General features: G+C 60.2%; 55 protein-coding genes (2 of these 55 cut by a window edge). 28 read left to right on the forward strand and 27 right to left on the reverse strand.

All coding sequences use genetic code 11. The annotated features are described in order from the left end of the window. Positions 1-284, forward strand: the 3' end of a protein-coding gene (locus tag JTP94_RS16165) for an SDR family oxidoreductase (RefSeq protein ID WP_204851505.1). Its footprint begins 487 nt before the window's first position; the window shows 284 of its 771 coding nt (coding positions 488-771); its start codon lies off the left edge, out of view; it ends in the stop codon at positions 282-284. A 19-nt stretch (positions 285-303) separates the two neighbouring features. Here the strand turns inward: JTP94_RS16165 and JTP94_RS16170 are convergent, their stop codons facing one another. The 3 genes from JTP94_RS16170 to JTP94_RS16180 all read right to left on the reverse strand — a co-directional run bounded on the left by JTP94_RS16170 (position 304) and on the right by JTP94_RS16180 (position 3212). Next, entirely contained in the window at positions 304-1197 is an 894-nt protein-coding gene (locus JTP94_RS16170; protein WP_204851506.1) for a hypothetical protein, read from the reverse strand. A 156-nt stretch (positions 1198-1353) separates the two neighbouring features. After that, on the reverse strand, positions 1354-2385 hold the full coding sequence (locus JTP94_RS16175; protein WP_204851507.1) for an aldo/keto reductase: 1032 nt from the start codon (positions 2383-2385) through the stop codon (positions 1354-1356). A gap of 77 nt (positions 2386-2462) precedes the next feature. Continuing rightward, positions 2463-3212: an SDR family oxidoreductase gene (locus JTP94_RS16180; protein WP_204851508.1), complete on the reverse strand. Its 750-nt coding sequence runs from the start codon at positions 3210-3212 to the stop codon at positions 2463-2465. A gap of 120 nt (positions 3213-3332) precedes the next feature. On the opposite strand from JTP94_RS16180, the gene JTP94_RS16185 reads away from it, so the two are divergent. Further along, the gene (locus JTP94_RS16185; RefSeq protein ID WP_204851509.1) at positions 3333-3959 is read left to right on the forward strand and encodes a TetR/AcrR family transcriptional regulator; all 627 of its coding nucleotides are present in this window, start codon (positions 3333-3335) and stop codon (positions 3957-3959) included. Between the two features lie 213 nt (positions 3960-4172). Next, the gene (locus JTP94_RS16190; protein ID WP_204851510.1) at positions 4173-4814 is read left to right on the forward strand and encodes a dihydrofolate reductase family protein; all 642 of its coding nucleotides are present in this window, start codon (positions 4173-4175) and stop codon (positions 4812-4814) included. Between the two features lie 127 nt (positions 4815-4941). On the opposite strand, the gene JTP94_RS16195 is transcribed toward JTP94_RS16190, so the two are convergent. Further along, entirely contained in the window at positions 4942-5739 is a 798-nt protein-coding gene (locus JTP94_RS16195) for an SDR family oxidoreductase (protein WP_204851511.1), read from the reverse strand. 123 nt (positions 5740-5862) lie between these two features. Between JTP94_RS16195 and JTP94_RS16200 the strand changes: the two genes are divergently transcribed. The 3 genes from JTP94_RS16200 (at position 5863) to JTP94_RS16210 (ending at position 8635) form a co-directional block, all read left to right on the forward strand. Continuing rightward, complete coding sequence (locus JTP94_RS16200; protein WP_204851512.1) at positions 5863-6825, forward strand: GlxA family transcriptional regulator; 963 nt, start codon at positions 5863-5865, stop codon at positions 6823-6825. A 194-nt stretch (positions 6826-7019) separates the two neighbouring features. Then, the gene (locus tag JTP94_RS16205; RefSeq protein ID WP_204851513.1) at positions 7020-8114 is read left to right on the forward strand and encodes a diguanylate cyclase; all 1095 of its coding nucleotides are present in this window, start codon (positions 7020-7022) and stop codon (positions 8112-8114) included. Positions 8115-8374: 260 nt separating this feature from the next. Beyond that, the gene (locus tag JTP94_RS16210; protein ID WP_204851514.1) at positions 8375-8635 is read left to right on the forward strand and encodes a DUF1344 domain-containing protein; all 261 of its coding nucleotides are present in this window, start codon (positions 8375-8377) and stop codon (positions 8633-8635) included. 21 nt (positions 8636-8656) lie between these two features. Here the strand turns inward: JTP94_RS16210 and JTP94_RS16215 are convergent, their stop codons facing one another. After that, a complete protein-coding gene (locus tag JTP94_RS16215; protein WP_204851515.1) occupies positions 8657-10015 on the reverse strand; it encodes an ATP-binding protein in 1359 nt (452 codons plus the stop codon). Then, positions 10002-10679 carry a winged helix-turn-helix domain-containing protein gene (locus tag JTP94_RS16220; protein WP_204851516.1) on the reverse strand — a complete coding sequence of 226 codons (678 nt, stop codon included), beginning with the start codon at positions 10677-10679 and terminating at the stop codon, positions 10002-10004. The genes JTP94_RS16215 and JTP94_RS16220 overlap by 14 nt, the downstream gene beginning before the upstream one ends. Positions 10680-10941: 262 nt before the next feature. Here JTP94_RS16220 and JTP94_RS16225 point away from each other — a divergent pair, with 262 nt between their 5' ends. The 3 genes from JTP94_RS16225 to JTP94_RS16235 all read left to right on the forward strand — a co-directional run bounded on the left by JTP94_RS16225 (position 10942) and on the right by JTP94_RS16235 (position 13658). Then, complete coding sequence (locus tag JTP94_RS16225; RefSeq protein WP_204851517.1) at positions 10942-11211, forward strand: hypothetical protein; 270 nt, start codon at positions 10942-10944, stop codon at positions 11209-11211. A gap of 24 nt (positions 11212-11235) precedes the next feature. After that, a complete protein-coding gene (locus JTP94_RS16230) occupies positions 11236-12015 on the forward strand; it encodes a hypothetical protein (protein ID WP_204851518.1) in 780 nt (259 codons plus the stop codon). A 383-nt stretch (positions 12016-12398) separates the two neighbouring features. Next, a complete protein-coding gene (locus JTP94_RS16235; protein WP_204851519.1) occupies positions 12399-13658 on the forward strand; it encodes a multidrug effflux MFS transporter in 1260 nt (419 codons plus the stop codon). Between the two features lie 17 nt (positions 13659-13675). On the opposite strand, the gene JTP94_RS16240 is transcribed toward JTP94_RS16235, so the two are convergent. The 5 genes from JTP94_RS16240 to JTP94_RS16260 all read right to left on the reverse strand — a co-directional run bounded on the left by JTP94_RS16240 (position 13676) and on the right by JTP94_RS16260 (position 17309). Next, positions 13676-14950, reverse strand: a complete 1275-nt coding sequence (locus tag JTP94_RS16240) for an MFS transporter (RefSeq protein ID WP_204851520.1) — start codon at positions 14948-14950, stop codon at positions 13676-13678. Continuing rightward, positions 14947-15276, reverse strand: coding sequence for a hypothetical protein (locus JTP94_RS16245; protein WP_204851521.1), 330 nt, complete (start codon positions 15274-15276; stop codon positions 14947-14949). The genes JTP94_RS16240 and JTP94_RS16245 overlap by 4 nt, the downstream gene beginning before the upstream one ends. Before the next feature lies 1 nt (position 15277). Next, positions 15278-15844 carry an isochorismatase family protein gene (locus JTP94_RS16250; protein WP_204851522.1) on the reverse strand — a complete coding sequence of 189 codons (567 nt, stop codon included), beginning with the start codon at positions 15842-15844 and terminating at the stop codon, positions 15278-15280. A 58-nt stretch (positions 15845-15902) separates the two neighbouring features. Continuing rightward, on the reverse strand, positions 15903-16361 hold the full coding sequence (locus JTP94_RS16255; RefSeq protein WP_204851523.1) for a MarR family winged helix-turn-helix transcriptional regulator: 459 nt from the start codon (positions 16359-16361) through the stop codon (positions 15903-15905). Between the two features lie 123 nt (positions 16362-16484). Then, positions 16485-17309, reverse strand: a complete 825-nt coding sequence (locus JTP94_RS16260) for an AraC family transcriptional regulator (protein ID WP_204851524.1) — start codon at positions 17307-17309, stop codon at positions 16485-16487. Positions 17310-17405: 96 nt separating this feature from the next. Between JTP94_RS16260 and JTP94_RS16265 the strand changes: the two genes are divergently transcribed. Then, positions 17406-18335, forward strand: a complete 930-nt coding sequence (locus JTP94_RS16265) for a phytanoyl-CoA dioxygenase family protein (RefSeq protein WP_204851525.1) — start codon at positions 17406-17408, stop codon at positions 18333-18335. Positions 18336-18382: 47 nt separating this feature from the next. Here JTP94_RS16265 and JTP94_RS16270 read toward each other — a convergent pair whose 3' ends face one another. Continuing rightward, positions 18383-19273 carry a LysR family transcriptional regulator gene (locus JTP94_RS16270; RefSeq protein WP_204851526.1) on the reverse strand — a complete coding sequence of 297 codons (891 nt, stop codon included), beginning with the start codon at positions 19271-19273 and terminating at the stop codon, positions 18383-18385. Between the two features lie 173 nt (positions 19274-19446). Here JTP94_RS16270 and JTP94_RS16275 point away from each other — a divergent pair, with 173 nt between their 5' ends. The 5 genes from JTP94_RS16275 to JTP94_RS16295 all read left to right on the forward strand — a co-directional run bounded on the left by JTP94_RS16275 (position 19447) and on the right by JTP94_RS16295 (position 24704). After that, positions 19447-20223: a class I SAM-dependent methyltransferase gene (locus tag JTP94_RS16275; RefSeq protein ID WP_204851527.1), complete on the forward strand. Its 777-nt coding sequence runs from the start codon at positions 19447-19449 to the stop codon at positions 20221-20223. Positions 20224-20232: 9 nt separating this feature from the next. After that, entirely contained in the window at positions 20233-20877 is a 645-nt protein-coding gene (locus JTP94_RS16280) for a pyridoxal 5'-phosphate synthase (protein ID WP_204851528.1), read from the forward strand. Between the two features lie 70 nt (positions 20878-20947). Continuing rightward, complete coding sequence (locus JTP94_RS16285) at positions 20948-22192, forward strand: DUF2325 domain-containing protein (protein ID WP_204851529.1); 1245 nt, start codon at positions 20948-20950, stop codon at positions 22190-22192. Between the two features lie 157 nt (positions 22193-22349). Next, positions 22350-22838 carry a peptide-methionine (R)-S-oxide reductase MsrB gene (gene msrB / locus JTP94_RS16290; RefSeq protein ID WP_204851530.1) on the forward strand — a complete coding sequence of 163 codons (489 nt, stop codon included), beginning with the start codon at positions 22350-22352 and terminating at the stop codon, positions 22836-22838. A gap of 18 nt (positions 22839-22856) precedes the next feature. Continuing rightward, positions 22857-24704 carry a cytochrome c biogenesis protein DipZ gene (locus JTP94_RS16295; RefSeq protein WP_204851531.1) on the forward strand — a complete coding sequence of 616 codons (1848 nt, stop codon included), beginning with the start codon at positions 22857-22859 and terminating at the stop codon, positions 24702-24704. Positions 24705-24713: 9 nt separating this feature from the next. On the opposite strand, the gene JTP94_RS16300 is transcribed toward JTP94_RS16295, so the two are convergent. The 3 genes from JTP94_RS16300 to JTP94_RS16310 are packed head-to-tail and all read right to left on the reverse strand — an operon-like array spanning position 24714 to position 26064. Then, a complete protein-coding gene (locus JTP94_RS16300) occupies positions 24714-25133 on the reverse strand; it encodes an NUDIX domain-containing protein (RefSeq protein ID WP_204851532.1) in 420 nt (139 codons plus the stop codon). A 52-nt stretch (positions 25134-25185) separates the two neighbouring features. Continuing rightward, on the reverse strand, positions 25186-25764 hold the full coding sequence (locus tag JTP94_RS16305) for a flavodoxin (protein WP_204851533.1): 579 nt from the start codon (positions 25762-25764) through the stop codon (positions 25186-25188). A gap of 42 nt (positions 25765-25806) precedes the next feature. Next, on the reverse strand, positions 25807-26064 hold the full coding sequence (locus JTP94_RS16310; protein ID WP_204851534.1) for a hypothetical protein: 258 nt from the start codon (positions 26062-26064) through the stop codon (positions 25807-25809). A gap of 416 nt (positions 26065-26480) precedes the next feature. Between JTP94_RS16310 and JTP94_RS16315 the strand changes: the two genes are divergently transcribed. From JTP94_RS16315 to JTP94_RS16330, 4 genes are all read left to right on the forward strand, one after another. After that, positions 26481-27692: an efflux RND transporter periplasmic adaptor subunit gene (locus JTP94_RS16315; protein ID WP_204851535.1), complete on the forward strand. Its 1212-nt coding sequence runs from the start codon at positions 26481-26483 to the stop codon at positions 27690-27692. 9 nt (positions 27693-27701) lie between these two features. After that, positions 27702-30857, forward strand: a complete 3156-nt coding sequence (locus JTP94_RS16320) for an efflux RND transporter permease subunit (protein ID WP_204851536.1) — start codon at positions 27702-27704, stop codon at positions 30855-30857. A 153-nt stretch (positions 30858-31010) separates the two neighbouring features. After that, positions 31011-31736, forward strand: a complete 726-nt coding sequence (locus tag JTP94_RS16325; protein WP_204851537.1) for a response regulator — start codon at positions 31011-31013, stop codon at positions 31734-31736. Continuing rightward, positions 31733-33229, forward strand: coding sequence for a HAMP domain-containing sensor histidine kinase (locus JTP94_RS16330; protein ID WP_204851538.1), 1497 nt, complete (start codon positions 31733-31735; stop codon positions 33227-33229). The genes JTP94_RS16325 and JTP94_RS16330 overlap by 4 nt, the downstream gene beginning before the upstream one ends. Before the next feature lie 56 nt (positions 33230-33285). Here JTP94_RS16330 and JTP94_RS16335 read toward each other — a convergent pair whose 3' ends face one another. The 6 genes from JTP94_RS16335 to JTP94_RS16360 all read right to left on the reverse strand — a co-directional run bounded on the left by JTP94_RS16335 (position 33286) and on the right by JTP94_RS16360 (position 40659). After that, positions 33286-34635 carry a cytochrome c gene (locus tag JTP94_RS16335; RefSeq protein WP_204851539.1) on the reverse strand — a complete coding sequence of 450 codons (1350 nt, stop codon included), beginning with the start codon at positions 34633-34635 and terminating at the stop codon, positions 33286-33288. Between the two features lie 165 nt (positions 34636-34800). After that, on the reverse strand, positions 34801-37065 hold the full coding sequence (locus JTP94_RS16340) for a xanthine dehydrogenase family protein molybdopterin-binding subunit (RefSeq protein WP_204851540.1): 2265 nt from the start codon (positions 37063-37065) through the stop codon (positions 34801-34803). Then, positions 37062-37523, reverse strand: coding sequence for a (2Fe-2S)-binding protein (locus JTP94_RS16345; RefSeq protein WP_204851541.1), 462 nt, complete (start codon positions 37521-37523; stop codon positions 37062-37064). The genes JTP94_RS16340 and JTP94_RS16345 overlap by 4 nt, the downstream gene beginning before the upstream one ends. 247 nt (positions 37524-37770) lie before the next feature. After that, entirely contained in the window at positions 37771-38322 is a 552-nt protein-coding gene (locus JTP94_RS16350) for an alpha/beta fold hydrolase (protein WP_204851542.1), read from the reverse strand. 95 nt (positions 38323-38417) lie between these two features. Further along, positions 38418-39818 (reverse strand): M20/M25/M40 family metallo-hydrolase, encoded by a 1401-nt coding sequence (locus JTP94_RS16355; protein WP_204851543.1) that lies wholly within the window; start codon positions 39816-39818, stop codon positions 38418-38420. 121 nt (positions 39819-39939) lie between these two features. After that, positions 39940-40659 (reverse strand): CDP-diacylglycerol diphosphatase, encoded by a 720-nt coding sequence (locus tag JTP94_RS16360; RefSeq protein ID WP_204851544.1) that lies wholly within the window; start codon positions 40657-40659, stop codon positions 39940-39942. A gap of 238 nt (positions 40660-40897) precedes the next feature. On the opposite strand from JTP94_RS16360, the gene JTP94_RS16365 reads away from it, so the two are divergent. Further along, positions 40898-41161 (forward strand): NAD(P)/FAD-dependent oxidoreductase, encoded by a 264-nt coding sequence (locus JTP94_RS16365; protein WP_204851545.1) that lies wholly within the window; start codon positions 40898-40900, stop codon positions 41159-41161. Between the two features lie 11 nt (positions 41162-41172). After that, a complete protein-coding gene (locus JTP94_RS16370) occupies positions 41173-41580 on the forward strand; it encodes a hypothetical protein (protein ID WP_204851546.1) in 408 nt (135 codons plus the stop codon). A 36-nt stretch (positions 41581-41616) separates the two neighbouring features. Here the strand turns inward: JTP94_RS16370 and JTP94_RS16375 are convergent, their stop codons facing one another. After that, positions 41617-42498 carry an NmrA family NAD(P)-binding protein gene (locus JTP94_RS16375; RefSeq protein ID WP_204851547.1) on the reverse strand — a complete coding sequence of 294 codons (882 nt, stop codon included), beginning with the start codon at positions 42496-42498 and terminating at the stop codon, positions 41617-41619. Between the two features lie 156 nt (positions 42499-42654). Between JTP94_RS16375 and JTP94_RS16380 the strand changes: the two genes are divergently transcribed. Next, a complete protein-coding gene (locus tag JTP94_RS16380; protein WP_204851548.1) occupies positions 42655-43557 on the forward strand; it encodes a LysR family transcriptional regulator in 903 nt (300 codons plus the stop codon). A gap of 214 nt (positions 43558-43771) precedes the next feature. Here the strand turns inward: JTP94_RS16380 and JTP94_RS16385 are convergent, their stop codons facing one another. Together JTP94_RS16385 and JTP94_RS16390 are read right to left on the reverse strand one after the other, a co-directional pair. Then, positions 43772-45655, reverse strand: a complete 1884-nt coding sequence (locus JTP94_RS16385) for an MFS transporter (protein WP_204851549.1) — start codon at positions 45653-45655, stop codon at positions 43772-43774. Positions 45656-45942: 287 nt separating this feature from the next. Further along, positions 45943-46149, reverse strand: a complete 207-nt coding sequence (locus JTP94_RS16390) for a hypothetical protein (protein WP_204852358.1) — start codon at positions 46147-46149, stop codon at positions 45943-45945. A 468-nt stretch (positions 46150-46617) separates the two neighbouring features. Here JTP94_RS16390 and JTP94_RS16395 point away from each other — a divergent pair, with 468 nt between their 5' ends. Both JTP94_RS16395 and JTP94_RS16400 read left to right on the forward strand, forming a co-directional pair. Next, positions 46618-47412, forward strand: a complete 795-nt coding sequence (locus JTP94_RS16395) for a class I SAM-dependent methyltransferase (RefSeq protein WP_204851550.1) — start codon at positions 46618-46620, stop codon at positions 47410-47412. Then, positions 47412-47954: an AAA family ATPase gene (locus tag JTP94_RS16400; RefSeq protein WP_204851551.1), complete on the forward strand. Its 543-nt coding sequence runs from the start codon at positions 47412-47414 to the stop codon at positions 47952-47954. The genes JTP94_RS16395 and JTP94_RS16400 overlap by 1 nt, the downstream gene beginning before the upstream one ends. Positions 47955-48044: 90 nt before the next feature. Here JTP94_RS16400 and JTP94_RS16405 read toward each other — a convergent pair whose 3' ends face one another. Further along, positions 48045-49244 (reverse strand): MFS transporter, encoded by a 1200-nt coding sequence (locus JTP94_RS16405; protein WP_204851552.1) that lies wholly within the window; start codon positions 49242-49244, stop codon positions 48045-48047. A 386-nt stretch (positions 49245-49630) separates the two neighbouring features. On the opposite strand from JTP94_RS16405, the gene JTP94_RS16410 reads away from it, so the two are divergent. Beyond that, positions 49631-51190, forward strand: coding sequence for a DUF4070 domain-containing protein (locus tag JTP94_RS16410; protein WP_204851553.1), 1560 nt, complete (start codon positions 49631-49633; stop codon positions 51188-51190). A gap of 468 nt (positions 51191-51658) precedes the next feature. Beyond that, on the forward strand, positions 51659-51901 hold the full coding sequence (locus JTP94_RS16415) for a DUF1127 domain-containing protein (protein ID WP_204851554.1): 243 nt from the start codon (positions 51659-51661) through the stop codon (positions 51899-51901). Positions 51902-52118: 217 nt separating this feature from the next. Here the strand turns inward: JTP94_RS16415 and JTP94_RS16420 are convergent, their stop codons facing one another. Then, on the reverse strand, positions 52119-53150 hold the full coding sequence (locus tag JTP94_RS16420) for a class I SAM-dependent methyltransferase (RefSeq protein ID WP_204851555.1): 1032 nt from the start codon (positions 53148-53150) through the stop codon (positions 52119-52121). A gap of 204 nt (positions 53151-53354) precedes the next feature. Between JTP94_RS16420 and JTP94_RS16425 the strand changes: the two genes are divergently transcribed. Continuing rightward, entirely contained in the window at positions 53355-55343 is a 1989-nt protein-coding gene (locus JTP94_RS16425; RefSeq protein ID WP_246755020.1) for a bifunctional diguanylate cyclase/phosphodiesterase, read from the forward strand. Positions 55344-55384: 41 nt separating this feature from the next. Further along, positions 55385-55771, forward strand: coding sequence for an ester cyclase (locus JTP94_RS16430; protein WP_204851556.1), 387 nt, complete (start codon positions 55385-55387; stop codon positions 55769-55771). Here the strand turns inward: JTP94_RS16430 and JTP94_RS16435 are convergent. Further along, on the reverse strand, positions 55766-55927 hold the final stretch of the coding sequence (locus JTP94_RS16435) for an MFS transporter (protein WP_204851557.1). It continues 1053 nt past the right edge of the window; only the last 162 of its 1215 coding nucleotides appear in the window; its start codon lies off the right edge, out of view; it ends in the stop codon at positions 55766-55768. The two genes, JTP94_RS16430 and JTP94_RS16435, sit on opposite strands and share 6 nt — an antisense overlap.

A 55927-nucleotide genomic window follows, 5' to 3' on the forward strand; every position in this document is an offset into this window, starting at 1 on the left:
AGGCCTTCTCCGACCGCGGCATCGTCGATGGCGTTCAGGTCAACAGCGTTCTGCCCGGCCCCGTCATGACCGGCCGGCGCCGGTCCTATCTCGAACACTGGGCGCCTTTGCACGATATGACCGTCGAGGAGGCAACCGCCAGGTTTCCGCAGGAGGCGGGCATCGCTCGCTATGGCGAGCCGGAAGAGATTGCCGAACTGATGGCCTTCCTGGTCTCGCCGGCCGCGCGTTGGATGACCGGTTCGACCTTGCGCATGGATGGCGGCGAGGTGAAGTCTGTCTAAAGAACGATGACGCTTGGCGTCAGCGTGCCTCGTAGCTGACCGAAATCTTCGCACTTGCCAACGCGGTCTGCGCCAATTGCGTGGCGTCGAGACTGAGCGAGCCGATTTGCAGGGGCTTGTCGAAGGCGAGATCGAGGGTAAAGAAGCCCGTCGGATGCGGCAGATCCTGCACGAAGCGGAGCAGGGCTTTTTTCGATTCCGCATCGATCTGGCTGTCCGGAAGGATCTGTAGTGCCGCTACGGCGTTGCCGCGCAATTGGTTGATACCCTGCTCGGGATCGTCCGAGCCCGTCAGCTGCTGTTGAAATGCGGCAAGCGACGGGATGGCCATTCCCTCGAACAGTCCTTGATTGTCGAGCCGGAAGCGCAGATGCGTCAGGCCGACCGAGCCGCCTTGAGTCAATGCCTGCACATTCGTGTCTTTGGGCAGGGTGAGCTCAGCCGATAGCGACGCTTTGCCGAGGCGTAGATTGGTGAGCTCCAACTCCTGAATGTCCAGATAGCCGTCCTTGGGGTCAAAGCGAAATGCCCCCGAAATGTCCATCGGCCATTGCTGGGCCGCGGAGATGTAGTTGGCAAGCGCATTGTCCAACAGCGGTGTAAAGCGCATGCCTTCGACGGAGAATCGTCCCCAGGTGGGAACATGGTCGGGCTTGCTGGCGATGGTCTTGAGGAAAGCGACAAGGTTGTCGCCCTTCAGTTCCGCGCGATCGAAAGTCCATCCTATTCTGTTGCCGGACTTGAAAAGTCCGTTTGTCACCGCGCAGCCATCGTGCAGTTCGGAGACGGCAAAGCCATCTCTATGCTGGATGACTGCGCTGCCTTCTACAAGCTCGGCACATGGGGTTCCGGCGGCAGCAGTGGAAAGAGGGGCGAAAGAGAAGAGGAGAGGCAACAGAAGGAAGGGGCGCATCTTTACGGTTCTCTGATTGAGGAGATCGGCAAATACAAAGTCGCGCCATGTTCTCGGCCGTGTCGCTTATGTCAAGCGATGTGGCTTCCGTCAGATGATATTCCTCCGGCCGGCAGCCGTGTCCTGAGGTTCCAGGACACGGCGTCTTTGCCTTGCCTATGCGGCGGCGCGATCGGTCATTGATCTGCGGCGCAACGCAGCCTTCAAAATCGCCGGCGGATTGTAGTTCGCCTCAAGCGGCCCGATATCGGTGCCGGGCGGAACGATCGCGTCGATCTGATCGAGGATCTCGTCGGTCAGTCGGACCTCGGAGGCCGCGAGCAGATCGTCGAAGTGCTCCATCTTGCGCGGCCCGATGATTGCGGATGTGACGCCCGGATGTGCCATCACGAAAGCCAAGGCCATATGCGCCAGCGGCAGCCCTGCTTCCTGGGCCAGGGGAATAAGCTGCTCGATCGCGTCCAGCCTGCGTTCGTCGGACATCTGCTTCGGAAAACGTCTGGCGCGTCCGCTATCGGGCTGTGGTTCACCCTTGCGGTAGCGGCCGGTGAGCATGCCCATCGCCAGTGGGCTCCAGACCATCGCACCCATTCCGTAGCGCTCGCAGGCAGGCAGCACCTCGCGTTCGATGCCGCGGTTCAGGATCGAATAGGGCGGCTGTTCGGTGCGGAAGCGCGCCAACCCGCGCCGTTCCGCGACCCACTGCGCTTCGATGATCTCCGAAACCGGGAACGTCGACGAGCCGATGGCGCGCACCTTCCCCGCCCGCATCAGGTCGGTGAGGGCGGAAAGGGTTTCCTCGATGTCGGTATTCGGTGCCGGCCGATGGATCTGGAAGAGATCGATATGGTCGGTCTGCAACCGGCGCAGGGAGTCGTCCACAGCGCGCACCAACCAGCGCCGCGAATTGCCCTGCTGGTTGGGGTCGTCGCCCATCGGGATATGCGCCTTGGTGGCCAGCACGACATTGTCGCGCCTGCCTTTGAGCGCCTTGCCCACGATCTCCTCCGATTCACCCCGGCTATACGCATCGGCGGTGTCGATGAAGTTGATGCCTGCATCCAATGCCTTGTGGATGATCCGGATGCCCTCGTCGTGATCGGGATTGCCGGCGCGGCCAAACATCATCGCGCCCAAGCAATAGGGGCTGACTTTGATGCCGGTTTTTCCCAGCGTGCGATATTGCATGGTCTATTCCTTCTTCTGTTCAGTGATCGGGGCCAGTGCCCACTTGCTGCGTTAGATTTCCCGTGCTTGAGCGTGCATCACCACGGGAGCGGGCCGTCCGCGCTCGTGAACGTGCCCGTCGGACCGTTCACGTCGAGGGCGACGCGCACGGGGTTGCGGGCACCCTGTTCGACCGTCTCGATGCCCTCGAAATTGTTGAGGGCCGTGGCGGTGAAACCCGGGCTCGCGGCATTGACCTTGATGTTTGTCGACTCGAGTTCGATTGCGAAGGAAAGCGTGACCGCGTTGAGGGCTGTCTTCGAGGCGGCGTAAACGACGCCGAACCCCGAGCGATATGGAAAGTTCGGATCCGCGTTCAACGTCAGCGAGCCGACGCCGCTCGTTACGTTGACGATGCGTCCCGCCGGCGCTTCGCGCAGGAATGGAAGCATCGCCTGCGTAACGGCAATGACACCGAACACATTCGTCTCGAAAACAGCGCGCACCTCGTCGAGTGACGCAACGCTCGCACGGCTCGACTGCAGCATATCGGCGAGCGATCTGCCCGGCTTTCCCGCATGCGAGATGGCCGCGTTGTTGACAAGCAGGTCGAGACGGTTGAACTCGATGCGTATGCGCTCCGCTGCTGCGGCGATGGAGGCCTGATCGGTGACGTCGAGCTGGAGGGCACGGGCATCCGCTCCGATGCCGTTCGCAGCTTCTTCTCCACGCTCGAGGTTTCGCGACCCGACGAGCACGGTGTAGCCGTTAGCCGCAAGTTCCCTGGCGATTTCAAGACCGATCCCTTGGTTGGCCCCGGTGATCAGGGCGACGGGTTTGTCCTGCATAATCATTCTCCTTTGGCGCAACGATCTGTGGCAAGCGCCGCCGCCCTGTGTTAAAAAGATAAACGGAACGCTATTCCGGTTTATACGGAACAATGTTCCGTTTAGCAAATGGAAAAATGCATGAGCGATAAAATCGACGAGCGGGATGATGTCTTGGAGCCGGTGAGCTCGACAGATCGGCGCGTACGCGCCGACGCCCAGCGCAACCTCGACGGGCTGCTACGGGCGGCCATGGCAGTGTTCGCGACCTCCGGAGTGGATGCTCCGGTGCGGGAAATCGCAAAGACGGCCGGCGTCGGCGTCGGCACGGTCTATCGCCACTTTCCGCAGCGATCCGACCTCATCAAGGCGGTCTTGCGTCGCGAGATCGATGCTTGCGCGGACGCGGCATCCGTGTTGGCCGGAGAGCACGATCCCGGCGAAGCGCTGGCGCGGTGGATGCAGCGCTTTGTCGACTTCATCTCAGCCAAGCGTGGATTGGCAGCTGCACTTCATTCCGGCGATCCGGCCTACGAAGCCTTGCCGGCCTATTTCGACAAGCGGCTCCGTCCAGCGCTGGAATCATTGCTGGATGCCGCCGCTGCGGCGGGCGAAATACGTTCCGGGGTTGAGCCGAATGACCTCTTGCATGCGGTCGCGCGGCTCTGCACGCCAGCCCATAATGTCGGGCCTGATCACGCGCGGCGGATGGTAGCGCTCCTCATCGATGGCCTGCGTTACGGAGCGAGCGTGAACGACCGTAAGTGAGGCGCCGCGTGTTTACCGTGCGTCATGTGTTGAGCAAGCACTGCAGCGGTTCCTATGCTCTTCCGAGCAACGGCTTTGATGTCGAAAACATCAGAAACGAGGAGGGTATCCGAAGTTCCGAAAAACTGTCTCAATAATAAAACCGGTTGTGTTATGATATCAGATATGCCACACCGTAACCAGTTCTAAAAAAGCAATCAGATGGAGGACGTCATGAGCAAGGTGCGAGTTGCAGCATTTTCCCTCTCCGTTGATGGTTTCGGTGCGGGACCTGAGCAGAGTCTCAACGATCCGCTGGGCAAACGCGGAATGGAGCTCCATAGCTGGTTTTTGCGCACGCGCACGTTCCAGCAGATGTTCGGGAAGGAAGAGGGCTCGACCGATGTGGACGATGACTATGCCGCGCGGGGAATGGCCAATTTCGGCGCCTTCATACTTGGCCGAAACATGTTTGGCCCGATCCGCGGCGAATGGCCGGATGATGGCTGGAAGGGATGGTGGGGAAACAATCCTCCATACCATACCCCGACTTACATCCTGACGCATTATCCTCGGCCATCCATCGAGATGGAGGGTGGCACGACGTTCCATTTCATCACTGGCGGCATTGAAGAGGCGCTTGTGCAAGCAAAAGCTGCTGCCGGTGGCAGGGATGTGAAGATCGGCGGCGGCGTCAGCACAGTGCGCCAATATCTGAATGCCGGTCTGATTGACGAGGTCCATTTCGCGATCTCGCCAGTCGTGCTTGGCAAGGGTGAGGCGATGTTCGAGGGAATTGACCTGCCTGCTCTCGGCTTCCGCGTGAGCGAGCATGTCGCAACTGCTCATGCGACCCATGTCGTCCTGACCAAATAGGCAGTCCAGGTTGGCACGGAAATCCAGATGCCAACCTGTCCAGTTCATTCAGAAGGAGTGAGCCCGGTATTGAAGCGCCATGGTGTTATTCGGCGCTTCTCAACGGGCCGCTCCACCCAAGTCAGCCTTATCGGGCTGACCGGTAGCGCTCGGCCTGAACAGCGTTTGAAAGATGCGGCAACATAACCTGTCGTGCGGCTTCCCAGGCATCGTATTCCGCCGCGTCCATCAGTGAAGGAATCGTTGCAAACTCGGCCCGGTCGAGGCCTACAAGCGCGCTGTCGACGAGATCCTCAGTCGACATGACCCACTCGCTCGGCAAGTTGCTGGACGGCAGGCCGGCAACGTCCCAGAATTCCGTCGCCGTTGCGCCGGGCATTACGACCTGCACATGGACGCCGGTGTCTTTGAGTTCCTTGCGCAGGGAGTGGCTGAAGGACAATACGAATGCCTTTGCCCCTCCGTAAACGCCGTTGAGCAATTCCGGCGCAATGGCGACAATGGAGGAGATATTGATAATGGTGCCTTTGCCACGTGCAACGAACCCCGGCACGGCGGCATAGGTCAATCGCATCAGCGCCGTGACGTTGATGTCGATCAACCCCTGCATGTCGTCGATCGATGCCGAGGCGAGCGGGGCGGCGCTGCCGAAGCCGGCATTGTTGACGAGGTGGGTGATCGTACCGTCCGTTTTCAGGGTCGCTTCGACTTGCTCGCGCTGAGCGCCATCGGTCAGATCGGCGACGATCGTACGAACCTTTACCCCGTACTGGCGGGTAAGCCTGTCGGCGACGGCGTCGAGCTTTTGCGTGTTGCGTGCGACGAGGATGAGATCGTGGCCGCGTGCTGCAAATCTGTCGGCATAGACGGCGCCGATGCCGGACGATGCGCCGGTGATGAGAACGGTTCCATGGGAGGTGGTCATTGTACTGTCCTTGTCCTGTTTCGAAGGGTTTCTGTTTTGAAGAATGACAGGATGATAACGCTGGACGGCAATGTCTCAAATGTCATATAACCAGCAAAAGCAGACAAACGTTTGGAGATGCGCATGAGACAGATCGGCTTCATCATGGAAGATGGGTTTCAAGTGATGGGGATGGCGGCGCTGACGGCATTCGAATTTGCCAATGCCGATCTCGGCCACGAAGCCTATCGGTTGAGCGTCATGTCGGAGAAGGGGGGTACGATCCGTTCTTCACTCGGTATAGGGATCGAGACACACGCGCTGGACGGCTTTCCCGACACGCTCATAGTGATCGGGGAAATGGTGCCTCGTCCCATCACCGCGGCTCTTCGGAATTACATTGCGGCTGCGGGCCGGGAGTCGCGACGTGTCGCCGGCGTATGTACCGGCGCTTTCCTTCTGGCGGAGGCCGGCCTTCTCGACGGCAGGGCAGCCACCACGCACTGGATACATGCCCGTACTCTCCAGGAGCGCTTCCCCTCGATCAAGGTGGATGAGGACCGGATCTTCATCGCCGATGGCAATATCTGGACCTCGGCCGGCATGAGCTCCGCCATCGATCTGACACTGGCACTGATCGAAGACGACCACGGGGCAGAGCTTGCCCGCGCGATCGCCCGAAAACTGGTTGTTTATCATCGGCGTCCCGGCGGGCAGTCGCAGTTCTCGGCCCTGCTGGAGCTGGAGCCGCGCTCGGATCGGGTTCGTCGTGCCCTGGTCCATGCCAAGGAGCATCTCCGCAATCCCCTGACGGTCGAGGAACTGGCCGAGGCGGCGAGCCTCAGCGCGCGTCAGTTCAGCCGCATCTTTCGCGAGGAAACCGGCCAGTCGCCCGCCAAGGCCGTCGAACGGCTGAGGCTGGAGGCGGCCAAGATCATGCTGGAAGAAGGCCGTCACTCCATGGATATCGTGGCGCGCGATACTGGTTTTGCCGATCGCGACCGCATGCGTCGAGCATTCCTTCGCTTCTTTGGCCAACCGCCGCAGAGCCTGCGGCGTAGCCTCAGGCTGATCGAAGGCGAGGAGGAGCTATCACTTCCCGGCTGATTGCCGTCGAGGTGGCCATGTCGTTGAAGTTGCGATTTGTTCTGAAGCACAGCCGCGGTCGCCGTGCATTCCATGGCCCATGCGAATCCACCGCTGAAACTAATGTCAGGAGGAAGTGAACGCGAAGCTTGACCACCGTGCCAGACCGGAAACATAGATAGCGGGCAAGTCAGTTTTGGCTGGAAATCAATATTGTGGAAATCGAATCCCATTTTGCCTCTTTCGTGCGTGTCCTGGGCCAAGTGGCCGTCATTGTCTATGCCTTTTCCTGGGTCATCCGGACGGTCGAACGCGGCGTTTTGAAATCCGTCGCTGTCGGGCTGCTGTTTGGCGTGGGCGGCATCCTGTCGATGAGCGATCCCATTCGTTGGATGCCTGGCGTCTTTCAGGACGGCCGCTCGGTTCTGCTCGTTCTTACGCCGATCTATGGCGGTCCGATCGGTACTGTGGTGGCGGTGATCATGATGGCCTTGTTTCGTTTCGCAGCCGGCGGTATCGGAGCCGTCGGCGGCGTGGCGGGCATCCTGGCCGTTGCGACCACCGGATATGTCTTGACGCTGCTGCCGCGCCAATGGATCGGGACGGGCTGGAAACGGTCGGCCTTGTTTGGCTTGGCGACCGGTGCATCGCTCATTGTTCTGGCCTTCCTGCCTTCGCCGCTCGCGCATCAGCTCTTCGTTTCGGCGACGCTTCCGGCGATGGCGACCAATTTCCTCGGCGTTCTCCTGCTGTCGGATCTGCTTGAGCGGGAGTGGTATCGTATCGGCATTCAACGCGTGCTCGAGAACGAAGCCAGCGTCGATCCGCTGACAAGGCTGCCAAATCGCCGCGTGCTGCAGCGTGAAGGCGATCGCTGCAGCAGGGAAGCGGGAACCCGGCGCATTCCCTTTTCGATCATCATGCTCGATATCGATCACTTCAAGAAGATCAACGACAGCTGGGGGCATTCCTTTGGCGACACGGTCCTTGCCCGAGTGGCGGACGTGATACGGCAGACCGTGCGAAAGACCGATATCGCTGCCCGCTACGGCGGCGAGGAGATTGTCGTCCTTTTGCCGAACACCGACACAAGGGCTGCTGCTGCCGTTGCCGAAAAGATCCGCACGGATATCGAAACGACGGTTCTGACGTTCGATAACAATACTATCAATGTCACCGTAAGCATCGGCGTTGCGTGTTCAGATGAACCCGCCACCGACTTCAAACATGTCCTGGAGGCTGCCGACAAGGCGCTTTATCGCGCGAAGGCCGGCGGGAGAAATCGTGTGGAGCAGGCGAATGCCGCGTGACGGCGATCGGCAAGGGACGACTGGACGCCGCTCGTGGGGATCACGAAGCCGCATGAGATGATGCGGTCGCTCGCGTTCACGACCCATCCCTAAACTATCTTCATTGTGGTGTTTACCCGCTGCTCGCCCGAAGGGCGTGCAGCGACGCCGCAACCATGCCAATCCGTAAGGTTTCGGCAAAGTGGGTGGCAGGATTGGACGATAGGGTCATATCGGCTCGCAGGAGCCGTAAACCCATGTCCATGACGAAGGAGCAAAGCATGTTCAGAAAGTTAGTTGCGATCGGTATCGTCTCTGTTGCCGGATTGGCGGCAGGGGCCGCATTGGCCCGCGACGAGACGGGAACGATCACCAACGTCGATGCCAAGGCGGATCAGATCACCCTGTCCACGGGCACGACCATCAATCTGCCCGAAAACATCGAAGTTGAAACCTTCAAGGTCGGCGAGCGCGTTTCGGTGAAATACACCGTGCAGAAATCCGGCCTCGCTCTTGCCTCGCAGGTCCATCCGGCCAAATAGGGCGGAAGCGGCGAGCGATTCTCAGACCCTGGGAAAAGAAAGGCAGGCCTGGAGCCCAGGCCTGCCGTCCTCAAGCGCAATGGGCGTCGAATGCAGATCTGCGATCGCCTTTACCAGGCTCAATCCCAATCCGCTTCCGGGTGTCGTGCGGCTCTTGTCGAGACGGTAGAGGCGCCTGAATACCAGTTCGCGTTCGTCGACCGGGATACCCGGCCCATTGTCAGAGACGCAGGCGCGGTAGCATCGACCCGCCGTGGCGAGCGTCATCAGGATGCTGGTTCCGGCCGGGCAATGCGTGATCGCGTTCTCGACAAGGTTGACGAAGAGCTGGGTCAGCAGCTCGCGGTCGCCATGGACGATACATGGCCCTGATGCCAGCGGCTTGTATTCCAGTTTCTGCGCGTTGTCGTCGGCGACATCAGCGTAGATTTCCGCGACCGAAGACATGATGTTGCACAGATCCACCGCCTTGAAACGTGTCTTCCTGGCTCCCGCTTCGATCTGCGAAATTCGCAGGAGCGCCTCGAACGTGGCATTGATCCTGTCGCTTTCCTCCCGGGCATCGAGAAGCAAGTCTTCGACGCTTTCCGATCGCTCCTGCCGCAGCAACGCGTGCTCGATCGTCATGCGAAGGCGATTGAGCGGCGTCTTGAGATCATGCGCGATATCAGCGCTAACCTGCCGCATGCCCTCCACAAGACCGGAAAGCCGGCCAAGTGCATGGTTCATATGAGTGGATACGACATCGATGTCGTCACCATTTCCGCTAGTCGGGATTCGACACGCAAGATTGCCGGCCGAGACCTCTACCATTGTCTGTTCGATGGATTCCAATCGTCGTTCGGCTCGTCTGGCAAGCCCTGCTCCTCCGACAATCGCCATCGCGACGATGAGGCCGGATGCCCAGAGGAAGCTTGCCAGCACGATGTGCTCGATATTGTCGATCTCGCGATAGCTTTGACCGACGACAAGAGAGTTGCCACCGACCTTGCCGACCATCACTCTCACGGGGTCGTCGCCACCCAGGCCGAAATCCCTCGCCGGAACAGTCGTAAGCCCCGGTTCAATTCGTGATGCTCCAACATTGCCCGCAAGTTTCTCTCCTTTGTCGCTCAACAGAAGAAAGACCTGGTCCTCGGCATTCTTGAGGGATGAATAAGTGTCGACGGCGGCGATGAGATCCTCGAGGTCGTTGGACGAATAGGTCGATGCCACGACGGAGTAGGTGTCGCCGACCGACCGGTCGAGTGCCTGCGCCAGTTCGCGTTGCATGAGCCCGTAGGCGATCACGCCGGTCGCCAGGAAGGCAAGGATAAAGAAAAGCCCGAAGGATAGAGCCAGTCTGAAAGGCGTGCTGCGCAGCAATCTATCGCGGCGCATGCACGCAGTACCCCGTGTTGCGGACGGTATGAAGCAATTGGATCTCGAACGGCTTGTCTATCTTCGCCCGCAGGCGGCTGATATGCGTTTCCACAACGCTCGTCTTCGGGTCGAAATGGAAATCCCAGACCCGTTCGAGCAGCATGGTGCGCGTGAGCACCCTGCCTTCGCCACGCATCAGAACCTCCAGAAGCGTGAATTCCCGCGGCTGAAGATCGATCGGCATACCGCGACGGGTGACCTGCCGTTTGATGACATCGAGCTCGAGGTCCGCGATTTTCAGGATCGTTTTCTGATCCTGCGCAGGCGGACGGCGCGCCAGGGCATTCAGTCGCGCGATGAATTCCGAAAAGGCAAAAGGTTTGGTCAGATAGTCATCGCCGCCTGCCTCGAGCCCTTCGACCCTGTCGTCGACGCCGCTGATCGACGTTAGAAACATCGCCGGGGTCTTGACCTTCGCCGCTCTGGCGGCCTTGACCAGGGAAAGACCATCCAGTCCGGGTATCATGCGATCGACAACGAGAACATCGTAGTGCTCTCTCGTGGCCTGGAACAGCGCATCGGTACCGTCGCGGATCACGTCGCATACATGACCGGCTTCTCCCAGGCCGCGCGAAATGTAGTCGGCGGTCTTTTGATCGTCTTCCACGACGAGAATTTTCATGGTTCGGCAGTGCTCCCTGGACGGCGGTACACGCCAAACATGGCTCACCAAGGTGTCAGCAGCCTGAACGAGTGCTTACAAATCCGTAAGATTGGCTGCGGAGGCAAGGCTGCGAGGCAAGGAAGCGTTTCTTACGAAACCGTATTGTCTGGGCAAAGAGGGCGTATAGGCGCCTCCGTAGAACGGATGGCGCCGACGGCACAGTGGGTGCGGTCGGCCGATCAACCTCGACGGCCATGCAGCCGCAAAATGGAGCCATCCCATGAAGACGTTCAAAGCCGCACCACTTCTCAATCTTTTCGTTCTGGCTGCGCTTGTCACGCTGCCTGTTGCCGCTCACGCCGCAGCGGCCCGTCCGTGTGAGGATGTGCTCAAGGAAATGCGTGCGGCGAAGTCGACCGCAAAGCTCAGCGGTGATGACAAGACCAAAGTCGATGCGCTCGAGGCAAAGGCGATCGAACGCTGCAATGCCGACGACGACAAGCGGGCTGATGGCTTCCTTGAGGACGCGATGAAGCTGATGACGAAGTAATTCCGTTGGTGAGGCAAGAACAAGATGACACAGCAATTTTTAGCAAGCCCGGAGCGGCCGCTGAACAGGGTTCCGCGCGTTACGATTGACTTCTGGCTGATCAAGCTTCTGGCGGTTACGATGGGCGAGACCGCGGCGGATTATCTCACGGTCAATATGGGACTTGGCCTCGCGGTGACATCACTGATCATGGCTGCGGTGCTTGTCGCTTCGCTTGCCCTTCAGTTTCAGCAGGAGCGTTATGTCCCCTGGGTCTATTGGATCGCCGTGGTCCTGATCAGCGTGGTCGGGACGCTCGTCACCGATAATCTCTCCGACAATCTCGGCGTGCCGCTGGAGGCTTCGACGATCGGCTTCAGTATCGCCCTCGCTGCAACCTTCTTCGTCTGGTGGAAGGTGGAGGGAACCCTGTCGATCCACTCGATCTACACCGCGCGGCGCGAAGAATTCTATTGGCTGACCATTCTCCTGACCTTCGCGCTGGGAACTGCGGTGGGCGACCTGATCGCGGAAGTGTTCGGGTTCGGTTACGTAATGACCGGTCTTATCTTTGCCGGGGTGATCGCCGCGATCGCGGTGGCCTATTTCGGCTTCAAGCTCAACGCCATCCTGGGATTCTGGCTGGCTTACATTTTCACGAGGCCGCTCGGAGCCTCCTTGGGGGATTATCTGTCGCAGCCTGCGGAATACGGGGGTCTCGGCTTCGGTACGGTCTATACCAGCGTCCTGTTCCTGATAGCGATCGTTGCGACGGTCATCTACATGATGGCAAGCTACGAGCCGGAAGTATCGGCTGAAGGATAAAGTTGCGGGAGCTAGTGCAGACAATGGGCTGCGAATGAAGTCGAGTGTCCCCCATGGGGAGCGAATCCGATCTGGGCAGAAATGGCACCGATCGGAAGATCGTGTTTCATCAGAGACCGTCATTGCCTGATACGAACGACCGGAAAGGCAGCCACCGTGGATCGTACATTGACGACGTGCGGATTTCTGGTTAGCTGTGGCGTCATGAAGATCGCAATGGTTCTTGTCGTGGTAAGAGGGCGCATGGGCAGGATGGTGTAACCATCCGGCGAAAGCACCCATGCGCGGTAAGCAGGCTCCTGACGGGGCCTTTTTTTATGCCCGCAGTTCGGGCCGCGCCTCGTCAGATTTCACGCTCCTCCACTGACAAGACGGACATAGCCATGACGGGCAATCATTCCATTGAGACTTCGCGCATGCATACCACCGGGGAAACGGATAAGACCCCGGCTGCCGCTCCGCCGCGACTGACGACCCTCATCTTGCTTTCGGCGCTTGCTGTACTGCCGGTAAACATGATCTTGCCGTCGCTGCCGAATATCGCTACTGAGTTCCAGGCGGATCGCTCTCTCGTTAATCTTTCGGTCGCAGGCTATGCGATCGTGACCGCTCTGATAGCGCTCCTCGCAGGCGCGGCGTCCGATCGGTATGGACGCAGACCTGTCGTATTGATCGCGGTCTCCATCTTCATCGTCGCGTCTGTCGGCTGCGCGCTTGCCGGCAATATTGGCGTATTCCTTGTATTTCGGGCGATGCAGGCATCCATCGATGCCTGCTTTTCCATCGCCCTGGTCATCATCCGGGAAACATCGAGCGATCGCAAAGCCGCAAGCAGGTTCGGTTACCTTGCGATGGGCTGGGCGATCGCGCCGATGCTCGGTCCGATGCTGGGTGGATTGCTGGACGAGCTGTTCGGATGGCGGGCGTGCTTCTTCGTTCTGGCGGTCCTCGGCGCGGCTGTCCTTGCATTGTCCATGCGCGACGTAAGGGAAACGGCTACGCGTTCCATGAGACCGCACGGCAACTACCTCGCCGCCTATGGGAAGCTCGCAAGCTCGGCGCGCTTCTGGGCCTATACCGCGTGTATGGCGTGCTCCATGGGGATATTCTATATCTTTCTGGGAGGGGCACCACTGGTTGTCGCCAAAACCCTTGGTGCATCCGGTGCGGAACTTGGGTTTTACATGGGCATGACCCCGGCCGGCTTTATCCTTGGCAGCTATTTGACCGGCCGCCATGCCTCTCGCTACGCGCTGAGCACCACGCTTATCGTCGCACGCCTCTTGACCTGCACGGGGTTGCTGATCGGCTTCGTTCTGTCGATGTTGGGCACGACGCATGTCCTTGCATTCTTTGGGCCTTGCATGTTCATCGGCATAGGCAACGGCCTGACCATGCCCGCGGCCAACGCCAGCGTGCTGTCCATACGTGCCGATCTCTCCGGCACCGCCATGGGGCTGGCCACCGCAATGAGGATCGCCGGTGGAGCGCTCATAGCCTCTGTTGCCGGTCTGTTGCTCGATCGTTCGGGCGCAACCCATGTGCTTCTCGGAACAATGCTGGCAACGGCATCGCTCGCATTGCTGGCGGCGCTTTGCGCGGCCGTGATCGAGAGGCGTATAACCAAGCTCGCGTCGGCGTAGATGGCGATCTTTCATCGCTACTGTCGAAAATTTGGCCGATCTGGCGTTGGCTGCATGTCGTCATACGCCCGCTCGCGATGCGCTTGTCGCATCATGGCGTAAAGTCCGACGAGAGCGGCGGCAAAGCCCGAAGCGGCCCCGATGCCGAGCGCCCAGCGGGGGCCGCAATGATCGGCTACCCAGCCGACGATCGGTGCGCCGATCGGCGTACCCCCGAGTGCAATGCTGACGCGCAGCGCCATCACTCTTCCGCGCATGGCGGGCGCTGTTGAAAGCTGCATGAGGCTGTTCGTGGTATTGGTGAAGGTCAGCGCCGCAACGCCGATGACGACGAGAGCGGCGGCAAACGGCCAATAGCCGGGGGCAAACGCTGCCAACGTGCAGCCGATCCCGAAAACGCCGGCGCCGACGGGAAGGCCCTGAAAGCGCAGCTTGTCACGGCCGGCGTTCAGGAGGGCGCCGGTAATCGTTCCGATCGCCATGATCGATGACAGAAGGCCGTATCCCGCAGCATCGGCGTGGAAGATGCCGACCGCCATCGCGGATATGAAGATCGGGAAATTCAGGCCGAAGGTTCCGATCAGAAACAGCATGAGCAACATCGCCCTGAGGTCGGTCCGGCTCCAGACGTAGCGGAGCCCTTCGACGAAGTTTCCCCTGGCGCGGCTCACCCTGGCATTCGAGCGCAATTGGTCGACGCGCAGGAAGGCGAGCGAGGCAAGCACCGCGACGAAGGACACGCCGTTGATCAGGAAGGCCCAGCCGGTGCCGATCGCCGCGATGACAATGCCGGAGATAGCCGGACCGACCATGCGCGCGGCGTTGAAGGAGGTCGAATTGAGCGCAACCGCATTTGGCAGGTCCTCGTCGCCGACGAGTTCGGCGACGAAGGTCTGGCGAACGGGAGCATCGAGGGCAGCCGCGCTGCCGAACAGGAAGGAGAAAATGTAGACGTGCCACAGCTGCACGATGCCGAGGACGGTCAGAGCGCCGAGCGCCAGGGAGAGGCCGCCCATCGTGGCCTGGGTGGCGATGAGCAGCTTGCGCTGGTTGAAATGATCCGCCGCATATCCCGTCCAGGGCAACAGCAGGAGCTGCGGTGCGAACTGCAGCGCCATGACGGTGCCGACGGCCGAGGCATCGTGATGGGTGAGTTCTGCAAAAACCAGCCAATCCTGCGCGGTGCGCTGAACCCAGGTGCCGATATTCGAGACCAGCGAGCCCGCAGCCCAGACGCGATAGTTAAAATGCCGCATCGACCGGAAGGTGGCGGCAAACGGGCTCTTCTTCATGGACGGCTGGGCGTATTGCCGCCGTTGAAACGACCAAAATGCCACGCCATCATCACTGCGAGCAGGAAGGCGCCCACGCCAGCAGCGGCGGCATCTCCCGCATCAGCGAGTGCGAAATCGCCGACATGGACGAGGAGCAGATAGGCAATGACAAGATTGAAGAAGCCCCAGACCACGTTCGTGGTCGAGGACGAGTGTCCTTCTCCCCTCGGTTTGGCGAAAGGGGTTTGGAACGGCTTGCCCATGACGCCGCTGACGACGTGCGGCACAGCGTTCATCAGGAAAGCGCCGCCGAAGAAATAGGATATGAGATGAGAGATCGACATATTATTCGCTCCGGCTTGCAAGCAGTTGCATGACGTCATGGGCAGTGCCGGTCTCGCCGAGCCGCGGGAAGATCTGGTTGATGCTGTATTCGTGCGCCTCGGCGCGCGCGTCCGTCACGGCGTCGATGGCAAGTGTCACATTGAAGCCCTGCTCGTAGGCCTGTCGAGCTGTTGACTCGACGCCCGTGCCGGTCGCGACGCCGGTGATGACGACCTGTGTGACGCCCAGCGACTTCAACTGCTCATCCAGATCGGTATTGGCAAAGGCCCCCCATGTCCGCTTTGTCACGACGATGTCATCGGGCTGTCGATCGATCTGCGGAATGAAATCGGTGAAGTCCTCGGAAAGGACGCTCGCATGTCGTCGTTGCTGTTCCGTGCGGCCGGGCGCCACGCCGGCAACATTAACGAGCACGATGGGAAGCCGATGCTTGCGGAATGCGCCGATCAGCTCGACCGTCCGGTCCACGACCGGGCCGATGGGATGGATGAAGGGCGAGCCGATGATGCCCTTCTGGAGATCGACAACGATAAGGGCGGTCTTTGCGTCAAGCGCGGTCAGCGCCATGGGATTTCCTTTTTCGGATTGTTCGCAGATTTTGGGGGAGGAGCGTTGATGTCAATTGTCAGTCGTCGACGAGACGCCGCAGCAGCTCAAGGGATGCCTGGAGTTGTTCTTGCTCCTCCCGGGAAAGTCGCGCTTCGATCGTGCGATGCAGCCAATCCTGCCGCGCGGCACGGCCCTCCTGAATCATTCGAAGGCAGGTGTCGGTGAGCGACAAGATGGTTTGTCGTCCGTCCGCCGGGTCCGGTACGCCATGAACTAGCCCGGCCGCCTCCAGCGCACTGATGACCGCGCCCATCGACTGTGGCCGCATGCCTTCGGCGCGCGCGAGGTTAGATGTCGTCGCTGGACCGTCCTTATCGAGGCGCAGAAGCACAGATATCTGCGTCGGCGTCAGGTCTCCGACATCAGCCTGTTCGCGCAGCCGGCGCTTGAGCTTGCTCGCAATGCCCCGGAGATCCTGTGCGAGGGCAGCGGCAACCGCCATGTGAGGTTTGTCCGATTGATCAACCATACGCATCCCATACCATATAGGAAGGTAAACTGTAAAGATTATCTTCTAAGATAGACTTATTATATGTACACGAACTAGCGAAGCCCGCATGCCGACCCGCGGTCCTCGCCAATCGTTTTGATTGACGCTTCAAGTCCTCTTGTAGCGTGCTCGGAATTCGCGCGGCGTGCAGCCTTCGCGCTCATGAAACAGCCGCGAGAAATAGAAGGGGTCGCCGATCCCGACCCCGGCGGCAATGATCTCGATCTTGTCGTCCGTCGTCGCCAGCAGCTCCTTGGCGTGATCCATGCGTACCCGAAGCTGGAAACCCTTTGGCGACAGTCCTATTTCTGCCGTGACCTTTCTGCGCAGCGTGGCAGCCGACATTCCATGCTCGGCGGCGAATGCGGTCATGTCGAGCGGCTGCATGGCTCTTTTGCGCAGCGCTTCGACGATTGCGGCGATATCAGATCCATCATGGCGTGAAGGTGTCGCCTGGCTTGCCTGCCGGGCTGCCGACACGACGATCTGGTGAAGAATTGCGGCGGCGGAGGCTCTGGCGAGGTTCGTATCGTCGAGCAGATCGGCGTGGAGATTGGCGAAGAGGCGCTGCACCCGGTCGAGATTGCGCAGGGCCACGATCGGGGCCTGTTCGCTGATGAGCCGCAGTCGCACGAAGTCGCGCACGAGTGAACCTTCGAAAAGCGCCCACCGCTCGCTCCAGCCTGAAGCATCCGGCCCATATGAATGCTGTCGGCCCGGGAAAAGCCAGAAAAGCGCCGGTCCCTCCACGGTCTGCCGGCCGCCGGCACCGGTTTCGAGAAAGCCCTGGCCGTGCTCCACCAGGACGACAGCATAACTTGGCAGCTTCCGATCCCTGACCGCGTGCGTCACTTGCTGTTTTCCACTGCCGGTGACTGCAAGGCCGCCGGCTGCTGCGAGAGGGGATCGATAGACTGCTTCGGTTGTTTTCATCTGAGCGAAAAGTCCAGTATGGCTTTCCTCTATGTAGGAGAGTGTCCTTATCCGCTACATTCTGGGCACTATCAACGCAAGCATCGGACGAGTGAAATGTCGATTTCCGCACAGACGACGCAATCCAGCGAGGAGAGGCCTGCCCTTACTGCTAACGGAAAGATCCTGTCGACGGCCCCGGATCGGTTCGGGTATCTGACGCCGACTGATCCGGCGATCGGTGTCGAGGCGATCCGCCGTCTTTACGAAGAGAACGGCTACGTATGGCTGAAGGGCTTTTTGCCGCGCAACGACGTCATCGATTTCCGTGGCTGGGTTTTCGGCCATCTGGCCAGCGTTGGGTTGATCGCGCAGGGAACGGATCCGCGCGACGGGATCGCAGCCGCGACCGTGCCGGACAACAGGGCGGTGGACCGTTATCTCATGTCCCTGGTCCGGTCGGTCGCGTATGAAGGCTTCTGCGCGCAGCCACGCATGGCGCGTTTCATGGACGAATTCCTGTCGGGCATCTCTTATTTGCATAAGCGCAAGATCATGCGCCATGTCCGACCGGGCACGGCAACCGCGACGCCGGCGCACTACGATCTCGTCTATCTCCGCGGCGGCACGAGCCGGGTCGTGACCACATGGATTCCCCTTGGCGACATTCCCGTCGAAATGGGCGGCCTGGTCTATCTCGAAGGATCGCACGCGATCGGCCTCAAGATGGAGCGCGAATTCAACGAACAGAACGGGGATCTGAGCCCCGAGGAGCGCATCAGCGCCTACAATCGAAACATGACGGAAGGCGGATGGGTTTCAAAAGACCTGCCCGACATGGCGGAGCGTTTCAATACGCGCTGGTTGGCCGCGGACTACGAAGCGGGAGACATCATGCTCCACTCGCCCTTCATGATCCATGCGTCGACGACCAATCAGGACAGGAGACAGCGGCTGCGCCTCTCCACCGACATCAGGTACCAGAACGTCAATGACGAAATCGACGCACGATGGAACAACCATTGGAGCCTGGACGACATGCTTTAGTTCTTGAGCTCGCGTGACCTGACCTCCTGATCTCAGTGGCGCGGATATCAGCCCTGGGGCGGGACGCTGGAACCCATGTAGGCGACTGCCTCCTTGTGCAGCCAATCGCAAAAGAGCACGGATTTTCGATTGCGGCGCGCACGACGCAAGGCGACATATTCGTGGCCGCTTTCAAGGAAGCCGTGCGTAGCCATCAGCCGGCCGAAGCGGATGTCGTCGGTCACATAGGGCCAGGGAGCGACGCAGACGCCGAGGCCGGCGCTGGCGGCCTCGAGCATGAAATAGAAATGCTCGTATTCGACCCGCGGGCCGGGATCGATCGATCGTCCGGAGCGCGCGAGCCAGTCCCCCCACGCCCGCAGCCGGGTGCGCGTGTGGAGTTGAGGAAAGCCATCAAGATCTTGGGTGGAGCCCGCAAACAGCGACGGTGCGAGGACGGGTCCGGTCTGCTCCGGAAACAGGGGGATGACATCGGCACCGTCGGGCCATGGCGCAGTTCCGACACGGATCGCGACATCGAAGCCGTCGCGGCTGAAATCGACCGGTTTCGACGAGGCGGACAGGCGTACTTCGATATCGGGATATTCCGCCTGAAAACGATAAAGGCGCGGGATGAGCCACCGCATCGTGAAAGTGCCGGGGCATGATACGTCGAGCGGCCCGTCCTCGGTGTCGGCCACTGAGCGCACCGACATATCCATCTGATCGAATGCCGCCGTCAGCCCCGAAAGCAGCGTCGCGCCGCCCTCGGTGAGCCTCAGCCGGTTTTTCGGTCCTTCAAACAACGGGATGCCAAGCACATTCTCCAGATGCTGTATCTGGCGGCTGACCGCGCTGTGGGTCACATTCAGCTCTTCGGCAGCAAGCGTCATGCGGCCAAGCCGACCCGCAGCCTCGAAGGAGCGCAAGGCGTTCAGGGAAGGAATACGTCTGGCCATGTGCATTTTCCGAACATTGACTGTTCGATCATATCGATTTTCTTTCGGTAGAATAGCGTGTTTCTTGCCATCGAAACGAACGGACAGTGTGGCCGCGGAACAATGACGTGACGGTGCGATGGCATTTTCGCGCATGGCGAAGCTCTGTCCACAACGAGCAACGGAGGCTTGAAATGCACAGCAGACATCAGGACGGCAGCGCCGGCGACGCGAATTACGGCGTGATCGGCACCGGCTACACCCGCTACCGTCAGCCGGACCCTCATATTGCCGAATTCATCCGCAAGGCACTCGGCGATGCGGCCACGGTTTTGAATGTCGGCGCAGGAGCCGGTTCCTACGAGCCGGTCGATCGCGACATCACCGCCGTCGAGCCGTCGGCGTCGATGCGGGCGCAGCGGCCGGCGCATCTTCCCGTGGCCATCGATGCGACGGCGGAAAGCCTTCCTTTTCCGGATCGCAGTTTCGACGCCGCCATGGCGACGTTTACGGTCCATCAATGGTCGAATCTCGAGCGAGGGCTCAGCGAGATGCGCCGTGTCTCGCGAGGACCTGTGCTCATTCTCAGCTGCGACCCGGATTTGCTCGATTGCTCCTGGCTGCATGCCTATGCACCAGAGATGATCGCCGTCGAAGCGCGCCGTTATCCGTCGATGGCTGCTATCGTGGAAGGGCTGGGTGGCAATGCCGAAGTCAAGCCGGTGCCGATCCCGTTGAATTGCGTCGATGGTTTCGGCGAAGCCTATTATGGCCGGCCCGAGCGCATGCTCGACCCTGGCGCGCGGCTTGCCAATTCAGCCTGGAGCTTCGTCGAACCGTCGGTCGGCGAGCGGTTTGTTGCCGAGCTCGGTCGAGATCTGGCTGATGGAAGCTGGGATCGTCGCTATGGTGGGCTTCGCACGCAGCCTTTCTTCGAAGGCTCGTTGCGGCTCGTCATCGCAAGACCATGAGGTAGCGTGATGAAGGATGAATTGCGCTTGCTGAAATCATTGACGGGTCCGTTTCCCGCTTTCGACACGGATCTAGCACCCGACGAGCCGCGCGAATTGTTTTCCGATTGGCTCCGCGACGCGATCGAAGCTGGTGTCAAGGAACCGCATTCCATGGTGCTTTCCACCGTCGATGAAAACGGCGCGCCGGATGCGCGTGTTCTCATTCTGAAAAACCTTGATCACCGCGGCTGGCACTTCGCGACGACGGGCAACGGGCCAAAGGGGCGGCAGATCGCCCTCAACCCCTCCGTTGCCTTGAGCTTCTATTGGCCGGCGCTCGGGCGGCAGGTTCGTCTGCGAGGGATGGCATTGCAGGCCGAAGTCCACGAGCGCGACGCGGATTTTCGCGCGCGAGCGCCTGGTGCGAAAGCCGTGGCGCTGGTCGCCAGGCAAAGCGAGGTATTGGGGTCTCCCCGGGACTTGGAGGATGCAATCGCCCATCAATATCGCCGATTGCAGGAGGAGCCCGATCTTGTGGCGCCGAGCTGGGCGCTTTTCATCGTCATGCCGCATGAGGTCGAGTTCTGGCAAGGCGATAGCGAACGTCGCCATCATCGCTTGCGATACAAGCGCGAAAAGGCCGGCTGGATCAGAGAGCAGCTCTGGCCCTGACCATCGGGCTTGCCTGACGGCGAAAGACGCACTAGCGTAATATTCGATCAAATATAACGCTAGTGCGGATATGTCAGTTCTGCTCAACCATAAACAGCCGCTTGTGCTTGCACTTCCGAATATCGCCCAACGTTTGGATCAGCCACCGGCGCCGGAACAGGCCACGACCGTCAGGACCCAGAGGCTGAAGACCTGGGACCTGGCATCGATGTTCCATTGCTCGATCGTCGGAACCTGCCTGACGACTTCAGAGTTGCGACAGGTCCTTGCCAAGGTCAGCGATATCGATGCCAAGATGGCAACGGATCACGCCTTGCACAGCCGCGGCGTCAGGGCCGCCGGTCAACGCGATATCGCCGGCAAGCTGCTGAACAAGGCGCTCGACCGTCGTCATGAACGCATTCTGAAGCAGTTCTCGAAGCTCTCGACGCTGTCCGAGATCAGGGCGCAATGGAATATCGCCGTCGACGAAGGGGATATATCCGGAGCCTATTGGGCCGTCATGAGCCATCCGCTCAGCGATCGGCCCTTGGTGCAGGATGTGTTCGGCGAAGTGCATATGCTCTCGCATCTGGTCGGCAGTTCCAGCCGGCTCGACCTGGCGCGCCTGCGCAAGCTGCAGCTGGATGTCGAGGCCAAGGACGACAAGATCGCCCGCCAGGAGGCGCGGCTTAACGCGGCCGCCAGTGATCATGCGCTTTTGCAGAGACGTGTCGATGAGCTGGAGGCAAGCCTGCTGCGAAAGCAGGCCGTCGCCGTCGAGCCCGGGCCGGTGAGCGCAGACCAGCGGCAGGAGGCAAGATTGCTGCAAAGGCTGCAAGCGGCCGACCAGCGCGCGGAAGAGTATGAGGGACGTCTGGTCGCACTGGAAGCGAAGCTTGCCGATGCCGAGCGGCGGGCCAGCACTCTCGCCGAGGAAAACAGCGCCCTGCAACGCGAGCTGGATCTGCTTGAGGCGGCAGTGACCATGACGGATACGACCGGTGCCAAGACCGTGCATTCGGGTGAGCCTCAAACGCTCCTTTATGTCGGCGGTCGTCCAAACCTGTTCGACCGGCTGCGCAAACTGGCCGACGATCGGAACATAGAGCTTCTGCTGCATGATGGCGGCGTTGAAGACAATCTCTCGCTGCTGCCGGCAATGGTCGGTCGGGTATCACGGGCTATTTTCCCGGTCGACTGCATCAGCCATTCGGCCGCTGATATGGTCAAGCGCCTGTGCCGCGAGAACGGCAAGCCTTATCTGCCTGTCCGCTCGGCAAGCCTGGCCAGCTTCGCAGCCGCGATCGGGCAGCCTTTGGCCGCGGCGGAATGACGATCGATCACGTTTCGGTGTTTGCACCGGCATGCGTGTAACAAGATCGCATCCGCTCTCGTAATCCATAACGACGGGACGTGCATGGCGCCGGAAAGATGGGCGGCTTTAGGCGTCCTGCGGGCAGGCGGCCTATCCGCCCAGGGAGAAGAGTGCGATGCTGAACAGACGATTGTTGCTTCTTGCCGCTGCTCTTGGTGGCATCGGTTTGCGATTGGGTGCCGGCACAACGACGGCCAAGGCTGCCGAGAGTTTCGCCGTCACCCATAGTGATGAGGAATGGCAGAAGATCCTGACTCCAGACCAATATGCCATGCTGAGAGAAGAAGGGACCGAGCGTCCGTTCACGAGCGAGCTGCTGAACGAGCACGGCAAAGGAAATTTCGCCTGTGCGGGCTGCGAGCAGGACGCGTTCTCGTCGGCCACGAAGTTCGATAGCGGTACGGGCTGGCCGAGCTTCTGGGCGCCGCTCGATGGTGCCGTGACAACGTCGCGCGACACATCCTTCGGCATGGTGCGCAACGAAGTGCATTGCAGCCGCTGCGGCGGTCATCTCGGACATGTCTTCGACGACGGGCCGAAGCCCACGGGCCTGCGATACTGCATGAATGGCGTGGCCATGAAATTTCATAGGGCTGCGGCCTGAACGATCAGAGATAGACCAATGATCCTGTTTATCCTAGCCTATCTCGGCGGCGTGCTGACGATCGTCAGCCCCTGCATCCTGCCGGTGCTGCCATTCGTCTTCGCGCGGGCGGGCCAGCCCTTCCTGCGCAGCACGCTGCCCATGCTGATCGGCATGGCGGCGACGTTCGCGGCTGTGGCGACGCTCGCCGCACTCGGTGGCGGCTGGGCGGTCGAGGCCAACGAATATGGGCGTTATGCGGCGCTGGTGCTGCTTGCGGCCTTCGGTATCATCCTTCTCTTCCCGGCGCTTTCGGACTATCTGACACGTCCATTGGTCTCTCTCGGCGCGCGCCTGTCGCAGTCAGCCGATCGTTCAAGCCGGGGCGGCGGATCGGCGGTTGCTGCCTCGTTGCTGCTCGGTGTCGCCACAGGGCTTTTGTGGGCTCCCTGCGCGGGGCCGGTTCTCGGCCTCATCCTGACGGGCGCTGCCCTGCAGGGGGCAAGTGTCGGCACGACATTGCTACTGCTCGCCTATGCCTTGGGCGCGGCGACGTCGCTTGCGCTCCTCATCGGCGGACGCGTCTATCAGGCCATGAAGCGATCGCTTGGCGTTGGCGAATGGCTGCGCCGCGGCGTTGGGATCGCCGTGCTGGTCGCAGTCGTTGCGATTGCATTGGGGCTTGATACGGGCCTGTTGACGCAGGCTTCGCTCGCCAGCACCGCCTCGCTGGAGCAGGGTTTGGTCGATCGCTTCCACCCGCTGAACCAAAACAAGCCGTCGTCCGTCGTCATGAACAAGGATGGCGGCGCGATGATGAGCGCTACCAACCAGATGATGATGAGCGGCAAGCCCGATGCGACGGCCGGGGCCGGCACCATGTCTATGGCAATGACGCCGAAGCCTACCGCGGAGCAACTGCCCGTCGAAGGTCATGTTCCGTCGCTCGATGGCGCGGTGCAATGGCTCAACTCCGAGCCGCTGACGGCGGCTGGATTGAAGGGCAAGGTCGTCCTGGTCGATTTTTGGACCTATTCCTGCATCAATTGCCTGCGCGCCATTCCTTACGTCGAAGCCTGGGCGCAGAAATACAAGGATCAGGGCCTCGTCGTCATCGGCGTGCATGCGCCCGAATTCGCCTTCGAGAAGAATGTCGACAACGTGAAGAAAGCGATTGCGGATATCGGCATCACCTACCCGGTCGCCATCGACAACAATTATGCGATCTGGCGCGCCTTCGATAATGAGTATTGGCCGGCGCATTACTTCATCGATGCGCAGGGCCAGGTACGCCATCATCATTTCGGCGAGGGCGATTATGATCAGTCCGAGCGGGTGATCCAGCAGCTGCTTGCCGAAGCCGGCAATACCAATGTTTCCAACGATATCGTCGCCGTAAAGGCGACGGGTGCCGAGGCTGCCGCCTCCAACGAGGCCGATGTCCAGTCGCCGGAAACCTATGTCGGCTACATGCGCTCGCAGAACTTCGTCGATGATGCCGGCACGGTGAACGATGCCGCTCATGACTATGCCGCGGCAACCCCGAAGCTTAACGAGTGGAGTCTTGCCGGCAACTGGACCGTCGGCCCGCAGGAGGCGACCTCGAACAGCGCCGACAGCCACCTCTATTATCGTTTCCATGCCCGCGACCTGCATCTCGTGCTCGGACCGTCGGCCGATGGAAAGCCGGTGCGTTTCCAGATCGTGGTCGATGGGAAGCCGCCCGGTGAGGGACATGGCGTGGATACGGATGCAAACGGCAATGGCGTGGTGACCGGGCAAAGGCTATATCAGCTTGTGCGGGCGAGCGGCCCTGTCTCGGATCACACCTTCGAGATCAAATTCCTCGATCCGGGTGCCCAAGCCTACGCCTTCACCTTCGGCTGACAGGAGCAGTCAGCCGCCGGCGGATGCCGTCTGCTGGCGGTGAAACGGTAGGATATGGTGCTCGGTCAGCGGTGCCATGGGCAGGTCACCGGGATCAACCGGCGATACCCAGCGGATCTCTTCGATCTCCGCCGTCGCTATGATGGCGGCGTCTCCGACATGCAGCCGGAATAGGTCGGCGATGACGACATGTTCCGGTTCGTTGGCGGCCGGGGCTTGGAATTGGCCGAGAAATGCCAACTCGCGGATATCAGCGACAAGACGCAATTCTTCGAAGAGTTCTCTGACGAGAGCCTTCTCGGAGGTCTCCTGCGGCTCTATCTTGCCGCCCGGTTGCATGAAGGCGGTGGTGCCACGCTTGCGCACGAGCAGCGCGTCGCCATTCTCACGCAGCACGAGGGCTGCGGCTATCCGGATCGTTTTCAGCATATGCCGATCTGACCGGATTCGCCGTCAGATTTCAACGTCGAGCGAAGATCGCTCACAATGTTCTGGGTCCATCCTTCGGTGAGGCTCGGAACGCCCACGACGCGATCGCATCGTTTGCCCGTCCGCCCGCAATATCGAACTCGTTGATCATCAGGCTCGATTGGATGGTGGCATTGCGTGCCTGAGCCGCGAAATTGGTTTCATAATGTGAAGGAGTGAGCGCGTAAGTGGAGAATAGGCCCACTCTTCGACCGGCGAAGTTCACCCGTTCGAGAAAGCTCATCACGGGTGCTGAGACAGTATTCCACCACACCGGGCCTCCGACCAGGATCAGGTCGTAGTCCGACATGTCGGGAGGATCGGCGCGCAGTGGGGGGAATTCACCGGTTTCCAGCTCGTATTTCGATTGTTCCGCCATCCGCCGGATATCGAGGGGGTAGGGATCCGCCATTTTGATCTCCAAGAGCTCTCCGCCAACAAGCGCGCTGACCCTTTCGGCAACGGACTTCGTGTTGCCCGTATAGGAATAGTAAGCGACCAGAACCCTTCGCCGCTCTACGGCGAAGGCCCAATGAGGGGCGGTCGCTACGGCCATCATCGACGTGAGCACGGTGCGGCGGGAAAGTTGCATATGCTTGCGTCCTCTCATCTTCATCGGCGCTTCGTCGATAACCTATCGATGCGATGCAGGCGAATTGCCAATCGATGCCGTCATTCGTGGGGTCGACGGACTGTGGTGTGACGAAATCTGCATCGCCTCGTCGAGGCGCTCTGCTAGAATCGTAGGGTCGTTTTCTCCTTCGTCAGCAAATCTCATCAGCTCCCGCGCGGCGATGATCGCCGGCCGGTCAGAAAATTTGAGATCGTGACGAGAGCAGAAGGCTTCGAGCACTTGGCGCAGTGTTGCGATTTGCGATAGCTCAATGGCCAATTCCATATCCTCCTGTTGGGTTCGACATTGCCGACAGGGCAAGTGAACTTCGAGCAGGAAGATAGGCCGAACATGTCGCAGCTTTGTGCCGAAGATGTAGACGCATGTCGCCGAGGATGGCGCGGGCAGGAAGGCAGGCTCGCCATCGCGATGTCCGGCCGATGGCGGCTTCAAGCCACCGTCTTTACAAGGCCCAGACCCACTTTGACCACTATCGCCTCTGCGTAACACGCCTGCTGCATCGCAGCATGGGGCAGCCTATCGGTTGCGATAGGCATGCGACAGCTTGTTACAAATTTACCCGTGCTCGGCACATCCTTGCGACAGCTCCCGTGTAGCTTGCCAGCTCCAAAGACCCCCAGACGCCATCAACTATCGCCGACCGCTATCTTCTTTCATCTAATACGGAGTTCCATATGCGCATGCTATTCGTCCGCTTGGCTGCGTCCTGCATAAGCGCCTTGAGCCTGGCCGCGTGCGAACAGAGCGGGGCTTCCGCCCCGCAGGCGCCACCGCCGCCAACCGTCGGCTTTGTCACGATCGCCCCGGAAACTTTGCCGATGACCACCGAGCTTCCCGGCCGGGTTGCGGCGACGAGGGTGGCCGAGGTGCGGCCACGTGTTTCGGGCATCGTCACCGAACAGGTCTTCCAGCAGGGCGCGACGGTGAGGCAGGGGGACGTACTCTATAGAATCGACCCGGCGCCCTTCCAAGCACAGGTCGACAGCGTCGAAGCCACCCTGCGCAGAGCCCGGGCGGCGCAACTGGATGCGAGGCAGATAGCCGAACGGCAGGATCAACTTCGCAAATCGAATGTCACCACGCGGCAGGATTATGAATCCGCCGTTGCGAGGCTCGCGCAGGCGGATGCAGATGTCGCCGTCGCCGAAGCGGGCGTTGTTTCGGCGAAACTCAATCTGCAATATTCCAACGTCACGGCACCGATTTCCGGCCGTATCGGGCGCGCCCTGATCACCGAAGGGGCGCTTGTCTCGGCCAATGGTTCCGAGAACCTGGCGACGATCCAGCAACTCGATCCGATCTATGCCGACTTTACCCAACCCGCCGCCGATCTCATCCGGCTTCGCAAGGCGCTCGCGGATGGCAGCCTGACCACGAGCGTGAACGAGGCTCGGGTCGGGCTACGCCTCGACGACGGGACGGAATACCGGCATCCCGGACGGCTTCTGTTTTCGGAAGCAGCTGTCGACGCGACCACCGGCCAAGTCACCCTTCGGGGTGAGTTTCCTAATCCCGACGGCGAGCTGCTGCCCGGCATGTATGTCCGCGTCGAAGTCGAGCAGGGGGTCCGGAATGCAAGCCTGGCGGTTCCGCAACAGGCGGTGCAAAGGGATGCTACAGGCCAGGCAAGCCTCCTCGTCGTTACCAAAGACAACAAGATCGAGCAGCGCAGCGTGGTGGTCGGAAGATCGGCAGGCCAGCGCTGGATCATAGAACAGGGTGTTCAAGCCGGGGAACGTGTCGTCGTCGATGGCTTCCAGCGGGCGCGCGCCGGCGCGACGGTGGCGCCGCAACCCTGGACCGATCCCGCCATCGCCGCCGCCAAGCCAGCTGAAGAGACGGCCGAGCGCGCCCGCGCACAAGCCGATCTGCCCGTTCAACGATAAGGTACCCCCATGGCTAGTTTCTTCATCGAACGCCCGATCTTTGCCTGGGTCGTGGCCATCTTCATCACGCTTGCGGGCATTCTCACATTGCCGTTGATGCCGATCGCACGATATCCGCAGGTCGCGCCGCCACAGATCACGGTTTCGACCAACTACCCTGGCGCCACGCCGGAGGATATCTATCAGTCGGTCACCCGCCCCATCGAGGAGGAACTGAACGGTGTTCCGGGGCTGCTCTATTTCGAATCCGTGTCGGAAGCATCCGGCCGCATTGCACTCACCGTCACCTTCGAGACAGGAACCAACGTCGGCGAGGCGCAGGTCGAGGTCCAGAACCGCATTGCCCGCGTCGAGCCGCGCCTGCCGAGCGCAGTGACGCAGCAGGGCATACGCGTGGATCGGGCTGGAACGTCGTTCCTGATGATGGTCGTGCTCCGCTCGGAAGATGGCAGGACCGATGCGGTCGGCCTTGGGGATTATCTCAGCAGGAACGTCATTGGGGAATTGCGTCGGGTTCCGGGTGTCGGCAATGCTCAGCTCTTCGCCACGCAGCGCTCCATGCGCATCTGGATGGATCCGGACAAGATGGTTGGCCTCAATCTGACCGCGACGGATATCACGAACGCGATCACGGCACAGAATGCCCAGGTCACGGCGGGGCGGATCGGCGCCAGCCCGAATGTGCCCGGCCAGCAGATATCGGCCATTGTCAACGTGCAGGGGCAGCTGCGGTCGCCGCAGGAGTTCGGCGACATCGTGCTTCGAGCGAATTCGGACGGCTCCGCGGTGCGGCTGCGCGACGTCGCGCGGGTCGAGGTAGGCGGAGAGAACTATAATTTCGCAAGCCGCCTCAACGGTCGGCCAAGCGCATCGGTCGGCATCCAGCTGACGCCGACCGGAAACGCGCTTGCGACAGCCGAGCAGGTCCGCGCGACCATGGAGGACCTTTCCCGCTACTTCCCGCCCGGTCTCGGCTACGAGGTGTCCTACGACACCACGCCCTTCGTCGAGGTCTCCATCGAAAAGGTCCTGCACACGCTGGTCGAGGCGATCGTTCTCGTCTTCATCGTCATGTTCCTGTTCCTGCAGAACATCCGCTACACCATCATCCCGACGCTCGTCGTTCCGGTAGCACTTCTCGGGGCATGCGCCGTCATGTATGCGGCCGGCTTCTCGATCAATGTTCTGACGATGTTCGCGATGGTGTTGGCGATCGGCATTCTGGTCGATGATGCGATCGTCGTCGTCGAGAATGTCGAGCGCATCATGGCAGAGGAAAAATTATCGCCGAAGGAGGCGACGAAGAAGGCGATGTCGCAGATCACCGGGGCGATCATCGGCATCACCCTCGTCCTGACCGCGGTCTTCATCCCCATGGCATTCTTCCCGGGGGCGGTGGGGGTCATCTACCAGCAGTTCAGCCTGACGATGGTGGTCTCGATCCTGTTCTCGGGTCTGCTGGCGCTGACATTCACGCCTGCGCTCTGCGCATCCTTCCTGAAACCGGTCTCCCATGGGCACGAAAGCAAGAAGGTCTTTTTCGGCTGGTTCAACCGCGGCTTCGACGGCCTGACACGGCGATATTCGGCCGGCGTCGGCGCGACGATCAGGCGCGCTGGCCGTTTCATGCTCATCTACGTTGCCCTGCTCGGTGGGCTCGGATGGGCTTACCTGCAATTGCCGAGCTCGTTTCTGCCGAACGAGGACCAAGGTTATCTGATCGTCGATATGCAGACCCCCGCGGAGGCGAGCACCGACAGGACGCGCGAAGCCATCAGGCAGATGGAGGGTATTCTTGCCGAGGAGCCTGCCGTGAAGAATGTCGTCGCTGTCTCCGGCTTCTCCTATTCCGGCTCCGGACAAAATGCGGGCATTGCCTTCATCACGCTGACGGACTGGAGCGAGCGCGGCCCGAGCGACTCCGCCACCGCAATCGCCGCTCGCGTGAATGCCAGATTCGCCGGAATCCGCGATGCATCGGCACGCGCGCTCTCGCCGCCGCCGATCCAGGGGCTCGGAAATTCGAACGGGTTTGCCTACCGCCTTCAGGATCGATCCGGGGCAGGGCAGGCGGCACTTGCGGCAGCCACGGCACAGTTGCTGGACGCGGCCCGGGCAAGCCCCGTGCTTGCCGGCGTGCGCGTCGAAGGCCTGCCGGCCGCGGCACAGATCAACCTCGTGATCGACCGGGAGAAGGCGAATGCATTCGGGGTCAGCTTTAGCGACATCAACGCCACGCTTTCGGCAAACCTCGGATCGTCCTATGTCAACGACTACCCGAATGCCGGCCGAATGCAGCGTGTGACCGTCCAGGCGGCCGCAGCGCAGCGCATGCAGTCACAGGACCTGCTAACGCTGAACGTCCGCAACAGCCATGGCGGCATGGTGCCGCTATCAGCCTTCGCCTCGATCGACTGGATGAGAGGTCCATCCCAGGTCGTGGGCTATAATGGCTATCCCTCGATCCGTATCGGCGGGCAGTCGGCGGCCGGATATTCCTCGGGAGACGCCATCGCCGAAATGGAGCGGCTGTCACGGCAATTGCCTGATGGCTTCAGCTTCGAGTGGACTGGTCAATCCTTCCAGGAAATCAGGTCGGGATCGCAGGCGCCTTTCCTGATCGGCCTCAGCGTACTCTTCGTCTTTCTCCTGCTGGCGGCGCTCTATGAAAGCTGGACGATCCCGCTTTCGGTCATGCTCGTCGTGCCGCTCGGTGTATTGGGTTCCGTCTGCGCTGTCATGCTGCGCGGGCTGCCGAACGATATCTATTTCCTCGTCGGCCTGATCGCCATCATCGGCCTTTCGGCGAAGAACGCCATCCTCATCGTCGAATTTGCCAAGGATCTCGTCGCCGAGGGGCGCTCGGTGCGGGAGGCTGCGATCGAAGCCGCGCGGATGCGATTCCGGCCGATCCTGATGACCTCGCTTGCCTTCACGCTCGGCGTCGTGCCGCTGGCGATTGCGACGGGCGCAAGTGCTGCGAGCCAGAACGCCATCGGAACGGGGGTTCTCGGCGGCATGATTTCCGCGACCTTGCTCGCTATTTTCTTCGTGCCGGTGTTCTTCACCTTTGTCCTCGGCTTTTTCCGCAAGCCTGCTGAAAACCCGCACCCGACCAGGCCGGAGCTTACCAATGCGGCTGGCTCCGGCATTCATGAGACCTGATGTAACTTCCTGTCGGGCGGCCGTATCCGCCCGACAGGAACATGACGCCGCACACGCCACAACCGATCGGTCGTTGTGAAACTTTGATACACTTTTTTCGATGCGGGCCTGATCGGGCTTCTGTAGAATGATCCAATATTCTGGAAACTGGCCATGCAAAAAGCTGCACATATCGCTGTGGTCGACGACCACGCAGACATCAGAGACCTTGTCGGCCAGTATCTCGAGCAACAGGGCTACAGGGTGAGCGTGGCCGACGGAGGCCTTGCGCTCAGAAGAATTCTCGAGCGCAGCGTTGTCGACCTCGTCGTTCTCGACGTGATGATGCCCGGCGAGGATGGCCTTTCCGTCTGTCGTCATCTACGGGCGACGATGGATATTCCGATCATCTTTCTGACGGCCATGACGGAGGATACCGACCGCATCATCGGCCTCGAACTCGGCGCCGACGATTATCTGGTCAAGCCATTTAATCCGCGCGAACTGCTGGCCAGGATCAGGGCCGTCCTACGCAGGGCAAACAGTCTGCCGCCGCAGCAGAGGGAAACGTTGAAGAAGGCCAAGGTCGTTCGCGTCGGGCACTGGCGCGTCAACATGGGCCGGCAGGAGCTTTCCGGAGACGATGGCGTCGGCATTCCGTTGAGCACGGCGGAGTTCAGACTTCTGAAGGTGTTCCTCGAACGTCCCGGCCTGGTCCTCAGTCGCGAGCAGCTGCTCGATCTGACCGTCGGGAGGACGGCTGATATTTTTGACAGAAGCATCGACAATCAAGTGAGCCGGCTGCGCAAGAAAATCGAACTCGATCCGAAGAACCCCTCGGTCATCAAGACGCATTGGGGCGGCGGCTACAGCCTGTCGGTGGATGTGGGGTTCGAATGATCTATTGGTGGCGGAGGAGCCTTGCCGCTCAGTTCATCGGATTTACCCTGTTTGCCCTTGTGGTGTCGCAGGCTCTCACATTTTTGATTTCCTGGGACGAGCGCACCAAAGCGCTGCATGCGGCCATGAAGGGTGAGTTCTTCAGCAGGTGCGCTTCGGTGACACGGCTGATGGAATCCATGCCTGAACCGCTGCGTGGGCAGGCTCTTCTTGCAAGTGAAACCAGCTATTCCCGGTTCTGGCTCTCCCCGGAAGAACCGATCGATGCCAGTGCGTGGCGTGCGCGCGCGGCTACGGAGCTTACGCGTCCGATCGAGAATTTCATCGATCTCGGCGGGAGGTACCATCTGCGCTCCAATTCCGATGCGGAGCATTTGACATCCGGCGAGGCGATGGCCGCAAACGCGGCCGAGGGTTGGGCCGCTCCGCCGCCCGTTCTATGGAGCCTGCCGCAATCTGCTAAGTTCGTTTATTTCGGCGACCACAACGGATACGGCATGGCTATCAAGCTCAACGACGGCGTATGGCTGAACACGGCTTTCTATAAGAAAATCGGCGATGGATGGTGGGATTCGAAATCGCTTACTTCTCTGGCTATCACCGCACTAATCCTGTCGCTCATTGGAGTATTTATCGCCAGTCGCATAGCGCGTCCATTGAGGCGCCTCGCGGTCTCTGCGGAAGCCTTGGGGCGAGGCGAGAACCTTCCGCCGCTGCCTGAAGAGGGACCTGACGATATCAAGCGCACCGCCGAGGCATTCAACAAGATGCAGCAACGTCTTCATCGCTTCGTCGATGATCGCACCAGGATGCTGGCCGCGATCGGCCACGATCTCAGGACGCCGCTGACTTCGCTTCGACTGCGGGCCGAATTTGTCAAAGACGTCGACGTGCAGCAGAAGATGCTGTCGACCATCGACGAACTTCAAAGCATGACGGATGCCGCCATTTCCTTCGCGCGTGGCGAATCCACGGCGGAGGAAACGCGCGCCATAGAACTGGAAGCGCTTATCGGTAGCATCTGTGACGACCTTGCCGACCTTGGCCAGCCGGTGGAATATATCGAAGGCCCGAAGACGACCTATCGATGCCGACCCGACGGGCTGCGTCGCGCGGTTCGCAATCTTACGGAAAATGCCGTGCGTTACGGCGGACATGCCAAGGTCTATGTCAGTCATTCGAGCAGCACCATCGACATCGTCGTGGAAGACAATGGTCCAGGCATACCGGACGATATGAAGGAGAAGGTGTTCGCGCCGTTTTTCCGCCTGGAGGCATCAAGGAACAGAGGCACTGGCGGCGTCGGGCTGGGCCTATCGATTGCCCGAGCCGTTGCCCGGCAGCATGGCGGCGACATCTTCCTTCAGCCAAACAATCCCGGCCTCAGGGCAATCATCTCATTGCCGCAGGAGGGCCATGTGAAGGCGTCCTCAAGGGTGAGCATGCGAATGAGGCGAGCGCGGCCTCCCAAGCTTGCGGAACAGGAACATTAGGCGGAAAGTTCACCGGACCTTTCCGCCCAACCTTGTTTCAGGGCTCGGCAGCAGATCTATCGCATCTGAAGCACGATGGGGCTGCTGCTTGCTGGATCCGTATGCTCGCGCAGGGCTTTCACGTCGTTGGCCACGACCGGTCCGCCTTGATTTCCCCAGGAGGAGCGCACGAACGTCAGGGCGTCGGCGATCTGTTGATCCGAAAGCTGCTGCCTGAATGGAGGCATGCGGTAGGCGTCCGGAATGCCGTTCGCCACGACGCGGCCGGAGCCGTTCAGGGTGACATTGATCTGGGACGCGGTTTCCTTCGCAAGCGACGAGGTCGATCCGGCCAGAGGCGGTATCCACGGCGCCTTTCCGCGGCCGTCGACACCATGACAGAAGCTGCATTTCGCCACGAATGTCTGGGCGCCGGGGTTTTGTTGATGGGCAGGAAGGGAAATGCTATCCGCGGCGGCCTCGACATATTGCCAGGGCGTCCCGTCGCGGGCAGGGTCCCCAGGCAATGATTTCAGATAATGGCTGATCGCTCTCAGATCGTCGTCGGTCATGAACTGCGTCGAATTGTTGAAGGCATCCGCCATCGAGCCGAAGACGACGCCGTGCTCGTTCCTGCCGTTCTTGAGAAAGGCGTAGATGTCCTCCTCGGTCCACCGGCCGAGACCGGTATTGGGATCGCCCCGCAGGCTCGGTGCGTACCAGCCATCGAGAAGAGCGCCCGAAAGGTAGAGCGGACTGCTTTCATCGAGCGCCTTTTCCGCCATGGTTATCGCACGCGGCGTATGACAGCTGCCACAGTGCCCTGGTCCTTGAACGAGGTAGGCGCCCCGGTTCCAGCTGTTATCGCCGGCGGTCTTGGATTGATAGGTTCCGCCCTCGGTGAAAACCGCGTTCCATAGAGCCAACGGCCAACGCATGTTCAGCGGCCACTTTATGTCCGACTGCTTGCTTGCCTGATGAACGGGCTCCACCCGGTTCATGAAGTAGGCGTAGAGCGCCCGAATATCATCATCGCTCATCTTCACATAAGACGGATAGGGCATAGCCGGATAGAGACGCTGTCCATCGCGCGCCACGCCCTGGCGAACGGCGCGGTCGAAATCGGCCAGCGTATAGTTGCCGATGCCGGTTTCCTTGTCTGGCGTTATATTCGTGGTGAAGATGGAGCCGAGCGGCGTCCCCATCTCGAGGCCTCCGGCAAAGGGAGCGCTTTTGGGCGTGCTGTGACAAGCAACGCAGTCACCCAGACGCGCGACATAGTCGCCCTGTTGAAGCAGCTGCTCCGATGGTGCTTGTGCTTCGGCAATGTTGTCGAAGGGGGATGCCGGTTTGCGGGTGACGAACCACGCCACGCCGCCGGCGACAAGCACGACAATCAAAAGAAGTACCAGAAGAAATTTCCTCAAGGGTGCCTCGTGTCTTTGCTAGAGGGTTTCCTATTCGGCTATCCATCAAGCCAGCCATATCGGCTGGCTTGATGGAACAGGCCGGATCAGCTTGCTGATTTCCGGCTCTCGGCCAATGCGTGGACTGAGAGCCGGAAATGTGCGCTGCGCAGCGAGAGCTGCGCTCTAGCTTTCGAAGGTGTAGTTGGAGAGCGGCATACTGCGGATCCGCTTGCCGGTCAGCGTCGAAACCGCATTGGCGACCGCTGGAGGAATGGCGGGAAGACCCGGCTCGCCGATGCCGCCCATCTCAGCCCCGCTTTCGATGATGCGAACATGCACGCGGGCCATGCGATCGGGCGGCAGGATCGGATAGAGATCATAGTTGCGCGCCACAGGCTCGCCGTTCTTGTAAACGGCTTCCTCCATCAGCACCTGCGACAATCCAAGGGCTGAGGCCGAATTGATCTGCGCTTCGATGATCGCCGGGTTGACGATGCTGCCGGGATCGATTGCTTCCCAGACATCGTGAACGACGACCTGCCCATTGCGGATCGAGACTTCAGCTATCGCCGCCGTATGGCTGCCGAAGGGAGACGCCATTGCAACGCCCCGCGCTCGGCGCGAGCCGTCTTCCGCCGTGAATGGCCCTCGTTTCCAGCCGCCGGAGAGATCGCCGACGGCCTTTAGCAGATTGCTCAGCCGCTCATTCTTCTGCAACAGCTTGGTGCGCAGCTCGTAGGGATCCTGCCCGCCCTTATCGGCCAGTTCATCCAGGAATGTCTCGTAGAAGAAGTCATTCATGGAATTGCCGACCGAACGCCAGTAGGCGAGCATCGTCGGATTTTTCACGTAGATCTGGGCGATGCGGTAGTTGGGGATGGCATAGGACTTGCCGGTGAGACCCTCCAGGGCCGTCGGATCCAGCGAGTCCTCCTTGTGGCCGAACACGCCTTCCGTCGGCCCTTCGCAAGCGCTGATGGCTTCGAGCGCGACGGGCATTCCACCGGCGTCGAGCGCGCCCCGGAAGCGTACCGCGGCCATCGGGCGCAACGGGTCGCGCAGGAATTCCTCCTCGCGGCTCCAGATGAGTTTGACCGGGCGCCCGACCTCCTTGGCAAGCTGGATGGCCTGCGGATAGGGGTTGGCGGAGGGATAGAGAAAATGGCGTCCGAAAAACCCGCCCAGAAGCGGGCTATGAACCGTGACTTTCGATGCGTCAAGCCCGGTCAGTTTGGCAATGTCGGCCTGGAATTGTTCCGGCGCCTGGTTGGGCATCCAGACTTCCAGAGTGCCGTCCGGGTTGAAGCGTGCCAAGGTGGAGGGCGGCTCCAGCTGTGCATGATGCACATACTGGCTCTTGTAGGTGGCCGAAACGACGGTCTTTGCACCCGAAAGAGCCCCAGTGGTATCGCCGACATTCTCCGCGTCCTTGCCGGGACCCGGCTCATTTGCGAGCTGATCGCTGAAGGCTACGGTCGAAAAGTCCGCCGGCATTTGGCGAAACGCTGGATTGGCATCCGGACCGGGCGCGCTCCAATCGACTTGTGCCGCTTCGGCCGCGCGCTTGGCATTCCACCACCGCTCGGCAACCACGGCGACAGCACCGACCAGGTTATGGACCGAATGAACGCCCGGCATCGCGCGAAGCTGGTCTTCGTTGTGGATCCGTCCCACGGTCAGTCCCAGGCGCGGGGCATGCTGGACGGCGGCATGCAGCATGCCGTCGACCTTGCAGTCGATCGCATAGATCGCCTTGCCCGTCGATTTGTCATAGACATCAAGCCGCTCGACCGGCTTGCCGATCCAGCGGAACTGGCTGGGATCCCTGAGCGTCATGCTCGCAGGGTCCGGCACGGGGAGATCCAATGCCTCTGTTGCGACGTCGCCATAGGCGAGGGAGCGTCCGGAAGCGGCATGGATCACCCGGCCCGGCTCCGTCGTCAGCTCGGCGATCGGCGCATTCAGGCGCTTGGCCGCTGCCTGCAGGATCATGTTGCGCGCCAGAGCACCGAGCTTGCGCATCGTCTCGTAGCTCGTGCGCACCGACATGCTGCCGCCGGTGATACGCATCTTGCCGTGCACAACCAGATAATCATTGCCCGTCGGTGCGTTTTCGACGACGAACATTTTCGGATCGACATCGAGCTCTTCGCCGACGATCTGGGCCATCGCCGTGAAGACGCCATGGCCGCCTTCGACGAACGGGCTCATGAAGCGGACCGTGTTATCGGGGCGAATTTCCAGAAACGCGGGGACGCGCGTACCCGGGGGCATGGTGCTTGCGGCCTGCTGAGCCCGCGCCGCGCCGATCGGAACACCGAAGCCAAGGACAAATGCGCCCGTTGCAGCCCCGGCGGAGGCAAGGAGAAAGCGCCGGCGCGAGATGTTGACCGGAGATCCGATCGGGAATTCATCTTCGGGAATAAGATTGCGGTTGGACTCGGTCATAGCGTTTCCCCTTCTTTCGAGGAGAGGTCTTTGACGGCCGCTTTGATCGAGTTGTAGGTTCCGCATCGACAGAGATTGATCATCGCTGCGGCGATCTCTTCGTCAGAGGGATTGGGTGTCTCCTTGAGCAGTGCCGTCGCCGCGACGACCTGACCCGATTGACAGTAACCGCATTGCGGAACCTGGTGCTTGACCCAGGCGGTGACCACCCGTTTGCCGACGGGATCGTTCTCGATGGCCTCGATGGTGGTGATCTGGCGGCCAACGACGCTGTCCAGTGGCGTCACGCATGAGCGCACCACCTCTCCATCCACCAGGACGGAACAGGCGCCGCATTGCGCCAGCCCGCAGCCGTATTTCGTGCCTGTCAGGCCCAGTTCATCGCGAATGATCCAGAGGAGCGGCGTGTCTCCGTCTGAATTGACTTGGTAGGATTGGCTATTGATCTGAAGGTTCATGAAATGCCTCCTGGGGCTTTCGATTGCGAGCCTTCGATGCCAGGTGCTGCTTGATGATCTTCACGCTCAACAAGCAGATGACTCAAAGTGAGGCTCACAACTCGGGAATATAATACTGAACCTGTTTCATCAAAAGGATTAGAGTGTGAATCGCGATAGGACTTAGAGGCCAGATTCATAAATCATTGGCTCGCCCATTTTCGATGGAGGCGGATGTTGCGCTGACGATGAGGCCGGTGCCGTCAGTTTAGGCGACCGAACGGATATCTCGCGCGACGTCGCTCATATCATTGTTGAGCTGGTGATCCCCACGTTCCAACGTGCGGACCACGGCGTGCGGAATCGCTTTCGCGTAGAGACGAACATGGGCAGTGGGCACTTCAGCGTCGTCGGTGCCATGATAGAGATAGACCGGAACTCCAGGCAGAAGACGTTCGGAGAAGTCCTTGCAATCGTCGATGTCGTCGCTCGGCCATCCGCCTTCACCGATGAAGGGCGCAGCGATGAGAAATAGCCCACCTAACCTGGCTTTCGGCGGCTGCGCGGCAAGCACATGGATCAAGATGGTGCCACCGATCGAGTGGCCCACGAGAATTGCCCCGTCCTCCAGTGAGCCGAATTCCTTCAGCAGCGCCGCCTTCCAGGCTGAGTAGCCAGGATTGTCTTCACCGGGCATTCGGGGATAGCGGACAGCATGGCTTTTGCCGAGTTCGCGCTCGAGGCTCGCTACGAGCTTGCTGTCCCAGCAATCGTGGGTGCCTTCGCCTGCTCCTTGAACGAAGAGGACCTGTTTAGCCATGGCGCAATTTACGTCCCGGAGACGCGCGGTCGCAAGTCTGGTTATGTGAAGCTAATTGAATTTTGCGCCGAGTCACGGTCGAGAGCGAGCGGGCATCATATATCGCCGAAGGCCGCCAGGATGCGCACCCAGGATCGGATCCCCTTGTGAAAGCTCGAGAGATCGTATTTCTCGTTCGGGCTGTGGACGCGGTTGTCGAAGCGGGCAAAGCCGACCAATAGCGCATCGCAGCCAAGCCGCCGCTTGAACTCGCCGATGATCGGGATCGATCCGCCGGTCCCCGCAAGCGCTGCCTCGCGCTGCCATTCCGTGGTCAATGCTTCGAGTGTCTTGCGCAGGAATGGGCTGTCGAGCGGCATCGTCGTTGCAGGTGCCATGCCATGGTCCTTGAAGCTGACAGAGCAGTCGGCGGGAATGCGAGCGCGTACATGCGCCTGGAATGCATCGCGGATGGCGACTGGATCCTGACCCTCGACGAGGCGAAAGGAGATCTTGGCGCTCGCCTTTGCCGGGATGACCGTCTTGAAGCCCGCGCTGGTGTAACCTCCTCTCATGCCGTTGATCTCGCAGCTCGGGCGCGCCCAGATCTGCTCGAGGATCGAGCGGTTCTTCTCGCCGGCGGGGATGCTGAGGCCGATATCGCGAAGGAAACCTTCTTCATCGAAGGGCAGGGCCTGCCATTGCTTGCGAACCGCATCCGGCAATTCCCGCGTGCCGTCATAAAAACCGGCGATGGCCACGCCGCCATCCGGCGTGCGCAGACTGGAAACGACATCGGCAAGGACTTGCAATGCATTGCGCGCGGCATTGCCGAACATGCCGGAGTGCAGATCGCGATCGGCGCAGGTCACCTCGATTTCCTGACCGACCAGGCCGCGCAGCATGGTTGTGACGGCGGGCGTGTCATGGTCCCACATGTCGGTATCACAGACGAGAACCGTATCCGCGGCGAGCTCGGCTGCCGTCTTGTCGAGAAATGGAGCCAGGCTCGGGCTGCCTGCCTCTTCTTCGCCCTCGAACAGCATGCTGACCTGGATCGGTAGGGTGCCCGTCACGGCTTTCCAGGCGCGGCAGGCTTCCACGAAGGTCAGCAGCTGTCCCTTGTCGTCCGACGCGCCGCGCGCGACGATGGCGGTGTCGCCGTTTTCGAGCGGCTGCAATACCGGTTCGAAGGGATCGGTGTTCCAGAGCGCCAGGGGATCGACGGGCTGCACATCGTAGTGGCCGTAAAAAAGCACGTGCGCCCCGGATGCCGCCTTGTCGTGAGCGACCACCATGGGATGGCCGGTAGTATCCCGGACGGACGCATCGAAGCCCATGGCCGTCAGGTCTGCGGAAAGCCATTCCGCGGCCCGGCGGCAATGATCGCCATAGGCAGGATCGGTTGAAATGCTGGGAATCCGGATAAGGTCGAAGAGCCGATCCAGGCTTTGATCAATCGTGCGGTCGACATGGGCAAGAACGGCATCGATCTGATCGGTGGCAGGCTTCGGCATGGGGGTCGTTTCCTGGCTGTGGGTTTCGCATCCTGCGGCAGGCAGGCAGCGGATCATGCAAGGAAACGGCTCGTGTTTCAAATCTTTAGCGTTGCCGCGCAGAGGTCATCGGCTATCGTCATCAATGCTCGATGGCGCAGCTGTGATCCTGCACATCCTCGCCGCCCATGCCGGGTTTAGCGACGTCAGCCAGAACGATGAAGCCGGGGCCTTCGGCGAAGTTGGCGCCGACGACGACGAGATTGTGACCGCCCATGTCCTTTGCCGGGTCCTTCAGCGTCTTGGCAAGCGCCAGGAACGGGTTGAAGTCGCCCAGTGTTTCGCCCTTAACGCGGATCGCGGTGAACTGATGACCGGCAATAGCATCCGGCAGCGGTGCCCAATCGGTCCCGACGCGATCGGCATCGGCCTTCAGGACAGCGCGGGCATCCGTGCTGAGGCAGTCGATGTGGATGTGAAGCTGGTTCTGCGAGCGGGCCTGCTGCGCATTGACGGCGAGGCTCAGACCGTCGCGGGGGATCGCATGCGGCAATCTGGAATCGACATCACCCTGCTCGCCCCAGGCATCGGCAAAGAAGTTGTGCGTCGCCGGATTGAGGAGATCGGGGCTTTCGATGCCGGTGATCTTGTCGGTGGGGATCAGAAGAAATTGCGCGATACCATTCAGGTCCTTCAGCATCGCATAGTGCTCGGCGGTGTTTACCGAAAGGCACGGAGCGGTTTGCACCGCGCATCTGTCATGAACGATCTTCCACAGCACATCCGAGTCGGCAAAGGCCGGAGCGAAAAGAAGGGGAAGGAATGAGGCGGCAAGAGCCGTGACGCGGCGAGGAGGTGTCATGGCAGGAAATTCCCTTGTTCAAACAGTGGGGCATTCTTCGAAATTGTGCAGGCTTAGCATGGACCTATGAGAGCGTTGTGACGGGTATAATTGCCGTAAACAGCTCGTCACGATCGCTCCATCTTGGCCGCTACGCAATGTTTTATGTCCTGATGTCGTTACCACGACATCAGATCGTCGGGCTATGTTTCTCTCGACAACAACCCGTCAGGGGCGGGGCAAAGGTGAGTGACTGAGCATGTCCAATTTCCATGTTGCGATCATAGGCGCCGGGCTCGGCGGGCTGTGCCTGTCACTGGCATTGAGACGGGCCGGCGTTCCCTTCGATTTGTTCGAGCGCGATCCGGCACCGTCGGAGGCATGTTTTCAACGACAGCAGATGGTGACGGCGATTGGTGCCCATGAAGCAGGGATGCGGAAGCGCGCGGGCCGGGCGATCGAAATCTCGAGGTCGGGAGCGTCGACGCTCTTTGCATCCCATCAAGCGCGACGGATTGCTTAAGGAGATACCGCATGCATACCAAGGAAATCACGTTCAACATTCACGACGTCACCGCCTTCCCGATCGTCCGTCAACGCCCGGAGGCGCTCGTGCCCGGCTATGCCGCGCAATGGGAGCGTGAACTCGAGCGATTGCTCGGCCGGGCAACGCCGTTCGTCGTCATCCTCTCAGGCGGCTTGCCGGAGGAAACCCACGAGGACCGCAGGAGCAGGGGGATTTGGCTGAAGCGCAACAAGGCCCTGCTCGCACTGGGCTGCAAGGCTGTGATCGGAATCGAACCCAATGTCGTCAGGCGCGCCGCACTGAAAGCTCAGGCGCTGCTGGCGGCCAAGGCATTTGGCACATCGATGGATGTCGTCGGCTCCGATGAGGAGGCTGTGGCGCTGGCGCAAACCATCCTGGACGCAGCGCAGGCCTGATCGCCGCGCCAGCCCGCGCGATCAGGCCTTGCCGCATCAGGCAGATGCCTTGGCTTGGTTTGCATCGACGAGCTCGGCAATGACGCTTTCAAGCGCCGTAGTGCCCTTGATTGCCGATAGACCGCGGTCGTGAAACTCGATCCAGCCTTCATTGAAGCCATCGAGCATTCTGATCCGCGGCAAGGGGTTGTTCATGCCCTGAGCACGGAAGATCGGTTCCCAATCTTCACGCGGCACGATCTCCACCGACACCGGCCGTACCAGCACGTTCGAGAAGCTTCGAGCAAGATCATTCGGCGACACCCGGACAGGCCCTTCCAGCTCGACAACCCGCATCCCGCTCCACTTCTCGCGAAGAAGCGTGGCGGCAAGTTGCCCGACATCCCTGGTGGCGACCATCGGGAATGCCTTGTCGGCCGGCTGCAGGAAGCTTCGGAGCACCCCTTCGTCGCGCGCGGCGGCGACATCCCAGAGCGCGTTCTCCATGAACCAGCCGGGTCTGAGGAACGTTACGGGCAGATCGATCGCCCCAAGCGCCTGTTCGAGCGGGGTGCGCTGGCTCAACAGGTTCTCGTGCGGTGCATCCGCACCGATGGTCGACAGGCAAACCACCCTTTTCGGCCGAGCCTCGGCCAAGGCCGCAACGATAGCCTCGATAACGCGCATTGCCTCGGGAAAGCCCGGTTCGGGATCGAATTCGGATGGCGGCAGAATGAAGACTGCCTCGGCACCCCGGAAGGCGGCGGAAAGACGTGTCGCATCGTCCATGTCGGCAATGGCGATGTCGCAGCCTTGGGCTTTCCATTCCGCTGCCTTGGCCTCGTTGCGCAGAACGGCACGAACGGCGAGTTTGTCAGCGAGCAGGCTGCGTGCAACTGCGCCGCCCACCTGGCCGGTAATTCCGGTGATCGCATACATGGTGCTTCTCCTAAAGATCGGTAGGGGTCGACCACGGTTGTAACCCAGGGCATGACGTGATTCACGCGCATTAAGATCAGTGCTATGATGATATTCAGTCACTGTAAGCGCCTTGCGACTACGGGGAGCAGGATGCGGTGAAAGGAATGATATCGGATGGCTTTCGATACGCGGCTTCTGACCGGCATCGGCGTCCTCGCAGCGGTGACCGAAGCGGGAAACTTCGCGCGCGCCGCCGAGATCCTCGGCCTGACGCCATCGGGCGTGAGCCGGGCCGTAGCGCGGCTGGAGGCGCGGGTGGGCGTGCGCCTCTTCGATCGCAATCCCCGCGAGGTCAGCCTTACCGAAGAGGGACGGCGCTTTCACGAGCGGGTCATGCCGCTCTTGACCGGCCTGGATGAGGCTGCCGCCGAGGCGGCAGGCGCCGCTGCAGTCGTAAGCGGCCGGTTACGCGTATCGGTGGACCCATGGTTTGCGCGCATGGCGCTTGCCTCCGAGCTGCACCGGTTCCTGAGCCGCTATCCGCTGCTGTCGGTGGATTTCTCGACCAGCAACTACCGCGAGGAGATGATGGCGAGTGTCGATGTGGCGGTGCGCTTCGGGCCGCCGGACGCCTCGTCGCTCATCGCGCGCAAACTGCTGGAAACCCGGGTCGTGACGGTTGCTTCGCCGGCCTATCTCGAAAGGCAGGGCGAACCGCGCTCGCCGCACGATCTCGTTCATCACGAGGCGCTTCTCTTCCGCGATCCGCAAACCGGCCTTCCCTTTCCTTGGGAGTTCCAGCGAGGAGGCGAGGTTGTCGAGATCAGGCTTCGCAGCCGCCTGGTGTTGGACGACCCTTCGGTCGCCATTTCCGCATGCCTGGCGGGCAACGGCATCTTTCAAAGTCTCGCGATCGGCCTGGCGCCCTTCCTGTCACGGGGCGAACTCGTACCGATCCTGTCTGAATGGTCAGAAGAGCTCTTTCCGCTCTATGCCTATCACCCCTCGCGCCATCTTCCGCCGGCGAAGGTCAGGGCTTTTCTGGATTTCGTGCAGGAAGTGGCTGCCGGATTGTGATCCTTTCCAGTATGCGCAGACGTCGTTACAGACTCGCTTCATGCCGAAATTGAACCGGTGATATCCTCTATCTGCTCCCGCAGCCAGATAGCGGCCGTCGGCCTACTGGCGATTTCAAAATGTGTGTGGGCCGCCCGGCAGCGGTCAGGAAGGAATACGAAGAAGGCCCGGCTTGGGGTGTAGGCCGGGCCTTCTGCTATCGCTCTCTGTGCCGCTACTTGATGGCGTTGAGATCGACACCCTTGGTTTCGCGAATAAAGATAACGCCGATGACCAAGGTCATCGCGGCGATCGCGATCGGATACCATAGCCCATAATAGATATCGCCCTTAGCCGCGCTCATCGCAAAGACCGTTGCCGGAAGCAGGCCGCCGAACCAGCCGTTGCCGATATGATAGGGCAAGGACATGCCGGTATAGCGGATGCGGGTCGGGAACATCTCCACCAGGATTGCGGCGATCGGGCCGTAGACCATGGTCACGTAGATGACGAGAACGGTCAGAATGGCGATGGTCAGCGGCCAGTTGATTGCCGAGGGATCGGCGACCATCTTGAAGGCACCGCCATTGGGTACGGTATAGACCGGCATCTCGGTTGCGCCGGCGGCCTGGTCCGCCGTCAGAAGCTTCGCCTTGACGAGATCGGCAACGGGCGTGACGGTCTTGTCGCCAGCCCGAACCGTTGCCGCATTGAGCCCGAGTTCGGGGTTTGCGGCAATGAAGCCATCGAGCTTGGCATCCGGCACCTTGGCGGGATCGCGTGCCAGCGGGAAACCGGCCTTCTGCAGGGCGAGGTTCATATCATGAGTGAATGAGGCACTCTTGGCCGTCGCACTGGCCCCGGCTGCGGTGGCATCATAAGATGCCACAGTCGCGTCACCGATCTTGATGGTTGCGGGTTGCCCGGCCGGCCCATCGGCAACCGTATAGGGAACCGATGACTTCGACAGGAAAGACGTGGCGATATCGCACGAATTGTTGAACTTGGCCGTCCCGACCGGATTGAACTGGAAGGTGCAATCGCCGGGGGCGGCCGTCACGATGGCCCGGACGGTTTGTTCAGCTTGGGCGAGCGCCGGATTTGCGGCGTGAGTCAATGCTTTGAACAGCGGGAAATAGGTCAGGATCGCTAGAGCAAGACCTGCCATGATGATCGGCTTGCGGCCGATCTTATCGGACAGCCAGCCGAACACCACGAAGAAGCCGCTGCCGATCAGCAGGGCAATCGCGATCATGATATTGACCGACTGGCCGTCGACCTTCAGTACGTTCTGCAGGAAGAACAGCGAGTAGAACTGGCCTGCATACCAGACGACTGCCTGACCGGCGGTGAGACCGAACAGGGCAAGCAAGGCAATCCGGGCATTCTTCCATTGTCCGAAGGCTTCCGTCAGTGGCGCCTTGGAGCCCTTGCCCTCCTCTTTCATCTTCTTGAAAGCTGGCGATTCACTGAGAGATAGCCGGATCCAGACGGAAATGCCGAGGAGGATGAAGGACAGGATGAAGGGAATACGCCATCCCCAGGCGGCAAACGCGTCCTTGCCGAGCCAATTCTGCACCACCAGGATCACGATGAGCGACAGGAAGAGCCCGAGCGTTGCCGTGGTCTGGATCCATGATGTGTAAAAGCCGCGCCGGTCATTGGGGGCATGTTCGGCGACATAGGTCGCCGCACCACCATATTCGCCGCCGAGCGCCAGGCCCTGCAGCATGCGCAGCGCAATCAGAATGACCGGGGCAGCGACACCCCAACTGGCCGAGCCAGGCAGGATACCGACCAGGAAGGTCGAGAGGCCCATGATGAGGATGGTGACCAGGAAGGTATATTTGCGGCCGACGAGATCGCCGATCCGCCCGAAGACCAAGGCGCCGAACGGCCGGACGAGGAACCCTGCGGCGAAAGCGAGCAAGGCAAAGATGTTGCGGGTTGCCTCCGGATAGTCACTGAAGAAGGCGGCGCCGATGAAGGCGGCCAAGGACCCATAGAGATAGAAGTCGTACCATTCGAACACTGTGCCGAGCGAAGAGGCGAAGATGACCTTCTTCTCTTCCCTGGTCATGCCTCGACCAGTCGTCTCAGCCACGGATGTGGTTGCCATTACTCAATCCTCCCAATTGCACCAGGGACATAGTCAAAAGACCTGTCTCATGTCCCCCATGATGACATTACGCAGGACCTTCCAGCCGGCTCGCGGCGGAAAGTCGCGCCAGTGGGTGCTCTCCGGATTTCCTCCCCCAGGAGAGCACGCACCTGATGCATTTGCGAGTGTTGGCTAAAAATTGAAAATTGCAATGCCTGCAACCTCTGTCGCTTATGGAAAACTGTGCGTAAGGCATCGGGAAATGCGCTGAATTGTGTAGCAAATGCCGTCAACCCGCTCAGAGACTATGAGATTGCCGGGATCGCGCCAGAAGCGGCGCACTTTCTGAATGACAGACCGATCAGGTGTGCAATTGGCTCATCATCAAAGCCGATAAGCTCGGAGCCATAGCCGATCAGTGCTGCGGAATAGCAGAGTTCTGGCGCAGTCTTACTCAGCCAGGGCCGAACGATATCGTTATAGAAACCGCGTGATAACTCGATCCCCTGCATGACTTCCCCCCGTGGTCTTAATACCATCACGATTGGAACACAGCCGCCTCAAAGGGCCAACAGAATATAGCCGGTGCATAATTCAAGAATCTTGCACCGCTTTTCTGGCTCTGCAATTACAATAGCTTCAACGGTTCGAAAGTCAGGCGCAGTTCAGTGGCCGCTTCGGGTCGACAGGTGACTGCGCCCTCGACTGGAATGCGCCAAAGGCGGATACCACAGGTCGCCCCCCAAGCGGGGACTGAGGTCTGTCATGGACCAGCTTTCTTCTCGCGGTATAATGGCTATCGTCGGCTCGATCGTGTTTCTCGCCGCCGCGCCGGGCATGTTTGGCGTCTTCATCCCGTGGTACACGACCGGGTGGCACATGTACGGGCCGCTGCTCGGTTTGAGAGGGCGCGCTGGCTGGGCGGCTGCCTCGAACGGCCTCCACAGGCGGCCATCACGAATTTCGGTTTGGAGGGATAGGTGATGGCTGAAAAAGCAGCATTGAATTTCGCAGACTTCTATGATGCCGAACTTGCTCGCCACAACGCGCATTTTCGGGTCGCCGCCGCGGTTGGGCGATCTGATTGTGTGCTCGATATTGGTTGCGGCGGCGGACAAACCACACGTGACGCCGCTCGTGCTGCTGAAACAGGACGAGCGCACGGAATCGACCTGTCCGTCGCGATGCTGGAGATTGCCCGTCGGCGCAGCGCCGAGGAGGGGTTACCCAATGCTACATTCGAAGTGGCGGATGCACAGAACTATTTCTTCGCAGAAGGAGAATTCGACCTTTGCATCAGTCGATTTGGCGTCATGTTCTTCGCCGATCCGGCGGCGGCTTTCGCCAACATCGCCAACGCCGTACGGCCGGGTGGGCGTTTCGTCTTCATGGTCTGGCAGGGCGGAGACCGCAATGAGTGGGCTACGGCCATACATGAGGCGCTTAACCTGGATTCAACCGGTCCGATTGCGGTCAGCAAAGCCTTTTCGCTGAGCGAACCCTCGGTGACGTCCGGACTGCTCGAAACGGCCGGGTTCACTGCCATCGAGTTTAGTGAAATCAACGAGCCTGTGTTCTACGGTCTGGATCCTGAGACTGCATTGGCGACTGTTCAGACATTTGAAAATGTCGAGAAGGCTCTCAGTCGCCCCGCCACGACGGCCGAAATACGGGCGCGGCTGCTCGACATGCTGGAGGCGCACCAGACGCCCCGCGGAGTTCAGTTCGATTCGCGCGCGTGGCTGATCACCGGTCGCCGGTACGGCGACAGGTAATGGGCGTCAAAAACTATTTGGTCGAAGGCGTTTCCGGCACCGGCAAAACCGCGGTGGCTGAAGAACTGCAGCTGCGCGGCTACCACGTCATCCACAGTGACCGGGAGTTATCCTATCTAGGCGATCCCGAGACTGGTGAACCCCTGGATAGGTTTGCCCACGAGACCGTGACGGACAGCGCCACATGGGAGCACAAGCACCACATTTGGGATGTAGACAAGGTCAAATCCGTGGTCGCTGATCAACGCAACGCGATCTCCTTCTTCTGCGGCGGCTCTAGAAATTTCACCCGCTTTATCGATTTGTTTGATGGGGTCTTCGTCCTCGACGTCGATCTCGACACCTTGAACCGGCGGCTTGTCCAAAGACCAGAAGACGAGTTTGGCGGAAAACCGGGCGAATGGGAGCTGATTGCGCGATTGCATGCAACGAAAGAGGATATTCCGACGTGTGGTGTCGTAATCGACGCCACAGCGCCGCTCGCCGTCGTTGTCGACGAGATTCTCTCGAAATGCAGAGAGGGGGACCAAAGGCCCCGCTAGTCTCGGCGGCACGCGAGAAGGCGCTGGCCCGACGCGTCGCTCCCGCGTGCGTTATTGGTGATTTCCGCACAGCGTGATTGTCGGCCCATATCATGCCGTTTGCATCCGCAGGCGTTGCATGGGCGGGAAGGCAAGGGCAATGGCCGCCGCGCCCAGTCCCACCATGGACGAGCCGATGAAGAGCCAGGAATAGTTGGCGAACGTATCGAATATCCAGCCGCCGATCAGCGGCCCGGCGGCCATGCCGATGCTCGATAACATCGAGGCGGCGCCGAAGACCGTCCCAATGACACGCTGCCCGAAATATTCCCGCGCCAGCACCGCATAAAGCGGCATGACGCCGCCATAGGCGCTGCCGAAGATCACCGCCAGCGCATAGAACTGGCCGAGTTCGCTGACCAGAAGGTAGGTGGCAAGTGCTGCCGCCTGCACCAGGAGACCGGCAACCAGAACCGGCTTGACGCCCAGCCGGTCGGCGAGCGTGCCGTAAAGGAGGCGGCCACCGAGACCCGCCAGCCCTTCGACGCTATAGATGCTGACGGCGGCCATCGGCGTGACGCCGCAGATCGTCGCATAGCTGACCATGTGAAAGATTGGGCCGGAATGGGCCGCGCAACAGGCAAAGAAGGTCGCCCCAAGGACGATGAACTGCGGCGAGCGGAAGATCCGGCCGAGCGGCAGGCTTTTTTCCTCTGTCGGCCCTTCCGCGGCGGCGGCGTCGGCAAGGGCAGGTGCGCTTCGCACCAGCAGCGCGGCCGGTATCAGCAGCGCCCATGCCAAGATGCCGATGACCATCATGGCAAAGCGCCAGTCATAGGCCGAGATGAGATAGCGTGCGAAGGGCGATACCGTCATCGGCGCGACGCCCATGCCGGCAGACACCAGCGATACGGCGAGGCCTCTGCCCTCCTCGAACCACGCGGTCGTTGCTGCCATCATGGGGGCGAAAAAGGCGCTGGCAGCAACACCGACAATAATGCCGTAGGTCAGCTGGAACTGAAGAAGCGAGCCGGCTCTGCTTGCCAATACGAGCGCAAGCCCGAGCAGCAACGCCCCGGCCAGGACGACGATCCGCACGCCGAAGCGATCGCTTGCGGCACCCCAGGCAAAGGCACCCAACCCCATGACCAGGAAGTTCAGCGTCATCGCAGCGGCGATACCGGCATGCGACCAGCCCGTGTCGGCAGCGATCGGCACCTGAAAGATTGCCAAGGAAAACATCGCGCCGATCGCGACGCAGCTCATCAGTGCTCCGGCGCCGACGATCACCCAACGATAGGAGGAATTCATCTCTTGCAACTCCTTTCAACCAGCTCGACCCGCGACGTGAAGGATCTCGCATTTATCCCTCGCGTCACCTTTGCAATAAAGACGATCGAGCCTTGGCAATTTCGACATTGCCGCGCTGGAAATTTTTCAATTGGCGAGCGGAGCGAGATTTGCGGGTGGGCCGGCGAGGAGCGCGCAGCGATCGGATGCCTTTCTCCGGACAAGCGGCAGCCCAAAATTGCCGGCCCGTCACCATTGGCATGTTGCCGAGAATTTAATCCTGAGCTCATATAGGGCTGCTAATAATGCCGAAAGAACCTGCTTTTCACGCCGAAGGCAGCTGCGAATGACATACAGCCCTAGTGCATACCGAACCGGATCTTCAAAATCGTGGAGCGGACTACTCAATGGCTCATATCGTCATCATCAATCCGCGTTTCGAAACCTCTTACTGGGGCATGGAACACGCACTGCCGCTGTTTGATGTGAAGGCTAACCTTCCGGTGGCCTGCCTGCCGCTCCTGGCGGCACTGACGCCTGCGGAGCATAGCATCACCCTGGTGGACGAGAATATCGAACCGATCGACTACGGCCTGTGCGAGAGGGCCGATATCGTCGCGCTGACGGGGATGATCGTCCAGCGTTTCCGGATGACGGAGATCCTGACCGAGCTCAAACGACGCAATTGCTTCACCGTCGTCGGCGGGCCTTGGGTTACGGTCAAGGAGGACTATTTCGGCAATCTCGTCGATGTCTCCTTCATCGGGGAGGCGGAGGAGACCTGGCCGAGATTCCTGCTCGAATGGCAGCTAGGCTCTCATGCGCGACGCTACGAACAGGCCGACAAGACGGATATGAGCACGGTGCCGGTGCCGCGCTTCGATCTCCTGAAAATGGATGAGTACGCGGTCGGCAGCATCCAGTTCTCGCGCGGCTGTCCCTTTACCTGCGATTTCTGCGACATCATCGTCGTCTTCGGGCGCAAGCCGCGCATCAAGGCCAGCACCCAGGTCATCGCCGAAATGGAGGCTTTGCTGGCGTCCGGCATGGATACGGCCTTTATCGTCGACGACAATCTGATCGGCAACAAAAAGGCGATCAAGGAGGTTTTGCGCGATGTCGTCGCCTGGCAGGAGCGACATCATTATCCGATGACGTTTCTGACCGAAGCGTCGATCGATCTGGCCGATGACGCGGAGCTGATGCAGCTGATGGTCGACGCCAATATCCGTGTCGTCTTCATCGGCGTCGAGACGCCGAACGAGGAGGCATTGCGCGAAACCAAGAAGCTGCAGAACCTGCGCAAGGGCGGAACGATGCTGGACAAGATCCACGCCGTCCAGCAGACAGGCATGGAAGTCTGGTGCGGCATGATTCTCGGCTTCGACAGTGACGATGCAACGATTTTCGATGCGCAGCGCGTCTTCATCAAAGATGCGCGCATTGTCAACGCCATGATCGGCATGCTCGCCGCTATTCCAAAGACACCGCTCTACGCGCGCCTTGCCAAGGAGGGGCGGCTCGATCACGACGATCCGCCTGCCTTCGGCACGAACGTCATTCCCCTCAATCTCTCCCGCGAAACCCTGCGGGATGGATATCTCTCCGTCTTGAGCGACCTGCATGAGCCGGCCGCCTATTTCGACCGGCTGGATGCGCTCTATATCGATGCCCGCATCGAACCGGAAAGTACCCGCTTACGTCATCTGCGTCGTCATCCGCTGCGGCTGCTCGCTCTCAACGCAACATGGGCGCTCGAAGCAATCGGCATTTTCATCAGATTGATGCGCCGGGTGAAGGAGGCGGACCTGCGCGCCACTTACCGACGGCGGCTTCTCAAGCTGCTGTGGCATCGCCGTTCTCCGGTGATCCTGCAGATCTATGCGATCAAGTGCGCCATGCATTACCATGCCCATATCATGGTCCAGCAGATGCGCACCGGCGGCGGTATCGTCAATTCGTTCTAGCGGAGCCCGGAGATCCAAGATTCCCGATCTGAAGACCGCCATTGCTTCACGATCCCTGGCCATATTCATTAGCCGACTAGATAATAGAACGTTCTCGTTGTTGCATCGATGCAACACATAAAGCGGGATGCCTGCAATTCGAAATTGTAGGGTTGCCGATTTGGAGATCTTGCGTATTATACACTTATCCGCAAATCAAACAGAGGAGGCGTCAAATGCATCATACACGAATGTTTACTTACGTCTCTGGCGGATTGATCTCGATGGCCTTGGTGTGTGCAGCACCAACCGCACGACGATCCTTTATTTAAAGCCGTAAAAGGCTTTATCTACCGCCCTTTAGGCGTTTTCCCGTTAAACCGATGTGACTTGCTGACGGAATGATTCGGTGCGTTTTCCGCGCGCCTGCTCCTCAAGCTGGTCGAGCTTCAAGAGGACCTGGCCGCACGACCGCGCCAGGAAATAACAATGACGCAATCACAATTACTAGTTGCTGATACCTTAACGGCGACCGTCAACGAACTGTATCAGAAATTCGGCGCATGGAGAACTGCGCGTGCCTTGTTGCTTGTCGCCTGGAGGCAGAGGCAAACACGCATGCAGGTTGCCGAGCTGTCGAATTACCAGCTTCGTGACATCGGCCTTCCCGAGCGAGAGGATAACCTGGGTCATCCCAATTTCCTGCCGCCGCATCTGCGCCGCTTCGGTTAGACCGGAACCGCAGGCGAGGCTATGCCGAGAAGGTCATTGAACGAGAGCGGGCACCCTAGCTTGTCAAAAGGGTCTCGTACTGAGAAACACAGTGGGGGAGGACTATCTGTACTCCCCCATTGACCGACTTTGCATTGCACCCGTTCGTATCCAACAACCGGTCGCGATGTTCTCGCAGTGCGTAAGCTTGATGTTACCGCTCTGAGAATCCGGCGTTCTAAACGGTCAGAACCGCGTAGATGACGCCGCCGTTTTCACCGCGCGTGACGGTACTATCGGCAAGCGGGTGCTTGACCTTGTCGATGATCGACAAGACGTCTCTTTCGGTTCGCCATATCAGCGGCCAGTTCATGAAGGTTTCCATATAACCTTCGACGCCGATGTCTTTTGCGAAGTTCGCGAGAAGAAACTTGCCGCCGGGTTTCAGCATCTGCAGGCAGCGTTCCGTCAGTTTCACGGCAACGTTTTCCGCCAGATAATCGTAGAGCCCGGCCGCGTAGATGAAGTCGAATGTCCCGAGCTTCTGCGCCCGTCCGAGGATCGTGCGAACGGATCCGTTGATCGCCTCGACACGGCTTCCATGGTAGTTTGAGCTGACGGTCCCGACGCTGATGGGATCCTGATCGAGCGCGACCCAGCGCTTGAGCCTATCGCTTCGCAGGGCATGGGAAAGCTCTGCCTCGCGAAGGTGCCCGGCGGCGATTGCCAGGACTTCCGCATTGCTGTTTGCGGCAGCCAGCTCATCGACATGGGCTGCAAGAATGTCACGTCTCTCCCGCACGGCCACCGCGGATGCCGCTCTCCGGGTGAAATCGTAAACTTCGGCGCCGAGCGGCGATGCTTCCTTCACCTGTGCGGCAACGGTCGGATGTTCGTAGATGAAGTCCAGCAGATAGGCATCGCCGCTGTAGCCCCGTGGCTTCTCGAATGACCATCGCGTCAGGGGATCCTGGAGCAGAAACGACGTGACGGGGTGTGTCTGCGCAAGGGATGCAAGGCGTTCCCAGACCACAGGCGTCGACTTGTTCCTCAACGCCTGCAGCCGCTCCGTCAAGGATTTCATGATGCCTTGAACGGGCGAATTGGCCTCGAATGCCTGTTGCGTCAGGGACAGAATAAGGGCGAGTTCGGCTTCGCCCTCTTTGAGTTGTTCGGTTGCAAGATTGTTAACCGATGATCTCGTGTGTTCCGAGATGGACTGCGTTGTAACAAGGCTGTAGCCGTCGAGAGCAGTTTGAAATTGTTTCAATTTTAAATGATTCCGTGAAGACTACGCAAACCATATCGCACATAAAATTTGAGCGCTATGGTTTTGTTAATTTCGCTGCGTCAACGCTGTCGCTACCAAACGGACTAGATTGGCTGCCAGTTGAGGCGACCGATTCGGTCCGTCGCGCGACGCAAAGGTCAAGCGGTAGACATGAGGTCTTGGCTAACTCGGGTGATGATGAGCATGCGTCGATTGTGGGGGGGAAGCGATTTTGAGCAGGGGGACGCCCGCCGGTCGAGCCCCCCCGCCGGACTTCGCGCGCTCTACAAGGATTACAGCAACGAGGCGCGTCGTGCATTGGCGCGCAGCGGCCTGTGGCTTGCGGTGCCCGTCTATCTTCTGTTCGTGGTCACGGATCTGATCTTTATTCCCGACGTCTCGCACGTGACCATTCCGGCCCGATTCTTCATCGGCGGCATCTCGCTCCTGGTTCTGGAAATCCAGTTTTCGCTTCAACGTCGCGCGGGAGAGCTCGAGGCGACCTGTGCCGCTGCCGTGGTTTTGGGCTGCATCGTGTGGCTCGTGCCTGCGCTAGGCACCGTCCATGCCGAAGCGTTCTCCTATTATGCCGCTTATGGCGCGATTTTCATGATGGGCGTCAATCTGTTCTTCAGTCTCGAATTCGGCCTTGCGATAGCGTCGTCGGGCCTGATCTTTGTCAGCTTTCTGTTGTCTCTGATCGTCTTTCACTACAGCCCCACTTACTGCATGGCTTTCACCACCTTTTATCTTTGCTGCTTCGTTTTCACGTCCTATGTGAATTGGAAGTTGAACAAGGAGCGCTTCAACGTCTTCCTCAATGCGAGGGAGGCCGAATTGCAGCAGCGCCAGGCCACCGAGCGCGGTGAAGCCCTTCTGCGCCTGTCCATTACCGATTCCCTCACCGGCATGGAAAACCGAAGGGCCGCCGATATCCGGCTGAAGCAATTTTGGGACCGCTGGCGCGAGGAGAGGGCTGCATTTGCCGTTCTGCTCGTCGACGTCGATTTCTTCAAGAAGTACAACGACTATTATGGTCACCAGGAGGGTGATCATTGCCTCGTCACTGTCGCCAATGCGTTGGCGGACATCGTTGCCCCCTTGGGCGCGACCGTTGGGCGATATGGGGGTGAAGAGTTTATTGTTATCCTCGATGTGGAGCACGGTGCTGATGCGTTGGGCTTGGCGGAAGCCATTTGCCGGGGGATCGAAGCCCTCGACATAGTCCATGCCCAGCGGCTCGACGGTTTTCCGCATGTAACGGTGAGCGTGGGGGCGACTGTCACCAGAGAAGTGGTTGGCGCAAAGCTTGAAAACGTCATCAACGAAGCCGATCGGGCGCTTTACTCGGCAAAGGCAAGCGGGCGGAACTGTGCCCGGCTGTTTGATCCGAACGAGCTTCCGGGTGGCGATGCCAGCGAAAATATCGCGGCCATACTGAAGATCGCCCTTCCGCAAAACCTCGTCTCTCTCGTCTATCAACCCATACAGTATCTTGAGACCGGCGAGATTGGCGCCTACGAGGCCTTGATGCGCATGCAATTGCTCGATGGCTCGAACTCTCCACCCAGCGTCTTCATTCCCATAGCCGAGCGCACGGGCGCCATCATCGATTTGGGATACTGGGCGATCAGGACGGCATGCCGGGAGTTGTTGTCGCGTGATGTCGTCGAGACCGTGAGCATCAATGTTTCTCCGATCCAGCTGAGAGCCCCAACCTTTGCCGCGCAGGTTGCCGCCATTCTGGCTGAGACGGGCGTTTCGGGACATAGGGTGGCGTTCGAGATTACCGAAGGCGTTGATTTGGAGATACGTCCCGACGTTCTCAGCGGCATCCACGATCTCAAGAAGCTCGGCATCAAATTTTGGCTGGACGATTTCGGGACGGGATTTGCCGGCCTATCCTGGCTTCGTCTGATGGAATTCGAAACCGTCAAGATCGACAAATCGTTCCTCCACGATGCCGTAAACAGCACCAGCGCCAGGGTTCTTCTTGAGGATATCGTCGACTTGGTGCGAAATCGCGGACATAAGATCCTTATCGAAGGTGTCGAGGACGACGAACAGCTCGACCTCGTCAAATCCTTTGGAATCGATGCCGTTCAGGGATACCATATCGGGCGGCCGGCGCCGCTGCTGAAGCATTCGATGGCCATGATCGCAGGCCGTCGTCGTCGGCAGCTATCCGCGTAAGGATCGATGCTGGCGCCGCAGCACCGGCGGAGGCAAGGATCATGACGAGCGCGAACCTATCTGACATTTACCGAGGCTATATTGACTGCCTGAACCAACAGGATTGGTCGAATTTGGGTCGCTTCGTCCATGAGGATGTGGATTACAACGGCAGCCGCATCGGCTTGTCAGGTTATCGAGAGATGCTCAAGCGAGATTTTCTCGCCATTCCCGATCTTCATTTCGATATCCGCCTGCTGGTTTGCGAACCGCCCCGGGTCGCGAGCCGTTTGCATTTCGATTGCACGCCGACAGGGATGCTGTTTGGCCTGCCGGTGAACGGCAGGAAAGTTCAGTTTACCGAAAACGTCTTCTACGAGTTCGTGGGCGGACGGATCCGTCAGGTCTGGTCGATCATAGACAAGGCTGCTATCGCCGCGCAGCTATAGGGCCACCGCGCTCTTGCGTTCAAGGCGAAGGGCTATGAATCCCGCGATGAAGGCGGCAACGCCACTTGCGACGATAGGGCCGAAATAACTGCCGGTGCGATCGAAAATGAAGCCTGCGGCAGTGGGGCCGATCAAGGCTGCGATTCCCACTGCCGT

The sequence above is a fragment of the Martinezella lusitana genome (assembly GCF_016901135.1).
Classification (GTDB): Bacteria; Pseudomonadota; Alphaproteobacteria; order Rhizobiales; family Rhizobiaceae; genus Rhizobium; species Rhizobium lusitanum_D.

Excerpts from the sequence above, each read along its gene's own strand:
- JTP94_RS16170 (WP_204851506.1), bottom strand. The coding sequence starts at position 1,197 with ATGCGCCCCTTCCTTCTGTTGCCTCTCCTCTTCTCTTTCGCCCCTCTT.
- JTP94_RS16175 (WP_204851507.1), bottom strand. The coding sequence starts at position 2,385 with ATGCAATATCGCACGCTGGGAAAAACCGGCATCAAAGTCAGCCCCTAT.
- JTP94_RS16180 (WP_204851508.1), bottom strand. The coding sequence starts at position 3,212 with ATGCAGGACAAACCCGTCGCCCTGATCACCGGGGCCAACCAAGGGATC.
- JTP94_RS16185 (WP_204851509.1), top strand. The coding sequence starts at position 3,333 with ATGAGCGATAAAATCGACGAGCGGGATGATGTCTTGGAGCCGGTGAGC.
- JTP94_RS16190 (WP_204851510.1), top strand. The coding sequence starts at position 4,173 with ATGAGCAAGGTGCGAGTTGCAGCATTTTCCCTCTCCGTTGATGGTTTC.
- JTP94_RS16195 (WP_204851511.1), bottom strand. The coding sequence starts at position 5,739 with ATGACCACCTCCCATGGAACCGTTCTCATCACCGGCGCATCGTCCGGC.
- JTP94_RS16200 (WP_204851512.1), top strand. The coding sequence starts at position 5,863 with ATGAGACAGATCGGCTTCATCATGGAAGATGGGTTTCAAGTGATGGGG.
- JTP94_RS16210 (WP_204851514.1), top strand. The coding sequence starts at position 8,375 with ATGTTCAGAAAGTTAGTTGCGATCGGTATCGTCTCTGTTGCCGGATTG.
- JTP94_RS16215 (WP_204851515.1), bottom strand. The coding sequence starts at position 10,015 with ATGCGCCGCGATAGATTGCTGCGCAGCACGCCTTTCAGACTGGCTCTA.
- JTP94_RS16220 (WP_204851516.1), bottom strand. The coding sequence starts at position 10,679 with ATGAAAATTCTCGTCGTGGAAGACGATCAAAAGACCGCCGACTACATT.
- JTP94_RS16225 (WP_204851517.1), top strand. The coding sequence starts at position 10,942 with ATGAAGACGTTCAAAGCCGCACCACTTCTCAATCTTTTCGTTCTGGCT.
- JTP94_RS16230 (WP_204851518.1), top strand. The coding sequence starts at position 11,236 with ATGACACAGCAATTTTTAGCAAGCCCGGAGCGGCCGCTGAACAGGGTT.
- JTP94_RS16235 (WP_204851519.1), top strand. The coding sequence starts at position 12,399 with ATGACGGGCAATCATTCCATTGAGACTTCGCGCATGCATACCACCGGG.
- JTP94_RS16240 (WP_204851520.1), bottom strand. The coding sequence starts at position 14,950 with ATGAAGAAGAGCCCGTTTGCCGCCACCTTCCGGTCGATGCGGCATTTT.
- JTP94_RS16245 (WP_204851521.1), bottom strand. The coding sequence starts at position 15,276 with ATGTCGATCTCTCATCTCATATCCTATTTCTTCGGCGGCGCTTTCCTG.
- JTP94_RS16250 (WP_204851522.1), bottom strand. The coding sequence starts at position 15,844 with ATGGCGCTGACCGCGCTTGACGCAAAGACCGCCCTTATCGTTGTCGAT.
- JTP94_RS16255 (WP_204851523.1), bottom strand. The coding sequence starts at position 16,361 with ATGCGTATGGTTGATCAATCGGACAAACCTCACATGGCGGTTGCCGCT.
- JTP94_RS16260 (WP_204851524.1), bottom strand. The coding sequence starts at position 17,309 with ATGAAAACAACCGAAGCAGTCTATCGATCCCCTCTCGCAGCAGCCGGC.
- JTP94_RS16265 (WP_204851525.1), top strand. The coding sequence starts at position 17,406 with ATGTCGATTTCCGCACAGACGACGCAATCCAGCGAGGAGAGGCCTGCC.
- JTP94_RS16270 (WP_204851526.1), bottom strand. The coding sequence starts at position 19,273 with ATGGCCAGACGTATTCCTTCCCTGAACGCCTTGCGCTCCTTCGAGGCT.
- JTP94_RS16275 (WP_204851527.1), top strand. The coding sequence starts at position 19,447 with ATGCACAGCAGACATCAGGACGGCAGCGCCGGCGACGCGAATTACGGC.
- JTP94_RS16280 (WP_204851528.1), top strand. The coding sequence starts at position 20,233 with ATGAAGGATGAATTGCGCTTGCTGAAATCATTGACGGGTCCGTTTCCC.
- JTP94_RS16285 (WP_204851529.1), top strand. The coding sequence starts at position 20,948 with ATGTCAGTTCTGCTCAACCATAAACAGCCGCTTGTGCTTGCACTTCCG.
- msrB (WP_204851530.1), top strand. The coding sequence starts at position 22,350 with ATGCTGAACAGACGATTGTTGCTTCTTGCCGCTGCTCTTGGTGGCATC.
- JTP94_RS16295 (WP_204851531.1), top strand. The coding sequence starts at position 22,857 with ATGATCCTGTTTATCCTAGCCTATCTCGGCGGCGTGCTGACGATCGTC.
- JTP94_RS16300 (WP_204851532.1), bottom strand. The coding sequence starts at position 25,133 with ATGCTGAAAACGATCCGGATAGCCGCAGCCCTCGTGCTGCGTGAGAAT.
- JTP94_RS16305 (WP_204851533.1), bottom strand. The coding sequence starts at position 25,764 with ATGCAACTTTCCCGCCGCACCGTGCTCACGTCGATGATGGCCGTAGCG.
- JTP94_RS16315 (WP_204851535.1), top strand. The coding sequence starts at position 26,481 with ATGCGCATGCTATTCGTCCGCTTGGCTGCGTCCTGCATAAGCGCCTTG.
- JTP94_RS16320 (WP_204851536.1), top strand. The coding sequence starts at position 27,702 with ATGGCTAGTTTCTTCATCGAACGCCCGATCTTTGCCTGGGTCGTGGCC.
- JTP94_RS16325 (WP_204851537.1), top strand. The coding sequence starts at position 31,011 with ATGCAAAAAGCTGCACATATCGCTGTGGTCGACGACCACGCAGACATC.
- JTP94_RS16330 (WP_204851538.1), top strand. The coding sequence starts at position 31,733 with ATGATCTATTGGTGGCGGAGGAGCCTTGCCGCTCAGTTCATCGGATTT.
- JTP94_RS16340 (WP_204851540.1), bottom strand. The coding sequence starts at position 37,065 with ATGACCGAGTCCAACCGCAATCTTATTCCCGAAGATGAATTCCCGATC.
- JTP94_RS16345 (WP_204851541.1), bottom strand. The coding sequence starts at position 37,523 with ATGAACCTTCAGATCAATAGCCAATCCTACCAAGTCAATTCAGACGGA.
- JTP94_RS16350 (WP_204851542.1), bottom strand. The coding sequence starts at position 38,322 with ATGGCTAAACAGGTCCTCTTCGTTCAAGGAGCAGGCGAAGGCACCCAC.
- JTP94_RS16355 (WP_204851543.1), bottom strand. The coding sequence starts at position 39,818 with ATGCCGAAGCCTGCCACCGATCAGATCGATGCCGTTCTTGCCCATGTC.
- JTP94_RS16360 (WP_204851544.1), bottom strand. The coding sequence starts at position 40,659 with ATGACACCTCCTCGCCGCGTCACGGCTCTTGCCGCCTCATTCCTTCCC.
- JTP94_RS16365 (WP_204851545.1), top strand. The coding sequence starts at position 40,898 with ATGTCCAATTTCCATGTTGCGATCATAGGCGCCGGGCTCGGCGGGCTG.
- JTP94_RS16370 (WP_204851546.1), top strand. The coding sequence starts at position 41,173 with ATGCATACCAAGGAAATCACGTTCAACATTCACGACGTCACCGCCTTC.
- JTP94_RS16375 (WP_204851547.1), bottom strand. The coding sequence starts at position 42,498 with ATGTATGCGATCACCGGAATTACCGGCCAGGTGGGCGGCGCAGTTGCA.
- JTP94_RS16380 (WP_204851548.1), top strand. The coding sequence starts at position 42,655 with ATGGCTTTCGATACGCGGCTTCTGACCGGCATCGGCGTCCTCGCAGCG.
- JTP94_RS16385 (WP_204851549.1), bottom strand. The coding sequence starts at position 45,655 with ATGGCAACCACATCCGTGGCTGAGACGACTGGTCGAGGCATGACCAGG.
- JTP94_RS16390 (WP_204852358.1), bottom strand. The coding sequence starts at position 46,149 with ATGCAGGGGATCGAGTTATCACGCGGTTTCTATAACGATATCGTTCGG.
- JTP94_RS16400 (WP_204851551.1), top strand. The coding sequence starts at position 47,412 with ATGGGCGTCAAAAACTATTTGGTCGAAGGCGTTTCCGGCACCGGCAAA.
- JTP94_RS16405 (WP_204851552.1), bottom strand. The coding sequence starts at position 49,244 with ATGAATTCCTCCTATCGTTGGGTGATCGTCGGCGCCGGAGCACTGATG.
- JTP94_RS16410 (WP_204851553.1), top strand. The coding sequence starts at position 49,631 with ATGGCTCATATCGTCATCATCAATCCGCGTTTCGAAACCTCTTACTGG.
- JTP94_RS16415 (WP_204851554.1), top strand. The coding sequence starts at position 51,659 with ATGACGCAATCACAATTACTAGTTGCTGATACCTTAACGGCGACCGTC.
- JTP94_RS16425 (WP_246755020.1), top strand. The coding sequence starts at position 53,355 with ATGCGTCGATTGTGGGGGGGAAGCGATTTTGAGCAGGGGGACGCCCGC.
- JTP94_RS16430 (WP_204851556.1), top strand. The coding sequence starts at position 55,385 with ATGACGAGCGCGAACCTATCTGACATTTACCGAGGCTATATTGACTGC.